At 68.1% G+C, this 57,347-nt stretch carries 50 protein-coding genes (2 of these 50 cut by a window edge); 24 read left to right on the forward strand and 26 right to left on the reverse strand.

The window, feature by feature from the left end; all coding sequences use genetic code 11:
• The 4 genes from TSH64_RS04305 to TSH64_RS04320 all read left to right on the forward strand — a co-directional run.
• Positions 1-668, forward strand: partial view of a tetratricopeptide repeat protein gene (locus TSH64_RS04305; RefSeq protein ID WP_247872746.1) — the end only. The gene continues 1,510 nt to the left of window position 1, outside the view; the window shows 668 of its 2,178 coding nt (coding positions 1,511-2,178); the start codon falls outside the window, past its left edge; its stop codon occupies positions 666-668.
• Between the two features lie 108 nt (positions 669-776).
• Positions 777-2,114: a sorbosone dehydrogenase family protein gene (locus TSH64_RS04310; RefSeq protein WP_109452264.1), complete on the forward strand. Its 1,338-nt coding sequence runs from the start codon at positions 777-779 to the stop codon at positions 2,112-2,114.
• Positions 2,115-2,178: 64 nt separating this feature from the next.
• A complete protein-coding gene (locus tag TSH64_RS04315) occupies positions 2,179-3,321 on the forward strand; it encodes a cysteine desulfurase family protein (protein WP_109095709.1) in 1,143 nt (380 codons plus the stop codon).
• Between the two features lie 88 nt (positions 3,322-3,409).
• Positions 3,410-4,081, forward strand: coding sequence for a hypothetical protein (locus tag TSH64_RS04320; RefSeq protein ID WP_109095710.1), 672 nt, complete (start codon positions 3,410-3,412; stop codon positions 4,079-4,081).
• A 63-nt stretch (positions 4,082-4,144) separates the two neighbouring features.
• Here TSH64_RS04320 and TSH64_RS04325 read toward each other — a convergent pair whose 3' ends face one another.
• The 17 genes from TSH64_RS04325 to TSH64_RS04410 form a co-directional block, all read right to left on the reverse strand.
• Positions 4,145-4,909 (reverse strand): porin, encoded by a 765-nt coding sequence (locus TSH64_RS04325; RefSeq protein ID WP_348770319.1) that lies wholly within the window; start codon positions 4,907-4,909, stop codon positions 4,145-4,147.
• 208 nt (positions 4,910-5,117) lie between these two features.
• A complete protein-coding gene (locus tag TSH64_RS04330; RefSeq protein ID WP_109095712.1) occupies positions 5,118-5,879 on the reverse strand; it encodes a 5-oxoprolinase subunit PxpA in 762 nt (253 codons plus the stop codon).
• 43 nt (positions 5,880-5,922) lie between these two features.
• On the reverse strand, positions 5,923-7,497 hold the full coding sequence (locus TSH64_RS04335) for a HAMP domain-containing methyl-accepting chemotaxis protein (RefSeq protein WP_109095713.1): 1,575 nt from the start codon (positions 7,495-7,497) through the stop codon (positions 5,923-5,925).
• Positions 7,498-7,543: 46 nt separating this feature from the next.
• The gene (locus TSH64_RS04340; protein ID WP_109095714.1) at positions 7,544-8,566 is read right to left on the reverse strand and encodes a biotin-dependent carboxyltransferase family protein; all 1,023 of its coding nucleotides are present in this window, start codon (positions 8,564-8,566) and stop codon (positions 7,544-7,546) included.
• Entirely contained in the window at positions 8,563-9,330 is a 768-nt protein-coding gene (gene pxpB, locus TSH64_RS04345) for a 5-oxoprolinase subunit PxpB (RefSeq protein ID WP_109095715.1), read from the reverse strand. Before pxpB ends, TSH64_RS04340 begins: the two co-directional genes overlap by 4 nt.
• 57 nt (positions 9,331-9,387) lie before the next feature.
• Positions 9,388-10,161 (reverse strand): transporter substrate-binding domain-containing protein, encoded by a 774-nt coding sequence (locus TSH64_RS04350; RefSeq protein WP_109095716.1) that lies wholly within the window; start codon positions 10,159-10,161, stop codon positions 9,388-9,390.
• Between the two features lie 87 nt (positions 10,162-10,248).
• Complete coding sequence (locus tag TSH64_RS04355; RefSeq protein ID WP_109095717.1) at positions 10,249-11,037, reverse strand: putative hydro-lyase; 789 nt, start codon at positions 11,035-11,037, stop codon at positions 10,249-10,251.
• Between the two features lie 163 nt (positions 11,038-11,200).
• Positions 11,201-11,905, reverse strand: a complete 705-nt coding sequence (locus TSH64_RS04365; protein ID WP_109452266.1) for an ABC transporter ATP-binding protein — start codon at positions 11,903-11,905, stop codon at positions 11,201-11,203.
• Between the two features lie 73 nt (positions 11,906-11,978).
• Positions 11,979-12,698, reverse strand: a complete 720-nt coding sequence (locus TSH64_RS04370; protein WP_247872749.1) for an ABC transporter ATP-binding protein — start codon at positions 12,696-12,698, stop codon at positions 11,979-11,981.
• The gene (locus TSH64_RS04375; RefSeq protein WP_109095719.1) at positions 12,695-13,711 is read right to left on the reverse strand and encodes a branched-chain amino acid ABC transporter permease; all 1,017 of its coding nucleotides are present in this window, start codon (positions 13,709-13,711) and stop codon (positions 12,695-12,697) included. The genes TSH64_RS04370 and TSH64_RS04375 overlap by 4 nt, the downstream gene beginning before the upstream one ends.
• Positions 13,711-14,577, reverse strand: a complete 867-nt coding sequence (locus tag TSH64_RS04380; RefSeq protein ID WP_109049546.1) for a branched-chain amino acid ABC transporter permease — start codon at positions 14,575-14,577, stop codon at positions 13,711-13,713. Before TSH64_RS04380 ends, TSH64_RS04375 begins: the two co-directional genes overlap by 1 nt.
• A gap of 214 nt (positions 14,578-14,791) precedes the next feature.
• On the reverse strand, positions 14,792-16,132 hold the full coding sequence (locus tag TSH64_RS04385) for an ABC transporter substrate-binding protein (RefSeq protein ID WP_109095720.1): 1,341 nt from the start codon (positions 16,130-16,132) through the stop codon (positions 14,792-14,794).
• Positions 16,133-16,280: 148 nt separating this feature from the next.
• Positions 16,281-17,207: a LysR family transcriptional regulator gene (locus TSH64_RS04390; protein WP_109095721.1), complete on the reverse strand. Its 927-nt coding sequence runs from the start codon at positions 17,205-17,207 to the stop codon at positions 16,281-16,283.
• Positions 17,208-17,262: 55 nt separating this feature from the next.
• On the reverse strand, positions 17,263-17,832 hold the full coding sequence (locus TSH64_RS04395) for a hypothetical protein (RefSeq protein ID WP_109095722.1): 570 nt from the start codon (positions 17,830-17,832) through the stop codon (positions 17,263-17,265).
• Positions 17,829-18,491: a ParA family protein gene (locus TSH64_RS04400; RefSeq protein ID WP_098738091.1), complete on the reverse strand. Its 663-nt coding sequence runs from the start codon at positions 18,489-18,491 to the stop codon at positions 17,829-17,831. Before TSH64_RS04400 ends, TSH64_RS04395 begins: the two co-directional genes overlap by 4 nt.
• A gap of 148 nt (positions 18,492-18,639) precedes the next feature.
• A complete protein-coding gene (locus TSH64_RS04405) occupies positions 18,640-19,290 on the reverse strand; it encodes a hypothetical protein (RefSeq protein WP_109095723.1) in 651 nt (216 codons plus the stop codon).
• Entirely contained in the window at positions 19,287-20,213 is a 927-nt protein-coding gene (locus tag TSH64_RS04410) for a helix-turn-helix domain-containing protein (RefSeq protein WP_109095724.1), read from the reverse strand. The genes TSH64_RS04405 and TSH64_RS04410 overlap by 4 nt, the downstream gene beginning before the upstream one ends.
• A gap of 681 nt (positions 20,214-20,894) precedes the next feature.
• On the opposite strand from TSH64_RS04410, the gene TSH64_RS04415 reads away from it, so the two are divergent.
• Entirely contained in the window at positions 20,895-22,127 is a 1,233-nt protein-coding gene (locus tag TSH64_RS04415; protein ID WP_109095725.1) for a plasmid replication protein, read from the forward strand.
• Positions 22,128-22,131: 4 nt separating this feature from the next.
• On the opposite strand, the gene TSH64_RS04420 is transcribed toward TSH64_RS04415, so the two are convergent.
• The 4 genes from TSH64_RS04420 to TSH64_RS04435 form a co-directional block, all read right to left on the reverse strand.
• Positions 22,132-22,782 (reverse strand): phosphatase PAP2 family protein, encoded by a 651-nt coding sequence (locus tag TSH64_RS04420; protein WP_247872750.1) that lies wholly within the window; start codon positions 22,780-22,782, stop codon positions 22,132-22,134.
• A gap of 99 nt (positions 22,783-22,881) precedes the next feature.
• Positions 22,882-23,697 carry an N-formylglutamate deformylase gene (gene hutG, locus TSH64_RS04425; protein WP_109095726.1) on the reverse strand — a complete coding sequence of 272 codons (816 nt, stop codon included), beginning with the start codon at positions 23,695-23,697 and terminating at the stop codon, positions 22,882-22,884.
• A complete protein-coding gene (hutH, locus tag TSH64_RS04430; RefSeq protein ID WP_109095727.1) occupies positions 23,694-25,232 on the reverse strand; it encodes a histidine ammonia-lyase in 1,539 nt (512 codons plus the stop codon). The genes hutG and hutH overlap by 4 nt, the downstream gene beginning before the upstream one ends.
• A complete protein-coding gene (locus TSH64_RS04435; RefSeq protein WP_109095728.1) occupies positions 25,229-26,602 on the reverse strand; it encodes a formimidoylglutamate deiminase in 1,374 nt (457 codons plus the stop codon). The genes hutH and TSH64_RS04435 overlap by 4 nt, the downstream gene beginning before the upstream one ends.
• A gap of 96 nt (positions 26,603-26,698) precedes the next feature.
• Between TSH64_RS04435 and hutI the strand changes: the two genes are divergently transcribed.
• The 3 genes from hutI to hutU are packed head-to-tail and all read left to right on the forward strand — an operon-like array spanning position 26,699 to position 30,411.
• The gene (gene hutI, locus TSH64_RS04440; RefSeq protein WP_109095729.1) at positions 26,699-27,952 is read left to right on the forward strand and encodes an imidazolonepropionase; all 1,254 of its coding nucleotides are present in this window, start codon (positions 26,699-26,701) and stop codon (positions 27,950-27,952) included.
• A complete protein-coding gene (hutC, locus tag TSH64_RS04445) occupies positions 27,949-28,677 on the forward strand; it encodes a histidine utilization repressor (protein ID WP_109095730.1) in 729 nt (242 codons plus the stop codon). Before hutI ends, hutC begins: the two co-directional genes overlap by 4 nt.
• 51 nt (positions 28,678-28,728) lie before the next feature.
• Positions 28,729-30,411 carry a urocanate hydratase gene (gene hutU / locus TSH64_RS04450; RefSeq protein ID WP_109095731.1) on the forward strand — a complete coding sequence of 561 codons (1,683 nt, stop codon included), beginning with the start codon at positions 28,729-28,731 and terminating at the stop codon, positions 30,409-30,411.
• Positions 30,412-30,428: 17 nt separating this feature from the next.
• On the opposite strand, the gene TSH64_RS04455 is transcribed toward hutU, so the two are convergent.
• Entirely contained in the window at positions 30,429-31,757 is a 1,329-nt protein-coding gene (locus TSH64_RS04455; RefSeq protein WP_109095732.1) for a GH1 family beta-glucosidase, read from the reverse strand.
• A gap of 199 nt (positions 31,758-31,956) precedes the next feature.
• On the opposite strand from TSH64_RS04455, the gene TSH64_RS04460 reads away from it, so the two are divergent.
• Positions 31,957-32,982 carry a hypothetical protein gene (locus tag TSH64_RS04460; protein ID WP_199237456.1) on the forward strand — a complete coding sequence of 342 codons (1,026 nt, stop codon included), beginning with the start codon at positions 31,957-31,959 and terminating at the stop codon, positions 32,980-32,982.
• A 31-nt stretch (positions 32,983-33,013) separates the two neighbouring features.
• Here TSH64_RS04460 and TSH64_RS04465 read toward each other — a convergent pair whose 3' ends face one another.
• Positions 33,014-34,081, reverse strand: coding sequence for a lytic transglycosylase domain-containing protein (locus tag TSH64_RS04465; protein WP_109095734.1), 1,068 nt, complete (start codon positions 34,079-34,081; stop codon positions 33,014-33,016).
• A 232-nt stretch (positions 34,082-34,313) separates the two neighbouring features.
• Positions 34,314-34,706 (reverse strand): hypothetical protein, encoded by a 393-nt coding sequence (locus tag TSH64_RS04470; protein ID WP_247872751.1) that lies wholly within the window; start codon positions 34,704-34,706, stop codon positions 34,314-34,316.
• Positions 34,707-35,199: 493 nt separating this feature from the next.
• Here TSH64_RS04470 and TSH64_RS04475 point away from each other — a divergent pair, with 493 nt between their 5' ends.
• Positions 35,200-37,167: a cache domain-containing protein gene (locus TSH64_RS04475; protein WP_109095736.1), complete on the forward strand. Its 1,968-nt coding sequence runs from the start codon at positions 35,200-35,202 to the stop codon at positions 37,165-37,167.
• 198 nt (positions 37,168-37,365) lie between these two features.
• Here the strand turns inward: TSH64_RS04475 and TSH64_RS04480 are convergent, their stop codons facing one another.
• Positions 37,366-38,817 (reverse strand): catalase, encoded by a 1,452-nt coding sequence (locus TSH64_RS04480; protein WP_109095737.1) that lies wholly within the window; start codon positions 38,815-38,817, stop codon positions 37,366-37,368.
• 121 nt (positions 38,818-38,938) lie between these two features.
• On the opposite strand from TSH64_RS04480, the gene TSH64_RS04485 reads away from it, so the two are divergent.
• From TSH64_RS04485 to TSH64_RS04495, 3 genes are all read left to right on the forward strand, one after another.
• Positions 38,939-39,910: a LysR substrate-binding domain-containing protein gene (locus tag TSH64_RS04485; protein WP_109095738.1), complete on the forward strand. Its 972-nt coding sequence runs from the start codon at positions 38,939-38,941 to the stop codon at positions 39,908-39,910.
• Between the two features lie 108 nt (positions 39,911-40,018).
• Complete coding sequence (gene glgX / locus TSH64_RS04490; RefSeq protein WP_109095739.1) at positions 40,019-42,385, forward strand: glycogen debranching protein GlgX; 2,367 nt, start codon at positions 40,019-40,021, stop codon at positions 42,383-42,385.
• Positions 42,386-42,452: 67 nt separating this feature from the next.
• Positions 42,453-43,523, forward strand: a complete 1,071-nt coding sequence (locus TSH64_RS04495; RefSeq protein WP_109095740.1) for a putative zinc-binding peptidase — start codon at positions 42,453-42,455, stop codon at positions 43,521-43,523.
• 14 nt (positions 43,524-43,537) lie between these two features.
• On the opposite strand, the gene TSH64_RS04500 is transcribed toward TSH64_RS04495, so the two are convergent.
• Entirely contained in the window at positions 43,538-45,229 is a 1,692-nt protein-coding gene (locus TSH64_RS04500; RefSeq protein ID WP_109095741.1) for a GGDEF domain-containing protein, read from the reverse strand.
• Positions 45,230-45,684: 455 nt separating this feature from the next.
• Here TSH64_RS04500 and TSH64_RS04505 point away from each other — a divergent pair, with 455 nt between their 5' ends.
• The 11 genes from TSH64_RS04505 to TSH64_RS04560 all read left to right on the forward strand — a co-directional run.
• Complete coding sequence (locus TSH64_RS04505; protein WP_109095742.1) at positions 45,685-46,791, forward strand: TRAP transporter substrate-binding protein; 1,107 nt, start codon at positions 45,685-45,687, stop codon at positions 46,789-46,791.
• A 362-nt stretch (positions 46,792-47,153) separates the two neighbouring features.
• Positions 47,154-48,263, forward strand: coding sequence for an ABC transporter ATP-binding protein (locus TSH64_RS04510; protein ID WP_109095743.1), 1,110 nt, complete (start codon positions 47,154-47,156; stop codon positions 48,261-48,263).
• 67 nt (positions 48,264-48,330) lie between these two features.
• Positions 48,331-49,377, forward strand: a complete 1,047-nt coding sequence (locus tag TSH64_RS04515) for an ABC transporter substrate-binding protein (RefSeq protein WP_109095744.1) — start codon at positions 48,331-48,333, stop codon at positions 49,375-49,377.
• A 231-nt stretch (positions 49,378-49,608) separates the two neighbouring features.
• Positions 49,609-50,526 carry a LysR substrate-binding domain-containing protein gene (locus TSH64_RS04525; RefSeq protein WP_109452273.1) on the forward strand — a complete coding sequence of 306 codons (918 nt, stop codon included), beginning with the start codon at positions 49,609-49,611 and terminating at the stop codon, positions 50,524-50,526.
• A 271-nt stretch (positions 50,527-50,797) separates the two neighbouring features.
• Positions 50,798-51,847 carry an ABC transporter substrate-binding protein gene (locus TSH64_RS04530; RefSeq protein ID WP_109095745.1) on the forward strand — a complete coding sequence of 350 codons (1,050 nt, stop codon included), beginning with the start codon at positions 50,798-50,800 and terminating at the stop codon, positions 51,845-51,847.
• Positions 51,848-52,043: 196 nt separating this feature from the next.
• Positions 52,044-53,096 (forward strand): ABC transporter ATP-binding protein, encoded by a 1,053-nt coding sequence (locus TSH64_RS04535; protein WP_109095746.1) that lies wholly within the window; start codon positions 52,044-52,046, stop codon positions 53,094-53,096.
• Positions 53,093-54,031: an ABC transporter permease gene (locus tag TSH64_RS04540; protein WP_109095747.1), complete on the forward strand. Its 939-nt coding sequence runs from the start codon at positions 53,093-53,095 to the stop codon at positions 54,029-54,031. Before TSH64_RS04535 ends, TSH64_RS04540 begins: the two co-directional genes overlap by 4 nt.
• Positions 54,028-54,828: an ABC transporter permease gene (locus tag TSH64_RS04545; RefSeq protein WP_109049671.1), complete on the forward strand. Its 801-nt coding sequence runs from the start codon at positions 54,028-54,030 to the stop codon at positions 54,826-54,828. Before TSH64_RS04540 ends, TSH64_RS04545 begins: the two co-directional genes overlap by 4 nt.
• A gap of 237 nt (positions 54,829-55,065) precedes the next feature.
• A complete protein-coding gene (locus TSH64_RS04550; protein WP_098736847.1) occupies positions 55,066-55,875 on the forward strand; it encodes an ABC transporter permease in 810 nt (269 codons plus the stop codon).
• A gap of 98 nt (positions 55,876-55,973) precedes the next feature.
• Positions 55,974-56,990, forward strand: coding sequence for an ABC transporter substrate-binding protein (locus tag TSH64_RS04555; RefSeq protein ID WP_109095748.1), 1,017 nt, complete (start codon positions 55,974-55,976; stop codon positions 56,988-56,990).
• A gap of 88 nt (positions 56,991-57,078) precedes the next feature.
• Positions 57,079-57,347 carry the 5' portion of an ABC transporter ATP-binding protein gene (locus tag TSH64_RS04560; RefSeq protein WP_109095749.1) on the forward strand. 556 nt of this gene lie beyond the right edge of the window, so the window shows 269 of its 825 coding nt (coding positions 1-269); it begins with the start codon at positions 57,079-57,081; the stop codon falls past the right edge of the window.

Genomic DNA, 57,347 nt, shown 5'->3' on the forward strand with positions numbered 1-57,347 from the left:
GTGTGCTGCGCATGCCCGACGCCTTCATCGCCTACGATCCGCCCGGCAGCGACGACGAGTTGCCGCTGACGCCGCCGCCCTGCCTGTCGGGCGGGCCGGTCACCTTCGGCAGCTTCAACATCCTGACCAAGCTGAACGACGGCGTGCTGGCGGCCTGGGCGGAAATCCTGGGCCGGGTGCCGGAGTCGCGCCTGCTGATGAAGACCAAGGCGCTGTCCTGTCCCGACACCGCCGCGCTGTGGCGCGGCCGGCTGGCCGCCGCCGGCATCGATCCCGGCCGGGTGACGATGGTGGGTGCCACCGGCAGCCTGGATCATATGCGCCATTGCGCGTCGGTCGATGTGGCGCTCGACCCCTTCCCCTTCTCCGGCAGCACCACGACGCTGGAGACGCTGTGGATGGGGGTGCCGGTCGTCACCCTGCCGGGCGAGACTTTCTCCAGCCGCCATTCGTTGGCCTTCCTGTCGGTGGCCGGCGTGGAGGGCTGCATCGCCGCCGATCCGGCCGATTACGTCGAGCGCGCCGTCGCCTGGGCCGCGGACCGGCAGGGGCTGGCGGAGCTGCGCCGCACTTTGCGGACCCGCATGGCCGCCGGGCCGTTGTGCGACGGCGGGACGCTGGCTGCCGCCCTGGCAGCGGACCTGCGGGCCCTGGCCCTGCCGCACTGAGGGCTGTGGCGGAACCAACCCGAATGCACCGGCGTTGAACGTGGGTACCCCCTCAGGCCCACAGACGCGGGATTTCGGCGCATGCACAGCACCACACGGCTCGCCTTCATGCTTTCGGCGACGGTCGCCGTCCTGTCGCTCGCCGGATGCGGCGATCAGGCGTCGCTGCCGGTGTCGGCCGGCACCGGCCCCAACCCGACGCTGCCGGCGCCGAAATCCACGCTGATCCCGACGGTCAACATCGCCGACGCCATCGGCTGGCCGCAGGGCGCGCAGCCGGTGGCGGCCAAGGGGTTGAGCCTCACCGCCTTCGCCACCGGGCTGGACCATCCGCGCTGGATGCTGGCGCTGCCCAACGGCGACATATTGGTGGCGGAGACCAACGCCCCGCCGAAACCGGAGGACGGCAAGGGCATCAAGGGCTGGGTGATGGGTCTGGTGATGGGCAAGGCCGGCGCCAAGACGCCGAGCGCCAACCGCATCACCCTGCTGCGCGACAGCGACGGCGACGGCAAGGCCGATGTCCGCGAGCCTTTCATCGAAGGGCTGAATTCGCCCTTCGGCATGGCGCTGGTCGGCGGCGACCTCTACATCGCCAACAGCGACGCGGTGGTGAAGGTGCCCTACAAGCAGGGCGACACCCGGATCACCGCCAAGCCGGTGAAGGTCGTCGATCTGCCGGGCGGGCCGATCAACCACCATTGGACCAAGAACATCATCGCCAGCCGTGACGGCACCAAGCTCTATGCCACGGTCGGCTCCAACAGCAATGTCGGGGAGAACGGGATGGAGGCGGAGCAGGGCCGCGCCGCCATCTGGGAGATCGAACTGAAGACCGGGGCGCACCGCATCTTCGCGTCCGGCCTGCGCAACCCGAACGGCATGGATTGGGAGCCGACCTCCGGCGTCCTGTGGACCGCCGTCAACGAGCGCGACGAGATCGGCAGCGACCTCGTCCCCGACTATATGACCTCGGTGAAGGACGGCGCCTTCTATGGCTGGCCCTACAGCTATTACGGCCAGCATGTCGACCAGCGGGTGGAGCCGCAGCGCCCCGACCTCGTCGCCAAGGCGATCCCGCCCGACTATGCGCTGGGGCCGCACACCGCCTCGCTCGGCCTGACCTTCTCCCGCCAGGGCGATCTGCCGCCGAATCTGCAGGAGGGCGTTTTCATCGGCCAGCACGGCTCGTGGAACCGCGACCCGGCCAGCGGCTACAAGGTGATCTTCGTGCCGTTCCGCAACGGCAAGCCGGCGGGCGAGCCGGTGGACGTGCTGACCGGCTTCCTCGACAAGGACGGCAAGGCGCAGGGCCGTCCGGTCGGTGTGATCCTGGACAGCAAGGGCGCGCTGCTGGTCGCCGACGATGTCGGCAACGCGATCTGGCGCGTCGGCGGCACCGCGACCGCACAGTCGGCGGAGCGGCCGGACCAGCCGGCGAAGTGATAGTCCCGGCAGGGGAGGCGGCCATCCCCCTCCCCTTCCTCTCGCATCGGCGCGATACTGCGCCATGATCTATCTCGACCATCTGGCCTCGACGCCGCTCGATCCGCAGGTGCTGGAGGCGATGCTGCCCTGGATGCGGATTGACGCGGCCGGCAACCCGCACGCCGCCCATCCGGCCGGCTGGCGCGCCGCCGACGCCATCGAACAGGCACGGGGCGAGGTCGCCGCCCTGGCCGGCGCACAGCCGGGCGAGGTCGTCTTCACCTCCGGCGCCACCGAGGCCAATGCGCTGGCGGTGCTTGGCGGCGTGCCGGCGGGCGGCGGCTGCGTCGTCTCGGCGGTCGAGCATGCCAGCATCCTCGGCTGCCTGCCCGAACTGCGGCGGCGCGGCCATCCAGTGGCCGTTCTGCCGGTCGACGGCAGCGGCCGGGTCGATCCGGCCATCCTGGACAGCGCCCTGGCCGGCCTGCCGACCCCGTCGCTGGTGTCGGTGATGGCCGCCAACAACGAGGTCGGGACGGTCCAGCCCCTGGCGGAGCTGGCCGCGGTCGCCGCACGGCACGGCACGACGATGCACAGCGACGCCGTGCAGGCGCTGGGCACGCGCACGCTCGACATGGCGGCGCTCGGGCTGCATGGGCTCAGCCTGTCGGGGCACAAGCTGTATGGGCCGATGGGCATCGGCGCGCTGATCGTCCGGCCGCCCTTCAGGCCGGTCCCGGCCTCAGCCGGCGGCGGACAGCAGCGCGGCCTGCGGGCGGGAACGCTGCCGACGCCGCTCTGCGTCGGGCTGGGGGCCGCCTGCCGGCTGGCTCGGACGCGGCGGGAAGAAGACGCCCGCCGCATCGGCGCGCTGCGCGACCGGCTTTGGCAGCGCCTACGGGACCGGCTGCCCGGCATCCTCCGCAACGGGGCGGCGGATGGGTTGGCCGGCTGCCTGAACGTCACCGTCCCCGGCATCGACGCTGCCGACCTGCTGCTGGATCTGCCGGAGCTTGCCGTCGCCACCGGGTCCGCCTGCCACAGCGGGGCTGGCGAGCCGTCGCATGTCCTGCTGGCGCTCGGCCTGTCCGCGGCGGACGCCCATGCCAGCCTGCGCTTCGGGCTGGGCCGTGGCACCACGGTCGCGGAGGTGGACGAGGCGGCGGACCGGCTGGTGGCCGCGATAGGGTCCGCCGTGCTGAATCCGGCGAAGCCGGGGGAATGAATCGCCAGGCCGAAGCGTCTCCTTCCCACTGGCTCCGCCGGCAAGGGCTGATCCGGCGGGCAATAACAACGGCAAAGGGAGAGAAACCATGATCGGTGCGAGCATCCGGACCGCGGCGGCGGCCGCCTTCCTGCTGGCGATCCCGGCGGCTGCGTCGGCGCAGCAGGCCGGCCCGTCCGCCATGACCTTCTTCGTCACCAGCACCGGCACCGGCAAGGGCGCCGATCTCGGCGGGCTGGCCGGCGCCGACGGGCATTGCCAGCAGCTGGCCCAGGCGGCGGGCGCCGGCAGCCGCACATGGCGGGCCTATCTCAGCACCCAGGCCGCCGACGGCCAGCCGGCGGTCAACGCGCGCGACCGCATCGGCAAGGGCCCCTGGCAGAACGCCAAGGGCGAAATGGTCGCCCGCTCGGTCGAAGAGCTGCACGGCACCAACGCCCTAACCAAGCAGACCGCGCTGAACGAGAAGGGCGAAACGATCAACGGCCGCGGCGACCAGCCCAACACGCACGACATCCTGACCGGGTCGCAGCCTGACGGCACCGCCTTCCCCGCCGGCCAGGACATGACCTGCGGCAACTGGACCAAGAGCGGCACCGAGGGCGCGGCCATGCTCGGCCACCATGACCGCATGGGCCTGGACGAGCAGCCGCCGGCGAAGTCCTGGAACTCCTCGCACGCCTCGCGCGGCGGCTGCAGCCAGGATGCGCTGAAGAGCACCGGCGGCGCCGGGCTGCTCTATTGCTTCGCGGCGAACTGAGCGGTTCGCCACCGGCTGCGGCGGGGGGATGGAGACGTCATTCCCCCGCCCCGTCCGTCGCGCTCAGAACACCAGACGCGCGCCGACCTTGACCACGGCACCCAGGGAGTCGGCCCCGGTGTCGATGTTGGTGTCGGCCATCACCTGCCACTGCGGCGTGATGCGATAGGCCAGATCGGCGAGGTAATGGCCACTGGCGGCACCATTCTCCGGCAAGGTCCGCCGCGCCTGCAAGGACAAGGTCATGTCGCCGCGCCCATAGGCCAGCGCCGCGTTCAGGCTGCGCACCGACACGCCGTCGGACTCCTGCTGCTGGCGCAGGTCGCCGTCGAGCGTCACGCTCTGCCATGCGAACTGGGTGCCGACGATCCAGGACTGGCGCGGCAGGCGGCGGCTGTCGCTGCGCACCCGCGCCCGGCTGGTCCCGGCGGAAAAGCGGGTGCTGATGCCGCCCATGAGGACGGTCTTGCGCACCGCCGCCTCCACCAGATGCATGGCCTCGCGCGGGTCGGGCATGTCGCCGGCACCGCGCGGCATCGGGGTGTAGCTGGCGCCCAGCTCGAAGCCGCGCAGCGGCGGGGTGTAATAACTGAGCTTCGCCGTCCGGCTGCCGGCCCCGGTGGAGGCCGGAACGGCCGCCGCCCCGACCAGCCGGTTGCGGGCGCTGTCGGCCTGCCCGATCTCCAGCTCCCCCCACGAGACATCGACAGCCAAGAAATGGCGCTGATCTGAAAAACTACCCTTTTGGTATAGGATATCCGCAGATGCGCCGCTTGCCGATAAAATCGCCATTGCCGCCAGAATAGGCATGGAAATGTTTCGTTTCATTTGACAAGCCCTGTGCTGTTCGGCCGATGGTCGACTGTCCGTTTGGTCGATACGGCTCTATGTATCCTTTCCGGTTTGAGGGATGTTCGTCTAAAATTCTGACAAAACTGTGACCAGCTTTTTGCATGCTGCGATGCAAAAAGTTCGAGTGACTCGCGTCATGCGGGAAGCGTCAGGTCGGGACGGCTGCCCTGGCAAGCAGCAGTGGCTAGACCACCGCGCTCACCGTCACCCCTGCCGCCTCCAGCGCGCGTCGGACGGTCGCCGCCATGGCGACGGCGGTCGGCGTGTCGCCATGCACGCAGATGGTGTCGGCCACGATGGGCAGCCGGGTGCCGTGCCGGCTCTCCACCGCCCCGTCCAGCACCATCCGCACCACACGGGCCGCCGCCAGTTCCGGGTCGTGGATCACCGATCCGGCCACCGTGCGCGGCGTCAGGGTGCCGTCATCCTCATAGGTGCGGTCGGCGAAGGCCTCGCGCGCCACGCGCAGGCCCAGATCCTGACCGGCACGCTCCATGGCGCTCAGCGGCGGGACGACGAACAGCAGGGCGGAATCCACCGCCTTGACGGCGCGGGCGATGGCGCCGGCCAGATCCGGCTCCACCGCCGCCATGTTGTAGAGGGCACCGTGCGGCTTCACATGGGTCACCCGCCGGCCCGACAGCGCGGCGCAGGCCTGGAGCGCGCCGACCTGATAGGCGACCAGCCGTTCGACCTCCGTCGCCGTGATGCCGCGCATGACGCGGCGGCCGAAGCCGGAGCGGTCCTCGAAACCGGGATGGGCGCCGATGCGCACCCCCTTCTCCCCCGCCAGCCGGGCGGTGTCGGCCATGATGGTGGGATCGCCGGCATGGAAGCCGCAGGCGATGTTGGCGGAGGTGACGATGTCCAGCATCGCCCGGTCGTCGCCCATGGTCCAGGCGCCGTACCCTTCCCCCATGTCGCAGTTCAGATCGATGCTCGGCATGGCGTTTCTCGCTCGTTCAATCGTCAGAAGACCCCCGGCGTTCTCACGCCGCATCCGACTGTCGCAGGGAATGGATGAAGCCGGCAACCTCGCTGCGCATCGCCCCCATCTGGTCGGTCAGCATGCCGGCGGCGGTGTCGAGCTGTGCGGAGGCGTCGCCTGTCTGTCCGGCCACTTCGGAGGTGGCGTTGACGTCGCCCAGCAGGGCGCGCACGCCCTGTGCGGCTTCGCTGACGCCGCGGCCGATCTCCGCCGTCGCGGCGTTCTGCTCCTCGACCGCCGCGGCGATGGAGGCGCTGATCTGGCTGAGGCTCTCCACCACGCGGGCGATCTCGACGATCTCGTCGGCGGCGGAGCCGGTGGAGCCCTGGATGGCGCGGATCTGCGTCTCGATGTCCTCGGTCGCCTTGGCGGTCTGGGTCGCCAGCGCCTTCACCTCGCCGGCCACCACGGCGAAGCCCTTGCCGGCCTCTCCGGCGCGCGCCGCTTCGATGGTGGCGTTCAAGGCCAGCAGATTGGTCTGCTTGGCGATGGCGTGGATCAGCGTCACCACCGCCGACACCCGGTCCGACGCCTGGACCAGCCCGGCCACCTGATCGGTGGCGCGGCCGGCGCGGCGCGACGCCTCGTCGGCGATGGATTGCGAATGCTGGGCCTGGGCCGAGATCTCGCGGATGGAGGCGACAAGCTCGTCCACCGCGGCGGCCATGCCGTCGACCGAGGCATTCACCGCCGCGGCATTGCCGGCGGCCTGCCGGCTGACCTGCCCGTTGTGGTCCGCCACCCCGGCAAGGCTGCGGGTGGCGAGCCCCATGCCGTCGGTCGTGCGCATCACCTCGCCCAGCCTGCTGCCGACGCGCCGCTCGAAATCGTCGGCGACCGCGGCGATGGCGGCATGCCGCTCCGCCTCGGCCTGCCGGCGCAGTTCGACCTGTTCGGCCTCCAGCCGCTGCTTGGCCGCGCCCTGCTCCTTGAAGACCTGGACGGCTGCGGCCATGCGGCCGATCTCGTCGCGGCGGTCGAGCGACGGCACATCGACCGCGCCCTCGCCGGCGGCCAGCCGGGTCATCACCCCGGTCAGGCGGACGATGGGCCGGGTGGCGCCGCGCACCATCAGGAACAGCACGCCGCACAGCGCGACCAGCGCCGCCAGCCCGCCGCCGGCCAGCAGCCACGCCCGCTCCGCCGCCTGACGTTCGGCCCGGCGGGGCGACAGGTGGATCTCCACGGTGCCGAGCCTGTCCATCCGGCTGCCGGCCTTGCGCAGAATGTCGGCATTGCGGACCAGCACCGACGGGTCGCCGTCCGACACGGTGCCGCTCTTGGCGAAGACCTGTCCCTTGGGATCGAGCACCCGGCTGCCGAGATAGTCGGGATCGTTGGTGAGTGCCGCCAGCTGTGCCGCGGCGGATTCGGCATCGACGTTCCACAGCGGCTCCGCCAGCCCGCCGGCGATGACGCGGACGGTGACCGCCGCCTTGTCCTCCAGTGCGCTGCGGGCATCCTCGCGGTTGACGGTGACGACGGCGGCTATGCCGGTCGCGCTGATGACCGTAACCATCAGGGCGATGGGAACGACGACACGCATGGCAAGGGTACGGCCCACACGCTGCAGCATCAGGTCCACTCCATCTGTGGGTTTTGGGGCGTTGGAAAGCGAAAGATCAGTCCCAGCCGGTGACGGCGCCGCCGATCAGGTTGAAGCCGAGCAGCCGGCCGCTGTCGTAGAGCGCGAAGCCGCCGGCCGATTGCAGGAGTGCCGGCAGGCCGTCCACCAACTCGCGATGGCGGGCCTGGATGCGCCCGGCCTCCGCCGCGTCGACGGCGGCGAAGCGCAGCCGCTCGCCGGGCCGCATCTGCGCCAGCGCCGCGACGTCCGGCCCGACGACGCAGGCGATCTTGGGATAGCCGCCGGTGGTCTGGCGGTCGGCCAGCAGCACGATGGGCCGCCCGGTGCCGGGAACCTGCACGGCGCCCAGCGGGATGCCGTCCGACGTGATGTTGAAGCCGCGGGCATGCTCGATGGCGGGGCCGTCCAGCCGGCAGCCCATGCGGTCGGCCTCATGGCTGACGGTGTAATCCTCCTCAAGGAAGGCTTCGATACCGGCAGGGGTGAAATACTCCTGCTGCGGACCCAGCATGACGCGTAGCCGCCCTCCCCGCGCCGGCAGCAGGGAGGGGTCGAGGCAATGCTCGCCCCGGTCCGCCGCCTGGTCGAGGGCCAGCGGCAGCCGGTCGCCGGCCTTCAGCGCGCCGCCGTCCAGACCGCCCATACGGCTGCGTATGTGGGTGGCGACGCTGCCCAGCACCGGCTGAAGCGCGAAGCCGCCCTCCACCGCCCAATAGCCGCGCATGCCGCTGCGCAAGTGCCCGATGCGCAGGGTCTGGCCGTCGGTCAGACGCAGGCTGGTCCAGCCCGGCACCGGGTCGCCGTCCACCGTGAGGTCGGCATCGGCGGCGGCGGCGATGCGCACCGGCCCGCCCTCGACCGTCACGCTATCGCCGGCCAGGGTGAACTCCACCGCCCCCTCCCCCGGCCGATTGCCGACCAGGGCGTTGGCGGCGGCATGCAGCAGCGGATCGGCCGCCCCGGCGACCGAGACGCCGTAGCGCTGATAGCCGACCCGGCCGCGGTCCTGGATGGTGGAACTGGGACCGGCCGCCGCGACGCGCAGATGGGTGGTCATGCGGCGGCTCCCTGCATCAGGGCGATGGACGGCGTTACTGTTTCGCAGTCCGGCAGATAGCCGCTGATGCCGTCCAGCCGGTCATATTCGGCAGCACTGATCGCGGTGAAGCGGATGCGGTCGCCAGGGGCCAGCAGGAAGGGCGGTTCCCTCTTGAGATCGAATGTCCGGGCCGGGGTGCGGCCGAGCAGATGCCAGCCGCTGGGCATGGCGATGGGGGAGATCGCCGCCTGTGCCCCGCCCTGCATGACGCTGCCCGCCGGTGTGACCATGCGCGGGTTCTCGCGCCGGGGCTGGTGCAGCATCTCCGGCAGGCCGCCGAGATAGGCGAAGCCGGGCGAGAAGCCGAGCATATAGACCCGATAGTCGGCGGTGCAGTGCAGCCGCACCACCTCCTCCGTGCCGAGGCCGCAGCGGCGGGCCACCTCGTCCAGATCCTCGCCATGGGCACCGCCGAAGCAGACCGGCACGATCCAGCGCAGCTGCGGTTCCGCCGCCGCCTGCGTCATCTCTGTCGCCAGCCCGAGCAGGGCTTGGCCCAGCGGTTCCGCCGCCGTCACCGCCGGATCGAACTGCACAAGGATCGAGCGGTATGTCGGCACCGTCTCGACGATGCCCGGCAGCCGGGCGTCGGCGATGCGGCGGTCGAGCCGGTGGACGGCGGCATTCAGATCCGGGGCGATGCCGTCGCCCAGTTCGACGATCAGGGCACTGTCCCCGGCCGCCCGCAGAACGGGGGCCGGGACCGGGGTGGTCACGCTCATGGCGGATTCTCGAAAGCTGGTCGAAGGGGAAGGCGACCGCCGGTCAGCGGGCGTTTTTCAGCGGGCGTACTTGTCCAAAATCTGCTGGTAGGCGCCGCTGGCCTTCATCGCCGCGACCCCGGCGTCGAATTCGTCGCGCAGCTTTGCGGTGTCGCGCGCCTTGGTGAAGGCGATGTAGCTGGGGATGTCCTGCACTGCCGGGGTCAGTTCCTTGACCTTGTCCAGGGCGCCGGCCTGCTTCAGGAAATACTGCGCGACATAGCGGTTGCTGGGCATCACCTCGAACCGGCCGGAGACCAGTTTCTTCACGTTGCTGTCGCTGTCGTTCGACTTCTCCACCGCCGGCAGCACGCCGGTCTTGATGGCGTCGTCGACGATGGAGCCGTAGCTGATCTGGTTGACCACGCCGAACTTGCGGTCGGCCAGCTTGGACAGGTCGCCGTCGAAGCTGACGGCGCTGTCCTTCGCCACGAACAGCGAGACCACCTGCGGCACCAGCACCTGGGTCGAGTAATTCAGGAACTGCTCGCGCTCCGGCGTCTTGTAGGCGGTGAAGACGGCGTCCGCCCCGCCGTCGCGCACGGTGTCGAGCGCGCGGGCCCAGGGCATGATCTCCACCGTCACGCTATGGCCGGCGGCCTTCATCGCCTCGGTCACGATGTCGTAGGCGATGCCGGCCGGCTTGCCGCCATCGTCATAGATCAGCGGCGGGAAGCTGAGCGCCACCATGCGCAGCTGGTCGGCCGAGGCCGGCGCCGCGGCGGCGGTCAGCAGGAGAACGGAGCCCAGAACGCTGGAAGAGAGCAGGCGGACGGAAAACGCGGTCTGCATCGGGCAAGCCTCCACCGTGTCCGCAAGGGGGCGGAATGCCCGCGCGGCGGCCGGTATCGCAGGGGATGAAGCGGGGGAGAGGAGCGGTCAGAGCACCGACAGGTGCGTGTTCAGCAGATCGGTGATCAGCATCGCGCCGGGGCTGTGGGTGATGGCGATGGGCGGGCGGGCGGTGCGGATCGCGACCTGTGGCGTCACCCCGCAGGCCCAGAAGACCGGCACCTCGCCGGGCTCGATGGGGACCGCCTCGCCATGTTCCGGGTGGGCGATGTCGCGGATGCCGATGGCGGCCGGGTCGCCGAAATGCACCGGCGCGCCATGCACCGACGGGAAGCGCGACGTGATCTGGATGGCGCGGATGGCGTCCTTCGGCACCATCGGCCGCATCGACACCACCATGTTGCCGCTGAAGCGGCCGGCCGGGGTGCAGGGGATGTTGGTCTCGTACATCGGCACATTGCGGTTCATCGCGATGTGGCGCACCGGCAGCCCGTCGGCCAGCAGGGCCTCCTCGAAGGAGAAGGAGCAGCCGATCAGGAAGGCGACGAAATCGTCCTGCCACAGGTCGCCGATGTCGGTCGGCTCGGCTGACAGCACGCCGTCGCGATAGACGCGGTAGCGCGGCACGTCGGTGCGGATGTCGATGTCATGGCCCAGCGTCGGCAGGCGCGGGTCGCCGACCTCCGACACCGCCAGCAGCGGACAGGGCCGCGGGTTCGCCTGGCAGAAGCGCAGGAAGTCGCCGGCCCAGTCGGCCGGCAGGATGGCGAGGTTGGCCTGGACATGGCCGGGGGCGAGGCCGGCGGTCTGGCCGCTGTTGGCGCCGCTGCGGATGCGCAGGCGTTCGGCGGCGGCGGTGAGCGGAGTGGTCGTCATGGGGATGGTCCGGGGTTTTGGTTGTTCCCTCTCCCCCCCGGGGAGAGGGTCAGGGTGAGGGGGATGCATTGCGAGGCTCACTTCGGCTCCGCCGAACCCCCTCATCCCAACCTTCTCCCCAGGGGGGAGAAGGAGCAGAGGTCCGGCAATGGACTAGGCTCTCTTACATGCCCAGATACGCCTGCCGCACCTCGTCGTTGCCGAGCAGGTCCTGGCCGCTGCCTTCCATCACGACGCGGCCGGTCTGGATGACATAGCCACGGTCGGCGATCTCCAGCGCGCGGTGGACGTTCTGTTCGACCAGCAGCACGGTGATGCCACGCTGGCGGATCAGCTGGATGGTCTCGAAGATGCGGGTCACCAGCTTGGGCGCGACGCCCCAGGAGGGTTCGTCGAGCATCAGCAGGTCGGGCTGGCTCATCAGGCCGCGGCACATCGCCAGCATCTGCTGTTCGCCGCCCGACAGGGTGCCGGCCTGCTGGCGGCGGCGTTCGCCGAGCACGGTGAAGGTGTCGTAGGCGAATTGGAGCGTTTGCTCGCGTTTGGCCGCATCGTCGGTGGTGAAGCCGCCCAGCATCAGGTTCTGTTCCACCGTCAGGCGCGGGAACAGGCGGCGGCCTTCCGGCACCAGCACCAGCCCGCGCTTCACCCGCTCGTGGGCGGGGACGGACGAGATGTCCTGGCCCTTCAGCAGGATCGAGCCGCCGTCGAGCGCGTTCAGCCCGGCGACGGCACGCAGCGTGGTCGACTTGCCGTTGCCGTTGCCGCCGACGAGTGCCACGATCTCGCCCCGGTTCAGGGTCAGGCTGATGTCGCGGATGGCGGGGACGCGGCGGTAGCTGGACTGGATGTTGCGGACCTGCAGCATCGCCTCGCCTGCGGGTGCGACAGAGACGGCGACGGGGCGGACCGGTTGGGACAGCGTCGGTTGCAGCATCGTCTCATTCCCCCAGATAGGCAGCGATGACCGCCGGGTTCTCGGCGATCTCGGCCGGCGTGCCGTCGGCGATCTTGGCACCGTAATCGAGAACGAGCATCCGGTGGGCGATGGGCATGATGCCCTCCATCACATGTTCGACGATGATGCTGGCGATGCCGCGCTGGTGGATGCGGTGGACCAGGGCAGAGGCCTCGCGGACCTCGGTCGGGTTGAGGCCGGCCATCACCTCGTCCAGCAGGATCAGCTTCGGTTCGGTGGCGAGCGCACGGGCGACCTCCAGCCGCTTCTGTTCCGACACCGTCAGGTCCGACGCCGGGGTGTCCGCCCGGTGCGACAGGCCGACGAAGGCCAGCTCGTCCTCCGCCCGCTCGCGCGCCTCGGACACCCGCTTGTTGCGCAGCATGGCGCCGACCATGACATTTTCCAGCGCCGTCATCGACTGGAAGACGCGGACGATCTGGAAGGTGCGGGCGATGCCGAGTGCTGCCGCCGATTCCGGTGTCGAGCCGGTGATGTCGTGGCCTTCGAAGGCGATGCGGCCGGTGGTCGGGGTGTGGAAGCCGGCGAGGCAGTTGAACAGGGTGGTCTTGCCGGCGCCGTTCGGACCTATCAGCCCGATGATCTCGCCATGATGGACGACGAAGCTGATGTCGCGGTTGGCGACCAGACCGTCGAAGGCCTTGCCCAGACCGTCCACGGCAAGCAGGGGGGCGGTGTTCACGGGCGGATCTCCTTGGCGCTGGTTTCGACCTCGGCCGGCTTTGCTCCCGGCAGGTGGCGCCGCAGGTCGCCCAGAAGCCCCAGCACGCCGGACGGGCTGAACACGGCGACCAGGATGATCATGGCGGCGTAGATGATCATGTCGGTGCCGGAACCGGTGCTGCCGAACAGGGTGCGGCTGTATTCCTCGATGGTGATCAGGATGACCGCACCCAGCACCGGGCCGGTCAGCCGGCCCACCCCGCCCAGGATGGCGATCAGCGCAATCTTGATCGAGATCGTCCCGGCGAATACCGAGCCCGGATCGATGAACATCTCCTTCTGGGCGTAGAAGCTACCGCCCATCGCGGTCAGGAAGGCCGACACCGTCAGCGCGATCAGCTTGTAGCGGGTCAGGCTGACGCCAAGCGCGCGGGCCGCTTCCGGCTCGTCCTTGATGGCGCGGAAATAATAGCCGATGTGGCTGCGCTCGATGGCCCAGGACACCAGCACCGTCAGCACCAGCAGGCCGAGGATGACGTAGTAGTAGGGCAGCTTCGACAGGAAGATCAGCACGCCCCAGCCGCTCTGGTCCATCGGCAGGTAGAGGCCGACGGCCCCTTCGAGGGCGTCGCTGTTGGTGACCAGGATCTGCATGATCTCCGCCACCGCGATGGTCGCCATGGCGAAATAATGCCCCTTCAGCCGGAAGCAGGGCCAGCCCATGGCGAGCGCGAAGGCCGCCGCCACCAGCCCGCCGGCGAGCGCGCCGATCCAGGGCGTCAGCCCCAGCGTCAGCAGCAGCATGGTCGAGGTGTAGGCGCCGATGCCGTAGAACACCGCATGGCCGAGCGAGACCTGTCCGGCATAGCCGCCGACGATGTTCCAGGCGACGCCCATCTGGGCGCCCATCAGGATCAGGATCAGGAAGTTCTGCTGCGACGGCTCGGTGACCGCCAGCGGCAGGACGGCGGCGAGCGCCAGCAGGGCGGCGGTGCCGGCCATCTTACGGGAAACATTGGTTCCGGTCGTCATCAGGCTTTCCCCAGCAGGCCGCGCGGACGCACCAGCAGCACGATCAGCAGCAGCGACAGCACGATGGCGGTCTTGTATTCCGGGCCGACCAGGAAGCCGCCCAGCACCTCGATCAGCCCGACGATGATGCCGGCCAGGAAGGCGCCGGTGACGCTGCCGAAGCCGCCCAGCACGACCACCACGAAGGCGATCAGGATGAAGTTCGACCCCACCTCCGGGAAGATTGGGAAGAAGGTGGCGATCAGCCCGCCGGCCAGACCGGCGCAGGCCGCGCCGATGCCCCAGGCGAGCGCGAACATCTTCTGGCCGTCGATGCCCATCAGGGTGGCCGCCTCACGGTCGATGGCGGTGGCCTCCAGCGCGGTGCCGAGGCGGGTGCGGTGCAGGAACATCCACAAGGCACCGGTGACGCCGACGGCCCCGAGCGCGGCGACGAACTGGGGCAGGCCGAACTGCACCGGACCGAAGGCGACGTTGCCGCTGACGAGGCTGTGCGGGATCAGCCGGTGGTCCGGCTTCCAGAAGAACTGCGCCAGACCGCGCAGCAGGATCATCAAGCCGAAGGTCGCGAAGATCTGCGACAGCATCGGCGCCTTCAGGATGCGGCGGATCACCGTCTGGTAGACGATGACGCCGACCGCGAACAGCAGCAGCGCCGTCAGGGGAAGCGCCACGATGGGGTCGATGGCGAAGAGGGCGAAGGCCCAGAAGCTGGCATACATGCCCAGCATCAGGAATTCGCCATGGGCGAAATTGACGATGTCCATCACGCCGAAGATCAGCGTCAGACCGACCGCGACCAGGGCATAGATCAGCCCGATCAGCAGGCCCGAGACGAGCACTTGGAAGAGAATGTCTGCGGTCATTGCAGCACCCTTTTTGCGGTCAGGGTGGGCCGGAAGAGATTTGACAAGCGGCATATCCCCCTCTCCCCCCGGGGAGAGGGCCGGGGTGAGGGGGACGCGCGGCGTGGCGATCCCGAAGGTCCCGCCATGCATCCCCCTCACCCTAACCCTCTCCCCGGGGGGGAGAGGGGATTGCGGGCGCGCTGATCAAAGCCCCAATTGAAAGAATGCAGCCTCAGCGGCCGTCCCAGGCGGGCATCGGGTAGACGACCGGCTTGGTCGCCACGTCGAACGGCCACACCGTTACATACTGGCCGCCCTGGACCTGGACGATGATGCCAGTGCCCAACTCGTTCTGGCCGCTGGCGTCGAACTTGACGCCCTTCCACGGCATGATCAGGCCGCTGGCCGGGATGTCGGTCTTCTGGAGCGCCTCGCGGATCGCGTCGGGCTTGGTCGAGCCGGCACGGTCCAGCGCGTCGGCCAGCACGGCGATGCCGGTGAAGGCGCGGGCCGAGTTGCCGTTGAAGTTCACGCCCGACCGCTTCTGCATCAGCTCGTTGACCTGTTTGATCAGCGGGTTGCGCTCGGCCTGATCGAGCGCCCAGACCTCGCGGCTGATGACGAACTCGCCATCCTTGCCCATGGTCTTCAGGAACTCGCTGTCGTTGAAGCCGGCATCGTTGGCCAGCAGCATCTTCGGCAGGAAGCCCAGCTCCTTGTAGGTCTTCATCGACAGGATGGCGTCGCCGAGATAGCTGGACTGCATGATGACCGCCGGGGCGGCGGCCTTGATGCGCTGCACCTCCGACGTCATCTGCGTCGTCTTCGCCGGATAGAGGATCTTCTCGGCGATGGTGAACTTCTGCTCCTCCGACAGCTTCACCTGAAGCTTGGTCGTCTCGTTGCCCCACAGCGTGTTCTCATTGAACAGCGCGACGCTGCGCAGCGTGTCGCCGGTCTTCTTCTCCATGTCGCCGAGGAAGGTGAAGAAGTTGCCGACGAACAGGTCGTCATGCGGCGTGGTGCGGAAGAACCATTTGAACTTGCGCTGGGTCAGCGAGGCCGAGGAGGATTCGCCGTTCAGGAAGGGCACGCCATAGCGTTCGGCGACCTGGCTGGCGGTGGCGGTGACGTTGGAGAAATAGGCGCCGGTCAGCGCCACGACCTTCTCGCTGGTGATCAGCCGCTCGGCCTCGGTGGCGCCGACCTGCGGGTTGCCCTGGTGGTCGCCGAAGATCAGCTTGATCTTCGCACCCTTCAGGTTCGGCAGGCCAATGCCGGCGACCAGACCCGGCGGGGCCGGGATTTCCTTGTTGACGATGGCCGCGGCCAGTTCGGCGGCGGCCTTCAGCTCGACGCCGGTGGAGGCGGCGGCACCGGTCAGCGGATAGATCACGCCGATGCGGATCTCGTCCTCGGCATGGGCCGGAGCGATGTCGAGGCCGATGCCGGTCAGCGCGGTCGTGGTCAGCAGGGCCGCCGCGGCAAGCAGGCGCTTGATCGTCTGGCGGCGGCTGGGGAGGCTGCCTTTGGGCAGGCGGGTGGGTTCGGTGATCGCTGGCGCGAACCGCATCGTGAAATCTCCTCTGTTCGGTGCCTTGGTGGCTTGCGGCGCCTGCCTTTGCGGCTGGTCGTTTGCGCCTTCTGAACAGGATGATGCCACGAACAGTCTTGGGTCCGTCCAATCGTAAGTTTTGATCTGGATTGATAAGCGGAGACGATCAATCGTCTGCTGATATGCGGGGCGCCTCGTTGCCGGTGGCCGCCTCGTATTCGGCAGCCACCGCGGCGGCCAGATCCGCGACCACCGACGCCATGTGGTTCTCCGCCGTGGCGGAATGGGCGGCGCAGAAGGTCATTCCGGGCAAGGGCGCCTGCGAGCGGATCAGGCGCAACCGGCCTTCCGCCAGTTCCCGCTGGACGATCACCGTCGGGATGACGCTGACGCCCACCGCGTCCACCGCCATGCGGACGACGCTGGCGAGCGAGCTGTTGCCGAACATCCGCACCTGCAATCCGACGGAGGAGAACATCTCGCGGATCACGCCATAGGGCTGGGTGGTGCGGGAAAATGTGATGATCGGCCAGGCCGCCAGATCGCGCAGCGACACCGGCTCCTCCGGCAGGGGCAGGGACGGGCTGACCACCCAGCCCAGCGGATAACTGCCGACCGGGACCGACCGGAACCGCACGTCGGTGTAGGAGGCGAGCATCACCGCCACGTCCAGCTCGTGCCGGGCGAGCGCATCGCGCATGCTGGGCGAGGTTTCGACCTCGATCTCCAGCGACACCGCAGGGTAGAGGGCGTTCAACCGTTCGATCAGCTGGCTGAGCCAGGTGTGGACCACCGTCTCCGCCACGCCCAGCCGGATGACGCCGCGGATGGCGCTGCGGTCGGCCACCGCGGTCAGCAGCTCCGATTTGAGCGCCATCATCTTCTCGGCATAGGTCAACAGCACCATCGCCTGCGGCGTCGGCGCCACCCGCCGGCCGACGCGGTCGAACAGGACGACGCCCAACTCGTCCTGCAGCTGGGCGATGCGGGCGGAGATGGCGGGCTGTGTGGTGTTCAGCCGCTCCGCCGCCCGGCGGAACCCGCCGAGCCGCATCGTCCAGATGAAGATCTCCAGCGACTTCAGGTCCAGCATGCCTCACCCATCCCCGTCCCGGATCATCGCACGCCTTACAATCGCCGCAGCCCTGTCAATCCCGCTCGTCCAGCGCCGCCAGTTCAACCTCGATCACCGCCAGCCGTTCCCGCAGCCGGTCGCGTTCGGCCTCCAGCGCCTCGCGGCGGCTGACATGGTCGAGGGCGCGGTTCCGCAGGTCGCGCTTGAACCGGACAATCTCCGGCCGGGTCACGTCGGGCCGGATCAGGTTGCTCTGGTCGGCCAGCCGCAGCTGCTCGCCGGTCAAGGTGGCAAGCTGGTAGACGGTGGCGTAGCTGGGCGGCAGCTTCGCCCCCGGCAGCCGACCGCTGTCCACCGCCTCCGCCACCATGCGCAGCTGGTAGGCGACCTGATAGCCGAAGGGCAGCTCGTTCTCGACCATCGCCTGGAACTCGCCATGCGGCAGCCGCGCCCGCGCCTGGACCAGATAGCGGCCGATCAGCAGGAACTTCTCCTGCGCGCTGCGCCAGAGGGTGGAGATTTCCTGGACGAACTCCTCGCGCCGGACGAGGTCGACCGTCGCCTCCGACATGCGCTCGATCCGCTCGTCCACCGCGATGTGGCGACGGGCCTGGGCCTTGGAAACCTGCTTGAACCCGCTCATTGCGCCAGCTCCAGTTCATGGCGGACGAAGGCCCAGACACCGGCGACATGCTCGGCCCCCTTGCCCCCCTTCAGCTCCAGCAGGCCGAGACCGCGGCCGGCGGTGAACTGGATGTCCTCGTAGTCGGGAACCTCGACCGGGCAGATCCGGCCGTCGCCCAGCAGCTTGCGCTGCGCCTCGGTGAAGCCGCGGGTGCGCGGCTTGACGCGGTTCATCACGAAAGCCGCGTTCTTGCCATAGCGGCGGACGAAGCGCATCCAGGGCCGGACGGAGTCCAGATCGTCGTCGCTCTGGCCGGTCGGCACGACGATCAGGTCGGACGACAGGGCCAGCAGCTTGAATTCCTCCGGGTGGTCCTCGATCGACGGCGGCGTGTCGATGACCAGCAGGTCGAACCCCGCGATGCCGTCCAGGGCCGCCCGGATGTCGAGCGGCGTCATACCCGCCTCGAAATGGGTGATGGACGCCATGCCGTCCGGCCGCTTGGCGAACCATTTGGTCAGGCTGCGCTGCGGATCGAGGTCGAGCGTCGCCACCGCGCATCCGTCGAGCGCCGCCGCAACCGCGATGTTGCGGCTGAGCGTCGTCTTGCCGATCCCGCCCTTCGGACCATTGACCAGCAAGCGCTTCACCGGCACGTGTCCCGTGTCGTTGCTCATTCCCGTGCCCCTTATCGCCATCGGCTGATGGCCCCTTTTACCAAAGCCAGGCCGTGGCGCAAATCTAAGACATGTCTTAGCTTCGCAGCATCCGGACAGGGTGTCGCCCCGGCCACAGGCGGAACACCTAAGACAGAAAACCGCACCATCATCGCATACGGCGCATGGCCGACGCCAGCACCGGACGCACCGCACCGGTCGTGCTGCCGGTCTCCCCGGCCCGTTCGCCCGCCATGGCAATGGCGCGCAGCCGGGCGGCAAGGGCATTTTCCTCGGCACAGGCCTCCTCGCACAAGCCGCGGATCTCGGCAATGCTCGGCCGCCATTTGCGGGTACGCCGCCACCGGCGTGCCGCCTGATCGATGGCCCAGGCCGGGAACTCGCCCAGATCGTCGGCCCAGTCCATCGCGAGCAATTGCTCCACTTCCGGGCTGGTCGCCTTTGCCGGAAAATGGCTCAGCAGAGCCAGCACCCGCCCCAGCAAATGGTTGGCCGATGCCGGAGCCAGGATGGTATCGGCGATCTCCGACAGAGCGTGGCGGGCCAGTGCGGCATGGCGCGGCGTCACCCCATCCGGTGGCGTCCAGTCCTCAACGACATCGGCGAAGCCGTCTTCGGTGAAACGGCTGTGGCGTCCGACCTGTCCGCGGTCAAGAAGGCGCTGCAACGGTTCCGGCAAGGCTTCGCGGAGCATCCGGTTGCGCAGGGCCGGCGCCATCGCCGGGTCGAAGGGCAGCGGCAGGCCGGGCGGTGCGGCAGCCGCAGAGGAGGTGGTGGGGAACTGGTGCAGGTTGCTCATGCGATCCCCCAGGGGGTGGCGGGTGTGTTCGACGCTGTGTTCGGCGGCGTGTGGTTCAGACGGGCGGCAACGCTGGCCCAGGCCGACAGGCGCTGTTCGGCGTTGGCGGCTGCGGAATTCGACCCGGAAGCGGCGGTGCGGGGCGTGGTCCGCGCTGTGCGCTCGTCCGGCCCGCGGCTGTTCGGTCCGCGGACGCTTGCCGCGGGCTGTTGCGCCATACGGCCGGCGTCCTGCAGCAGCCAGGATCGCCACGCCGCGGCCGGATCCCGGTAGCGGTAGCCATGGGCCCGGCATTGCAGGACGAAGCGTTCGGCATGGCTGTCGATGTCGAGGTCGGGGAAGCGCTCTGCCGCCCATTGCCGGTCGGCCGGGGGAGGCGCCCAATCGGGGACAACCGGCTTGGCGGCGACCGGTTCGGCGGCATCGGCAGGGATGTACGACGTGCCCTCGTCCGCACGCCGGTGGAGCGTGTCAGGAATCTGTTCTGGTTCAGGCTGTTCCTGACTCGTGGCTGAACAGGGGGAGTCCGTGGACGAGTCAGCGGGGATGTCCACCCCTGCACCGTCCTGCGCCCCGCCCGACGCGATCAGCGCCAGCCGGTAGCGGCAGCTGAGACGCCCGCCATTGGCCGAGCGGCGGTGTTCGATGCCGACCAGCCCGAGCGCCTCCAGCCGGCCCAGGATCCGGTTGACGGTCGGCCGGCTGCGTTTCAGCTTGTCGGCCAGCGTCGCCTGCGACGGCCAGCACACCCCCGCCTCGTCGGCGTAGGTGCTGAGCGCCGCCAGCACGGCGAGGCCATCGGCGTCGAGGTCGGGGTGGTCGAGCCACCAGGCCGGGATCCGGCCCCAGCGATTCTGTCCGGTGTGGGTTTGCCGGGTGGGGTTTTGCCCGCCGGGGTGCGGGCTTGCGGTCCTGTTTGTCATCTGTGGCGATACTCCTCCGCGCCCCTGGACGCGAGATTGGCGCAAGATTGGCCGCTTGATCGGCCGTCGCGATTGGTGCGGAGGATTCGGAGCGGTCGGCGGAAGAGTCGAATCGCGGGCTCGCACTCCATGAAGCCGCAGCCCGCGGATGGTCAGCGACAGCCCGCGACCGTAAAGCCCCTGCCCGCGACCATGGAGCATCGGCCCGCGATTGGCCGGCGATGCCGCGCCGAATCGGGATCCTGGCGCCTTTGGCCGCGGATGTGGAGCGATTGCCCGCGATTGCCGGCGGCCCGCAGCCCGCGAACCTGGAGCAACAGCCCGCGATTGGCCGGCGATGCCGTGGCGATGGTGTGAATCGCGGGCAATCCGGTGCCGAAGCGATCCGCATCCGCCCCCTATGGAGCGGCAGCCCGCGGTTCGCCTCGCCGCGATTCCCGGCCGGCGGGGCCGATTCTCCCCGATTCTTCAAGGGCTCGCGGAGTTCGGCCCCGGCGATGCCGCGTCCGGGCGGCAATCGCGGGCTATCGCTCCATGACCGCGGGCCGTTGCTCCATCATCGCGGGGTGCCACACCATATCCGCGGGCTGTCGCTCCATCCCGGATGCGGTAAACTCACTGCGTTCTGTTGCACCGGCGGGTCCGCCGCGCCATGGTTACTCCCGACCTCCGGAGACGTTCATGACCAAGATGGCCCCGACCAGCGCCGCACAGCTCATCCTGTTCGAGCTGGAAGACCGTTCGCAATCGCACCTGATCGCGCTCTACGATCTGGCGCCGCGCTTCGTCTTCGTCTCCCGCGACAACGACAAGGAAAAGGCCGCCAAGGACAAGGGCGAGCTGGTCACCAAGGACAACTTCATCAAGTCGGTGCGGCGCGAGTTCGCCTTCCGCGGCCGCAATTACCGCCTGACCGTCCAGCCCGCCCGTATCGACCGGCTCAGCACCGCCAAGAAGGACGACCGCGCCCCCGGCGCCGGTCCGGATCTGGTCGAAGTGGAGATCTTCCCGTCGGAGCGCGAACAGGTGGTGGAGCAGGTCGTCCGCCGCCTCGCCATGGACCGCTCGCGCCTGTCTCTGACCGGCGAGAACCGCGACAAGGTGCAGATGCGCTTCAGCCTCTACGAGATCCAGCGGGAGCTGCGGGCGGTCAACCACACCCTGTCGATCCAGGACATCCGCGAATCCCTGACCATTCTGGCCCGTTCGCGCATCATCATCTCAACCGGCGGCAGCGCCGAGCCGGGCAAGAAGAGCCGCGGGCAGAACCTGCTGGAATCGACCGCCTTCCCGGTGCTGGCGATCCGCTCGCGCCCCGATCTGGTCGATGAGGACGGTGGGGTCGAGGAGACCTATCTGGAGTTCAACCCGCTGGTCTCCGCCGCCATCCGCGACCTGGAGTTCAAGCCGGTCTCCTACGCCTGGCTGATGAAGCTGAAGTCGCCGGTGTCGCGCTGGCTCTACAACCGCCTGTCCATCGAGTACGACACCGCCGACGACGAGGCGAAGCCGGTGTCGATCAGCGCCGACGAGATCATCAAGAACAGCGGCATGAACGAGTGGTCGCGCCGCCGCGACACCTTGCGCGTGGTGACCTCCGCGGTAGACGCCCTGGTGGACGAGGGCATCCTCGACATCGCCGACAAGGAATACACCAAGGTCGGCAAGCGCATCGACGCCATCGACTATGTGCTGACCCCGTCGCAGAAGTTCCTCGATCAGGTCCGCCGCGGCCGCCGGGTGCAGATCACCAACATCGACCTGCTCAAGCAGATCGTCGGCAACGCCATGCGGCCCGACGGCTTCGTGCCGTTGAAGGCCGGCGAGGTGGCGGAAATGCGCAACAAGCGCGCCAAGCGGCTGGCCGATCCGGCGAAGGCCGAACAGGCCAGCCTGCCGCTGCCGAAGAAATAGCCGCTCAGCGTGCCAGCAGGCGGCGCGCCACCAGCGTGATGGCGGTCCCCAGCAGGGCGCCGGCCAGCACGTCGGACGCCCAATGGCGGTGCTTGACCACCCGGCCGCTGGCCATCGCCGCAGCGGCGCCGTAGATCATCAGGCTTTGTGCCGGCGACCGGCTGACCGTGGCGAGCGCGGTCGCGGCGGCGAAGGCGCTTCCCGCATGGCCGGACGGCAGCGAGCGGGCGCTGATCTTCTTGCCCGGCCGCTGCCGCGGCTCGCATTCGTCGGGACGGCGGCGCTTGACGTAGCGCTTGATGGAGCGGCTGGCCGTCGCCGTCGCCACCAGCCCGAGGACGCCGACACTGCCGGCGCGGCGCAGATCCTCCTGTCCGGTCAGCAGTCCGACAAGTCCGGCGATGGCGAAGCTGGGGATCAGGACCGGCCGCTTTATGACGTAATGGCCCGCGCTTGCCAGCACCCGGCTCATCGGTCCCGGATCGCAGGTGACGATGTCGTGGACCTGGGCGTCGAGCGCATCGACCGCCGTCAGAGCCGGCTGAAGCACCGCCGGTGCGGGCCGCCCGCCATAGCCGATGCCGCCGCCCGGATTCTCGATGCCCTGATTCTCGATGCCGCCCTGCTCAACATTCTGTTGGATGATGTCGCTCAACGCCGGTCCCCTGCATGCCGCGCCGCGAAAACCGGCGCAGCAGGGGAACGCGGCGGATGCGGGGGCGGTTCCCCGCCCCCACGTGCCTGTCGGCTTCTGTCAGCCCTGTGCTGGCCGCCAGCCGGCGAAGGCGTTCAGCAGTGCGGTCAGCACCCGCTGCAGGCTTGAAGCCCGGTCCGGGCGATAGGCGAAGGGCGGCGCCTCCTCGTCCATGTAGCGGTCCTGCGCCAGTTCCATCTGGATGGCGTGGACGCCGTTCGCCGGCTGGCCATAAGCGCGGGTGATGTGGCCGCCGACGAAGCGGCCGTTGGTGACGCAGGTCAAGCCTTCCGCCGCCGCGGCGCTCTCCATCGCCGCGACGACCTGGGCGGCCAGCTGCGGATCGATGCTGGCGCCGCGCGCCGTTCCCAGATTGAGGTCGGGCAGGCGTCCGTCGAACAGCCGCGGCACATGGCTGCGGATCGAATGGGCGTCATAGAGCAGGGCGAAGCCATGCCGTGCCTTCACCCGCTCCAGCTCCGCCGCCAGCGCATCGTGGTAGGGGTGCCAATAGGCCTCGACCCGCTGCGCCACTTCGGCCTCGTCGGGGGCTTGGCCGTCGCGGTAGAGCGGCGTGCCGTCGAACATCACGTCCGGGCAGAGGCCGGTGGTCGCCTGTCCGGGATAGAGGCTCTCGCCGGTCGAGGCGCGGTTGAGGTCGACGACATAGCGGGAATAGCGGGCGCTGAGCAGCGTGGCGCCCATGTCCTTGGCGAAGCCGTACAGGCGCGGGATGTGCCAGTCGGTGTCGCGCATGGTCAGCGCCTCGTCCGTCAGCCGCTCGGCCAGACCTGGGAAAAGGTCCGTGCCGCAATGGGGCATGCTGATGACCAGCGGCCCGTCGCCTCGCTCCAGATCGAAGATGGTGTCGGTCATTGTGCGGTCTCCAGGGATACCGGCATCAGATGGTCGAGCGACCCGTCGCGCACCAGGGTACCGATGGCGGCCAGATCCGGGGCGAAGTAACGGTCGACCTCGTAACGCGGCACCTGGGCACGGATGGTGGCGATGGCCTGCTCCAGCCGCTCCGTGGTCTTCAGCGGGCGATGGAACTCCAGACCCTGAATCGCGGCCAAAAGCTCTATACCGACGATGTCGGCGACATTGCCGGCGATGTCGCCCAGCCGGCGCGCCGCGAAGGTCGCCATGCTGACATGGTCCTCCTGGTTGGCGGAGGTCGGCAGGCTGTCGACGCTTGCCGGGTGGGCGAGCGTCTTGTTCTCCGACGCCAGCGCGGCGGCGGTGACATGGGCGATCATGAAGCCGGAGTTCAGCCCCGGTTCGGCGACCAGGAAGGGCGGCAGGCCGCTGATGGTGGTGTCGATCAGCATGGCGATGCGGCGTTCGGCGAGCGCACCGATCTCCGACGCGGCGATGGCGAGCTGGTCGGCGGCCATCGCCACAGGTTCCGCATGGAAGTTGCCGCCGGACAGCACCTCGTCGGTGTCGACCAGCACCAGCGGGTTGTCGGTGACGCCGTTGGCCTCGATCACCAGGGTGCGCGCGGCCTGCCGCATCTGGTCGAGCACGGCGCCCATCACCTGCGGCTGGCAGCGCAGGCTGTAGGGATCCTGTACCCGGTGGCAGTCGGGGCCCTGGTGGCTGGCGTTCAGCTCGCTGCCGGCCAGCATGTCGCGGAAGGCGGCGGCAACGGCGATCTGGCCGGGCTGGCCGCGCAGCGCGCTGATGCGGGCGTCGAACGGACGATGGCTGCCCATCACGGCCTCGACCGACAGGGAACCGGCGACCAGAGCCGCCTTGAAGGTGCGCTCGATCTCGAACAGGCCGGCGAGCGCCAAACCGGTCGAGACCTGGGTGCCGTTGATCAGCGCCAAGCCTTCCTTGGCCTTCAGGTCGAAGACCGGCAGGCCGGCGATGCGCAGACCCTCTTCGGCCGGCAGCGTCTCGCCCTTCACCCGGACATGGCCGATGCCGAGCAGCACGCCGCAGAGATGGGCCAGCGGCGCCAGATCGCCCGAGGCGCCGACGGAGCCCTTGCCCGGCACCACCGGCAGCACGTCGGCCTCATAGAGCTTCAGCAGCGCGTCGACCAGCGCCGGCCGGACGCCCGAGGCGCCGACGGCGAGGCTGACCGCCTTGATGACCAGGATCAGCCGCACCACGCCATCGGCCAGCGGGGCACCGACGCCGGTGGCATGCGACAGGATCAGGTTGCGTTGGAGCTTTTCCAGATCGCTGGCCGCGATGTGGGTGTGGGCGAGCTTGCCGAAGCCGGTGTTGACGCCGTAGACCGCCTCGTCGCCGCCGGCGATCCGGTCGATCAGGGCGCGCGAGCGTTCCATCCGCGGATAGGCCGCCGGGTCGAGCGTCAGGGCCGGACGGTCGCGGTAGATGCTGCGCAGCGTGTCGAGCGACAGCGCGCCCGGAACTAGAGTGATGGTCTCGCTCATCCCAGAAGTCTCCCAAGTGTCTTTTTGAAGCGTTCGGCGATTTCGTCCTCGCGCGGGTGGCGGCGGTCGCGGACGACGGCGCGTCCGGCGATCAGCACGTCCCGGACGAGGGGAGTGTTTCCGGCGAAAATCCAGCCATCCAGCAGCGCGTCGCCGCCGGATACCATTTGCGCCGCCAGCAGCGGGTGGTCGGTGTCGAGCACGACGATGTCGGCGCGCAAGCCCGCGGCGATGCGCCCGGCCTCGAAGCCGGTCGCCTGCGCCCCGCCGGACTGGGCGTCCTCCACCAGCCGGCGGGCGGTGGAGCGGCGGGGGCCGCCGGCCAGCACGGTGCGCCGTTCGCTGGTCAGCCGCGCGCCGTACTCCAGCCAGCGCAGTTCCTCCACCGGGCTGACGGAGATGTGGCTGTCGGAGCCGATGCCCCAGCGCCCACCCTGCGCCATGTAGGATTGGGCGGCAAAGAAGCCGTCGCCGAGATTGGCCTCGGTTGTCAGGCACAGACCGGCGATGGCGCCGCTGGCGGCGACGCCCGCAACCTCGGCATCGGTCATGTGGGTGGCGTGGATCAGGCACCAGCGGCCATCGACCGGCTGGGTGTCGAGCAGATGCTCCACTGGGCGTCGACTGCGGTAGGCGACGCAGTCCTCGACCTCCCGGCGCTGCTCGGCGATGTGGATGTGGATCGGGCCTTGCGGGTTGGCGGCGACGGTCTCGGTCAGGAGTTCGTCGGGGACAGCGCGCAGCGAATGCGGGGCGATGCCGAGTTGCACGTCGTCAGCGTCGCCATAGCTGCGGCGCAGGGCCGTGGTCAGCCGGTCGAACCCTGCCCCGTCATGGATGAAGCGGCGCTGCCCGGCGGTCGGCGGCGTGCCGCCGAAGCCCGACGCGTTATAGAGCACCGGCAGCAGCGCAATCGGCAGACCGGCGGTCCTTGCGGCGGCGATGGCGCGGTGGCTCATCTCCGCCGGGTCGGCATAGGCGCTGCCGTCGCGGTCATGGTGCAGGTAATGGAATTCGGCGATGGCGGTGAAGCCGGCCTTCAGCGTCTCCACATAGAGCTGGGCGGCGACCGCCTCGAAATCCTCCGGCTCCATGCGGTCGAGCGCCCGGTACATCACATCGCGCCAGCTCCAGAAGCTGTCCGAGCCCTCGCCGGAGGATTCGCCCATCCCGGCGATGGCGCGCTGGTGGGCGTGGGAGTGCAAATTGGCGATGCCGGCGACCGCCGCCCCGGCAAAGCGCTCCGCATCGGCCGGGCAGGCGGAACCGGGCGTCGCCGTAACGATCCGGCCCCGGCCGTCCACCGTGACCAGCACATTCTCCGCCCAGCCGTCCGGCAGCAGCGCCGAGGCAAAAAACAGGTTGCTCATGAGGGCGCCCTCGCTATTATAGACAACACTATACAAGTATAGGCAACCTGATGCCAAGAGGGTTGCTGCACGAACTTGTAGGAAGGAGCCGAACCGATGCCGACCAGTGCGCCGTGGGATTCCCTGTGGATCGACCTGTCCGTTGCGACGATGAACGACGGGGAAGGCTATGGCGCCATCGCCGACGCGGCGGTGGGCATCAAGGACGGCCACATCGCTTATGTTGGGCCGCGCAGCGAGCTGACCGGCGCACCGGAGGATCTGGCGACCGAGGTGCAGTCGGGGCAGGGCGGCTGGATGACCCCCGGCCTGATCGACTGCCACACCCACCTCGTCTATGGCGGCAACCGCGCCCGCGAGTTCGAGATGCGGCTGAATGGCGCCAGCTATGAGGAGATCGCGCGGGCCGGTGGCGGCATCCTGTCCACCGTCACCGCCACCCGCGCCGCCAGCGAGGACCAGCTTCTGGCCGCCAGCCTGCCGCGGCTGGACAGCCTGTTGGCCGAAGGCGTGACGACGGTGGAGGTCAAGTCCGGCTATGGCCTCGACACCGAAACCGAGACGCGCATGCTGTGCGTCGCCCGCCGGCTGGCCCAGGTCCGCCCGGTGGAGGTGCGAACCACATATCTCGGCGCCCACGCCCTGCCGCCGGAATTCAAGGAGAATGCGGACGGCTACATCGACCGCATCTGCACCGAGACGCTGCCGGCTATCGCCGAAGCGGGCCTCGCCGATGCGGTGGACGCCTTCTGCGAAGGGATCGGCTTCTCCGTCGCCCAGACGCGCCGGGTGTTCGAGACGGCGAAGCGGCTCGGCCTGCCGGTGAAGCTGCATGCCGAGCAGCTCAGCAATCTCGGCGGCGCCCGGCTGGTGGCGGAGTTCGGCGGGCTGTCGGCCGACCACATCGAACATCTCGATGAAGAGGGCGTCGCCGCGATGGCCAAGGCCGGCACGGTCGCGGTTCTGCTGCCCGGCGCCTTCTACGCTCTGCGCGAGACCAAGATGCCGCCCATCGAGCTGCTGCGCCGCCATGGCGTGCCGATGGCGCTGTCCACCGACAACAACCCCGGCACCTCGCCGGTGACCTCGCTGCTGCTGATGCTGTCGATGGGCTGCACCTTCTTCCGGCTGACCCCGGCGGAGGCGCTGGCCGGCATCACCCGTCATGCGGCCAAGGCGCTGGGGCTGGACGACCGTGGGGTGATCGCGCCGGGCAAACGCGCCGATCTGGCGGTCTGGCGCATCGAACATCCGGCGGAACTGGCCTACGCCATCGGCCTCAACCCCTGCATGGCGGTGGTCAATGGCGGGGTGGTCCGCAAGCCGCACGTCGAAGCGGGGGCCGCATGAGCGACACCATCTCCACCGCCCAGCCGCGCTATGCCCAGATCAAGGAGGCCATCCGCCGCCGGATCAGCTCCGGCGACTGGCCCGAAGGCTTCCAGATCCCGTCGGAGCATAAGCTGCTGGAGGAATTCTCGGTCAGCCGCATGACGGTCCATCGCGCGCTGCGCGACCTGACCGACGAGGGGTTGCTGACCCGCGTCCAGGGGCTTGGCACCTTCGTCGCCGAACGGCCGCCCAGCACCGACGTGGTGGAGCTGCGCAGCATCGCCGACGAGATCGCCGAACGCGGCAACGTCCATGCCTGCCGGGTGGAGCGATTGCTCGCGGTTGCCGCCGATGCCGGGCTGGCGCGCCGCTTCAACCTGCCGGTCGGGGCGAGGCTGTTCCATTCCATCGTCGTCCACAGCGAAAGCGACGTGCCGGTCCAACTGGAGGAACGCTGGGTCAACCCGGCGGTGGCACCCGACTATATCGACCAGGACTTCACCCGCCAGACGCCGGGCGAGTACCTGATCCGGCTGGAATCCTCGCCCCAGGTGGAACACGTCATCGAAGCGGTGTCGCCGACGGCGGAGATCGCCCGCCTGCTCGACATTCCCGTCACCGAGCCCTGCCTGCGCGTGACCCGCCGCACCTGGGTCCAGGGCCGGGTGGTGACGGTGGCGATGCTGGTCCATCCCGGCAGCCGGTACCGGCTGGGGGCGCGGTTCCAGCTGCCGCCCCATTAGCAAGAACCGACCCTAGAAACGCACATCCCTCCCACCAGGAGCCATCCACCGATGTCATCCCGCCTCGACAACCAGCGCGTCATCCGTGCCCCGCACGGCCCCGAACTGAGCTGCAAGAGCTGGCTCGCCGAGGCGCCGATGCGCATGCTGATGAACAACCTCGACCCCGATGTCGCCGAACGGCCGCAGGAGCTGGTCGTCTATGGCGGCATCGGCCGCGCCGCCCGCGATTGGGAGAGCTTCGACCGCATCGTCTCGGCGCTGAAGACGCTGAACGACGACGAGACCCTGCTGGTCCAGTCGGGCAAGCCGGTCGGCGTCTTCCGCACCCATGCCGATGCGCCGCGCGTGCTGATCGCCAACTCCAACCTCGTGCCGCGCTGGGCGACCTGGGAGCATTTCAACGAGCTGGACCGCAAGGGTCTGGCGATGTACGGCCAGATGACCGCCGGCAGCTGGATCTACATCGGCAGCCAGGGCATCGTGCAGGGCACCTACGAGACCTTCGTCGAGGCCGGGCGCCAGCACTACAGCGGCGACCTGAAGGGCAAGTGGATCCTGACCGGCGGGCTGGGCGGCATGGGCGGGGCGCAGCCGCTGGCCGCCACCATGGCCGGCGCCTGCATGCTGGCGGTCGAATGCCGCCCCAGCAGCATCGAGATGCGCATCCGCACCGGCTATCTCGACCGCCACACCGCCGACCTGGACGAGGCGCTGGCCTGGATCAACGAGGCCTGTGCCAAGGGCGAAGCGATCTCCGTCGGCCTGCTCGGCAACGCCGCCGACGTCTTCCCGGAACTGGCGCGCCGCGCCGGCACCGACATCAAGGCCCGGCCGCACATCGTCACCGACCAGACCTCCGCCCATGATCCGGTGAACGGCTACCTGCCGCAGGGCTGGACGCTGGAGGAGTGGGAGAGCGCCCGCGAAAGCCAGCCCACCGCCGTCGCCGCCGCCGCCCGCAAGTCGATGCGGGTGCAGGTGGAAGCCATGCTGGCCTTCCACGCCATGGGCATCCCGACCGTCGATTACGGCAACAACATCCGCCAGATGGCGAAGGAGGAGGGGCTGGAGAACGCCTTCGACTTCCCCGGCTTCGTCCCTGCCTACATCCGTCCGCTGTTCTGCCGCGGCATCGGTCCCTTCCGCTGGGCGGCCCTGTCGGGCGATCCGGAGGACATCCGCAAGACCGACGCCAAGGTGAAGGAGCTGATCCCCGACGATCCGCACCTGCACAACTGGCTCGACATGGCGGCCAAGCGCATCCAGTTCCAGGGCCTGCCGGCGCGCATCTGCTGGGTGGGGCTCGGGCAGCGCCACCGCCTCGGCCTCGCCTTCAACGAGATGGTGAAGTCGGGCGAGCTGAAGGCGCCCATCGTCATCGGCCGCGACCATCTCGACAGCGGCTCGGTTGCCAGCCCGAACCGCGAGACCGAGGCGATGAAGGACGGCACCGACGCCGTGTCGGACTGGCCGCTGCTGAACGCCCTGCTGAACACCGCCAGCGGGGCGACCTGGGTCAGCCTGCACCATGGCGGCGGCGTCGGCATGGGCTTCTCGCAGCATTCGGGCATGGTCATCGTCTGCGACGGCAGCGACGCGGCGGCCAAGCGGGTCGAGCGCGTGCTGTGGAACGACCCGGCCACCGGCGTGATGCGCCATGCCGACGCCGGCTATGACATCGCCATCGAGTGTGCCAAGGAGCAGGGGCTGAACCTGCCGTTTCTGAAGTAAGGCGGGGAGGGGGGCGGTCACGCCCCCCGGATCAGGTCCGAGTACCAGCGCGCGGATTCCTTCGGGATCCGCGCCTGGGTTTCGAAATCGACCCGGACGATGCCGAACCGCGTGCCGTAGCCGCCGCCCCATTCGAAATTGTCCAGCAGCGACCAGACGAAATATCCCTGCACATCGGCGCCCCGCCGCTTCGCCTCCGCCATCGCCGCGATGTAGGCCTGGAGGTAGGACAGCCGCTCGGTATCGACCACGCGGCCCTCGGCGTCGGGCGTCTCCGCCGCCTTGGTGCCGTAGCCGTTCTCCGTCACATAGATCGGCAGCCGGTAGCGCCGCGTCAGGTCGAGCAGCGTGTCGCGGAAACAGCCGGGGTCAAAGGGCCAGTCGATGGCCGTCCGCTTCATTCCCGTCGGCGGCGAGCCGAAGCCGAAGCCCCAGATCAGGCTGTCGTCCCGCCGGCCGTAAACCGGTGCATAGTGGTTCAGCCCGAACCAGTCCACCGGCCGGGCGATGCGCGCCATGTCGCCGGGCTGCACGTACGGTTCGATGGCGTCGGCGATGCGGCGTGGGTAATGGGCCAGCAGCTGCGCGTCGGGGAAGGCGCGGTTCCAATGCTCGTCGAACAGGGCCGCCGCCTCGACATCCTCCGGCCGGTCGGTCTCTGGCCGCATCGGCTGGACGCTGTGCACCGCGCCGATGGAGGCATCCGGCACCAGCGTCCGCAGCACGTCCACCCCGGCGCCATGGGCGAGGTTGACGTGGTGGATCACCTTCAGATGGGTGGCGCGGTCGGCGATGCTGGGCGCCCCCCAGCCGAAGGCCCAGCCGAACAGGGTGAAGACCGAGAACTCGTTGAAGGTGGCCCAGCGCTTGACCCGGTCGCCGTAGCGCCGGGCGCAGAGCGCCGCATAATCCTCGAACCAGCCGATGCTGTCGCGGCTGGCCCAGCCGCCCATGTCCTGCAAGGCCTGCGGCAGATCCCAGTGGTAGAGGCAGAGCCAGGGCTCGATGCCCCTGTCCAGCAGCCGGTCGATCAGCCGGTCGTAGAACTCCAGCCCCTTGCCGTTCGGCGCCCCGCGCCCGCGCGGCAGCACCCGCGGCCAGGAGACGGAGAAACGGTAGGCCTGCAAGCCCAGCTCCGCCATCAGATCGACGTCCTGCGGCATCCGGTGGTAATGGTCGCAGGCGACATCGCCGCTGTCGCCGTTGTCGACCCGGCCCTTCAGCTTGCAGAAACTGTCCCAGATGCTGGGTGCCCGCCCGTCGGCCTCGGCCCCGCCTTCGATCTGGTAGGCGGAGGTGGAGGCGCCCCACAGGAAATCTTTGGGAAAAACCGGACGTTCGGCCATGGCGGATCACCCGAATGGAGAGTGCCGGAATCCTACCCCTTTCCCGTCGGCGGGGAAGGGGCCAATCGTCGCTGGGGCGATGTCGGGGGCACCACCCTCCGCCGGGTATTCCGTCACCATATCGCGGTCGACAGGACGGCGCGGCGCTCCTATGGTCTCGCCGACCGGACGAGTGAATTCAGAAAGGAACGGGCGCATCATGGCGAAAAAGGACGGAGTCAACGGCAAGGGCGGCCAGTTCAGCGGGACGCCGGCCGACCGGCTGGTCCGGCTGTGGCGCAACAACGACGAGCGCTTCGGCGCGCTGCTGGACGAGGTTCTGGACGGCAACCGCCAGGGCGTGATCGAGGCCGCGGTGGGCAAGCTGCGCGAGGAGGAGAGCTACGACTTCATGGACGAGGTCGAGGCCTTCTCGGAAACGGCGCAGAGCACCGACGAGCAGGGCGACCCGACCCTGTCGACCCTGTTCTGGCTGGCGCTGGAGGTCGATGGCCGGCTGGACGAGCCGCCGTCGGTCGACACCATCGAACGCGCGCTGGATTCGGCCGGGCTGCTGGAGAAGGCGTCCGACATGCGCCTGCTGCCGCTGTGGCTCGACCCGGAACCGCTCTCCTACCTTGAGGCCGCCGACCGCCGCACCCTGCTGCGCCGCCTGATCGATTCGACGGAGGCGGCGGAAGCCTTCGTGCGCGAACAGGATCTGGTGGCATCTCCCGATGACGCTGGCGTCCGCCTCGTCGGCGTGGTCGGCCTGGTGATCGAGGAGGATGCCGAGCAGGAGGGCGAGGCGATGCCCGACCCGCTCAACCTCGGCTTCACCGGCGAGGGCCAGGAGATGGAGATCGATCCCATCGAGCAGGAGCGCATCCGTCAGTCGATGGCCGCCTTCGCCGAGGCGGTCGGCGCCGCCGACCCGCGGGTCAAGCGCTGCGAGCCGGTCGGCGGTCTGAACGACCTGCTGGACTTCACCGCCGAAGGCGTCTGGCCGGACGATGTGGATGCCAACTTCGACGAGGTCAACGACTTCCTCGACATCGCCGGCAACGAGACCGGCGACGGCGTCCTCGACGTGACGGTGAGCGAGGGGCCGGACGGCCTGCAACTGCGCGCCTACAACTCCGACGGCGTGCTGCTGGACGAACGGTCGTTCGACCTGAGCGGCGACCGGGCGGACGAGGCGCTGGCCTTGATCAAGCGGCGCTGCCGCCGCGTCAGCGAAGGCTGAGCGGCAACAGGGCCGAGGGGGCGGGGGCCGGTCAGGCCCCCGGCGCCACCACGAAGCAGGCCATGCCCTGGTTGACCAGCCCGTTGCAGGCGTTGGCCGCGTCCTGCTGCGACAGGCCGGACAGGCGGGCGCGGTAGAGCGGCCCGGTCTGGGTGTCCACCGCCTGCACGATCCGCTGCGAGCGCGACAGCGCCGGCACCGAGCTGCGGGCGCGGTCGATCACGCGCTGGCTGTCGTCGGGCGAGCGGAAGGCGCCGAGCTGCACCGTCCACACCCCACCGCCGGCGGTTGCCGCTCCCGCCATCGTCGCCACCGGCCGCGGTGCCGGAGCATCGGGGGTGGAGGTGTCGGGTGCCACCACGCGGACTGCCGGTGCCGGAGCGGGCAGGGCCGCCACCGCGATCGGCGGGCGGCTGGCTGCCGGCCGGCTGCTGGCGGGCGGCGTGTAGGATGGCGCCGGATTGACGGGCGCCGAATAGGAGGAGGACGGCCGGGCGTAGGGCGAGCCGTAATCCGGCGGCGAATCGGACGAGGTGACCGGCGGCGCGCTGACCAGCACGATGTCGGCGCCGTTGGGGGCCGGGGTGCGGTTCAGCCGCGGCCCGACCGACGCGATGTAGCGCTTGGTCTCGCCCGGCAAGGTGCGCTTGCCGGCCAGATAGTCGCCGTAGCAGCCGGGACCGCAATTGTAGGCGCCGAGGAAGCCCGGTGCGCCGAACAGATTGTACATCTCGCGCAGGTAAGCGGTGCCGGCGATGATGTTGTCATGCGGATCGAAGGGGTCGGAGCCCAGATTGTGCTTGCGCCGCATCTCGTCATAGGTCGCGGGCATCACCTGCATCAGGCCCATGGCGCCGGCCTTGCTGACGATGGGTTTGCCGTTGACGGTGGTGCGCCCGCCGCTCTCCTGGCGGATCACCTCGCGGATCCACAGCTCCGGCATGTCGAACCGCTTGGAGGCTTCCGCGACATGGGCGTCGACTTCCTCCGGAGAGGCAACGCGATGCGAGCCGCCCCCGCTGGCGCAGGCGCTCAGCAGCGCGGTCAGGGCGGCACAGGTCAGCAACGGCTTCAGGCGACGCACGGAACCCCCGGTCATCGTTCAGTTCAATCTTTTGGATAAGCCCGATTTGGAGGTAAGGACATTTGCACATTCCCGGCCCGCCGTAAACCGTCCCAGCTGTGACCTTCGACGCGGCCGGAGAGCGCGGAGGGGGAGGGGCATTCCAGTCCTTCGGACGCGCAAGCGGCCGTCCGGGCATCTGCCGTCCGGTGCGGCCTATGGCGGGATTTCCATCGCCGGATTTTCAGGCCATCAACTCTCGCGGCCCTCAGCTTTCGCGATCGTCGTCCGGATCGCGGCGGGTGGCGAGTTCGCGCATCAGCCGCTCCTTGGCGGTCTTCCGGCTCGGCCGGCCGCCGCCGCGTCCGAACAGCCCGCCCAGCAGCCCGCCGGGCTTCGGCGCGTCCTCCGGCTCCTCGGTCATCTGGGCGCGCTCCGCCTCGCGCCGGGCCAGCATGGCGGCGCGGTCGACCAGCGGGTTGCGCAGCCGGCGCGGCAGCGCCTTGAAGGCGAGGTTGGCGCGTTCCAGGTCGGCGATGTCCTCGGTGGAGCGGGCGATGCGCAGCGCCACCCGCAGCAGGTCGAGCCGCCACGCATCCTCCGGCGCATGCGGCAGCGTCTCCGCCGCCGCCAGCAGGGTGTCCAGCCCCTTGCCGGTCAAGGCGCTGGTGGATCGTTCCCCGCCGGATTGCTCCCCATTGGGTCTGTCGGTGTCGCGGTCCCGTCCCATTCCGTCATCGAAGCTGTCGCGCCGAAGGCGGACTTTAGGACGCCGACCGCCGCTTTGTCTGCCCCCAAGCGGGGGCCACACCGTTTGGGTGGGGGAGGGCAGGGCATTTGGCTTTCCCGGGAGAGGCAAGACGTCGGGTGGTCCGCCAGAGGAACTCGGGATAGGGGCATGGTTTCCGGCGTCGCTTTGGGCACAAGTGCTGAAGATCTGTGCACATGATGCGCCACTAATACTGCCTCCGATCAAGATGTTGCCGGAGCAGGACCGAACGTTCCTGTGAAGCTGTGGTCACTCCCCAAATACAGTTAGGGCTTTCTTCATCATTCCCGGCCGTAGCATACTATTATGGTATGCAGAGACGGTATGGCCGGGCGAAGGCCAGGGCAGCTCTACCCGATCCTGCGGTACACCCAGGAGAGCGACCATGTTCCGCGGAATGAAGATCGGTGCCCGTTTGGCGGTGGCTCTGGCGGGAAGCGTCGTGCTGGCGGTCGGTGCGACCACCCTCAGCAACTTGTGGCTCAGCCGCCTGCTCGTCGAACATGCCGCCGACAATCAACTGAAGACGTTGCAGGAATTCCTGGATGCAAATGTCGCGAGCGAGGCCCGGCGTGCCCTGACCCTTGCCCAGGCGCTGGCGGGGAACGGGGAAATCCAGGCTGCGTTCGCCGCTCAGGACCGCAACCGTCTTGCGGGCATGCTCGTGCAGGGGTTCAAGGATCTCAAGGAACAGCACGGCATCACCCAGATGCAGTTCCACACACCGGCATCGGTATCGTTCCTGCGGGTTCATCGACCGGAGAAATTCGGCGATGACCTGTCCTCGTTCCGCTTCACCGTGGTCGAGGTGAACAGGACCCACAAGCCGGTCTTCGGGCTGGAGAACGGCGTGGAAGGCCTTGGCATCCGCGGCGTCGTGCCGATGGTCAGCCAGGGTACCCAGATCGGTTCCTTCGAGGTCGGCCTTTCCTTCGGCAAGCCGTTTTTCGAGGCGTTCCACAAGGAGACCGGTGCCGAGGTCGCGTTCCATACCGTGAAGGACGGAGGCTTCGAAACATTCGCCTCGACCTTCCGCGAGGCGCTCGCCCTCGGCCAGGACCGGATGAAGGACGCGCTGATCCGGGAATCGGAGGTGCAAACCTACCAGCTCGGCGGCGCCAATTATGCCGTCCGGCTCGCTCCCGTCCGCGACTATCGCGGAACCGCCATCGGCTTCTACACCATTGCGATGGACCGGAGCGCGTTCGACACGGAAATTGCGGAAGCGCGGACCTCGGCGATCCTGATCGGATTGGCGGTGCTCGCGGTGGCGCTCGGCGTTGCCTGGCTGGTGAACCGGGGTATTGCGCGTCCCATTCAGGGGATGACCGAGTCGATGGGCGACCTCGCCAGGGGGAACACCGATATCCGCGTTTCCGGGATCGGGCGCCGCGACGAGATCGGCGCCATGGCGGACGCGCTCGAGGTTTTCCGCCGCGGCATGATCGAGACCGAGGCGCTGCGGGCCGAGCAGGAGATTCTGAAGCAGCGGGCGCAGGAGGACCGGCGGGCGGCGATGCTCGACCTTGCCGACCGTTTCGAGGAGAGGGTCGGCCGTCTGGTCGGGGCCGTATCCTCGGCGGCGACGGAAATGGAGGCGTCCGCAGGGTCGATGTCGTCCACCGCGGAGCAGACGAACCGGCAATCCGCCGCGGTGGCCGCGGCCTCTGAGCAGACGTCCGCCAACGTCCAGACGGTCGCGGCGGCGACCGAGGAGCTTGCCGCCTCCATCACCGAAATCGGCAGCCAGGCGTCGCAATCGCAAAGCGTGGCGGGCAATGCCGTGACCGATGCGAGACAGACCGACGAAGCCGTGCGCAAGCTGGCCGACAGCGCGAAGCGGATCGGGCAGGTCGTGGATCTGATCCAGGATATCGCGAGCCAGACCAATCTCCTAGCCTTGAACGCGACCATCGAGGCGGCAAGGGCCGGTGAAGCCGGGAAGGGCTTCGCCGTGGTGGCTTCCGAAGTCAAGGCGCTCGCCACCCAGACCGCGCGGGCGACGGAGGAGATCAGGCAGCAGATTTCCCAGATGCAGCAGGATTCGGATGGCGCCGTCGACGCCATCAAGGGGATCGGCGGGGTGATCGGCGAGATCAGTGAGATCGCCTCGGCGATCGCTGCGGCGGTTGAGGAACAAGGCACCGCCACGCAGGAAATCTCGCGCAATGTCCAGCAGGCGGCCATCGGAACGCAGGAGGTGTCCTCGCACATCGTCAGCGTTCGCGAGGCTGCCAACGAAACCGGGGCGGCGGCGGCACAGGTCCTCGGTGCAGCCCAGGAACTGTCGCATCAGGCGGAGGTCCTGGCGGCCGAGGTCAAGGGCTTCCTCGACAATGTCCGGGCGGCATAGCGCACAGCCGGTCGGCGGGCGGTCTTCACAGAAAAAGCCCCCTCCCGGTCGCCGGGAAGAGGGCTGCAAGTCAATCGGGGGAAATTCGCGGCAGGATGCCGGCAATCATGCCGGCGCCCGCGGGGGCAGGCGCGGCATCTCGAAGCCGGCCCTTGCGCGACGCAGCGAAAGGGCCGGGAAACTCACCTCACAATCGGGTTATTCGGCGGACTGCGCCACGGTCAGGCCCAGCCGCTTGGCCACGCCCTCGCCATAAGCGGGGTCGGCGGCCAGGAAATGGTTCAGCTGGCGCTGCTGGATGTTCAGCGGGGCGTTGCGCAGGCTGCCGGCGATGTTGTCCATCAGACGGTCCTGCGCTTGCCCGCCGATCAGGCGGAACAGGGCTCCTGCCTGGGCATAGTCGTCGTTGCCCTCGCGGTGGTCGTAGTGGGCGGCGTCGCCGCTGATGCGCAGCGGCGGCTCGCTCGCCACGCCGGTCTGGGTCGGACCGCCGAAGCTGTTCGGCTCGTAGTTCGGCCGGCCGCCGCCGTTGCCGTCGGTGCGCATGGCGCCGTCGCGCTGGTAGTTGTGGACCGGGCAGCCCTGCGGCTTGTTCACCGGGATAGTGGCATAGTTGCCGCCCAGCCGGTAGCGGTGGGCGTCCGCATAGGCGAACAGCCGGCCCTGCAGCATCTTGTCCGGGCTGAAGGAGATGCCGGGCACCACGCTGGCCGGGCTGAAGGCCGACTGCTCGGTCTCGGCGAAGAAATTCTCCGGGTTGCGGTTCAGCACCAGCTCGCCGATCTCGACCAGCGGGTAGTCGGCATGCGGCCACACCTTGGTCAGATCGAACGGGTTGATGCGGTAGGCGTCGGCCTCGACCTCCGGCATGATCTGCACCGACACGGTCCAGGCCGGGAAGTCGCCGTCCTCGATGGCGGCGTACAGGTCGCGGGTGGCGTGGTCGGGGTCGATGCCGCTCATGGTCTCCGCCTGCCCGGCGGTCAGGTTCTGGATGCCCTGGCGGGTCTTGAAGTGGTACTTGACCCAGAAGCGATCGTTGGCCGCATTGATCCACGAGAAGGTGTGGCTGCCGAAGCCGTCCATGTGGCGATAGCCGCGCGGGGTGCCGCGGTCGCTGAACAGGATGGTCAGCTGGTGCATCGTCTCCGGCGACAGCGAGAAGAAGTCCCACATCGCGATGGGGTCCTTCAGGTTGGTGGCCGGGTTGCGCTTCTGGGTGTGGATGAAGTCCGGGAACTTCAGCGGATCGCGCAGGAAGAAGACCGGCGTGTTGTTGCCGACCAGATCGTAATTGCCCTCTTCCGTATAGAACTTCACCGCGAAGCCGCGCGGGTCGCGGGCGGCATCGGCGGAGCCCTTCTCGCCGCCGACGGTGGAGAAGCGCAGGAAGACGCCCGTCTCCTTGCCCACGCCCGACAGGAAGGCGGCCTTGGTCCACGCCGTCACGTCGCGGGTGACGCGGAAGGTGCCGTAGGCGCCGGCGCCCTTGGCATGCACCACGCGCTCCGGAATGCGTTCGCGGTTGAAGTGGGCCAGCTTCTCGATCAGGTGGAAGTCCTGGAGCAGCAGCGGACCGCGCGGCCCGGCGCTCAGCGAATTCTGGTTGTCGGGAACGGACTGGCCGAAGCTGGTGGTCAGGGTGCTCATCCGGGTCATCCTCGTTGGGGCGGTGTTGCCTGAAGCGGCATCATTGTCTCGCCCCTGGTTATCCGGCGTCTTGAACGATATATCCAAGACATAGAAGGAAATGCACCAATAGGCATCGTCTATGAATGTCTCCGGCAATCTCTCCGGCCTGTCCCTGCGTGACCTGGAATATGTGGTCGCCGTCGCCGAGCTGCGCCATTTCGGCCGGGCCGCCGAACGCTGCGCCGTCAGCCAGCCGTCGCTGAGCGCCCAGATCCGCAAGCTGGAGGAACTGCTCGGCCTCTCCCTGTTCGAGCGGACCAGCCGCAAGGTCCTGCTGACCCCGCGCGGCGAGGCCATCGTCGCCCAGGCCCGCGTCGTGCTGGAGGAGGCGCGGCGCCTGCTGGCGCTGGCCGACGGGTCGGACGGGGCGCTGACCGGCCGGCTGCGGCTGGCGGCGATCCACACGCTCGGCCCCTATCTGTTCCCGCATATCCTGCCGCAACTGCGCGACGCATGGCCCGACCTGACGCTGATTCTGTCGGAGGGCCGCACCGAAACTCTGCTGGAGGAGGTGCGCGACGGCCGGCTCGACGCCGTGCTGCTGGCCCTGCCGGTGGACGGCGACGGGCTGGCCGCCGAAGCGCTGTTCTTCGAGCCTTTCCTGCTCGCCCACCCCGCCGGCCATCGCCTGTGCGGCGCTCCCCACCTGTCGCTGGGCGATCTCGATCCGGCGGAGCTGCTGCTGCTGGAGGAGGGGCATTGCCTGCGCGATCAGGCGCTGGCCGCCTGCGGCCTCAGCGCGCGGGGCGGCGGCGTGCATGCGACCGGGCTGGAAACCCTGCGCCACATGGTGGCGGCCGGGGCGGGCTGCACGCTGATGCCGTTGCTGGCGACCAGGGGGGAGGAGGGCCGGACCGCGACCGTCGGCGGGCTGGTCGACTACCGCCCCTTCGACGGGGCATCCGCAGGCGGGCGGCCGCCCGGCCGCGACATCGGTCTGGTCTGGCGCAGCAGCGATCCGCGCGACCGCGGCCTGCGCGATTTGGCGGCCCTGCTGCGCCGCACTCTGCCGCCGGGCACGGAATCCGTTCTATCCCGAAGAGATGACTGAGGCCGGAAGGAACAAGCGCCCATCGGCTGGGTTGAAGGCTCGGCCCGCGCCTCTCACTGTCCAGTGACGCGGGAATGACTTTCGATCCAGGCGGAGAAACGGGCGATCATGGCAAATATCCTGAAACAGGCAACGCGGCTCGGTGAAGGATTGCCCTTTCCTCTGGGCGCGACATGGGACGGGCTTGGCGTCAACTTCGCCTTGTTTTCCGCGAACGCGACCAAGGTCGAACTGTGTCTGTTCGATGAAAGCGGCGAGGAGGAGCTTGAGCGCATCGAGCTTCCCGAATTCACCAACGAGATCTGGCACGGCTATCTGCCCGACGCCCGCCCCGGCCTGCTTTACGGCTACCGCGTGCATGGCCCCTACGAGCCGGAGAACGGCCACCGCTTCAATGCGAACAAGCTGCTGCTGGACCCCTATGCCAAGGAGCTGGTCGGCGAGATCCGCTGGAACCCGGCCCATTTCGGCTATGTGATGGAATCGGGCGACGACCTGACCTTCGACGAGCGCGACAGCGCGCCCTTCATGCCCAAGTGCAAGGTGATCGACCCCGCCTTCACCTGGGGCCGCGACCTGAAGCCCGGCACCGCCTGGGACCGCACCATCTTCTACGAAACCCATGTGAAGGGCTTCACCAAGCTGCATCCGGCGGTGCCCGACAGCCTGCGCGGCACCTATGGCGGCATGGCGGTGAAGGAGGTCGTCGACTACATCAAGTCGCTCGGCGTCACCTCGGTTGAGCTGCTGCCGGTCCATGCCTTCGTCCAGGACCAGCATCTGGTCGACAAGAATCTCGCCAACTACTGGGGCTACAACTCCATCGGCTTCTTCGCGCCGGAGCCGCGCTATGCCGCGTCGGGCAACACGATCAAGGAATTCAAGGAGATGGTCGCCCATCTCCACAATGCCGGGCTGGAGGTGATCCTCGACGTCGTCTACAACCACACGGCCGAGGGCAACGAGCGCGGGCCCACCCTGTCCTTCAAGGGCATCGACAACGCCTCCTACTACCGCCTGCTCCCGGACCAGAAGCGCTACTACATCAACGAGACGGGGACCGGGAACACCGTCAATCTCAGCCACCCGCGGGTGTTGCAGATGGTGACCGACAGCCTCCGCTACTGGGCGACGGAGATGCATGTCGACGGTTTCCGCTTCGACCTCGCCACGATCCTCGGCCGCGAACCGTACGGCTTCGACGAGGGCGGCGGCTTCCTCGACAGCTGTTTGCAGGACCCGATCCTCAACAGCGTCAAGCTGATCGCCGAACCGTGGGACTGCGGTCCCGGCGGCTATCAGGTCGGCAACTTCCCGCCGGGCTGGGCGGAGTGGAACGACAAGTTCCGCGACACCGTCCGCGCCTTCTGGAAGGGCGACGAGGGCAAGCTGCCGGAGGTGGCGCCGCGGCTCTGCGGTTCGGGCGACGTCTTCAACAAGCGTGGGCGCAAGCCCTGGGCCAGCGTGAACTTCATCACCGCCCATGACGGCTACACGCTGAACGACCTCGTCTCCTACAACGACAAGCACAACGAGGCGAACGGCGAGGACAACAACGACGGCCACTCCCACAATCTGTCCTGGAACCATGGGGCGGAAGGGCCGACCGACGATCCGGAGATCAGGTCGCTCCGCGAACGGCAGAAGCGCAACCTGCTGGCGACGCTGCTGCTGTCGCAGGGTTCGCCGATGCTGCTGGCCGGCGACGAGTTCGGCAACACCCAGCACGGCAACAACAACGCCTACTGCCAGGACAACGAAACGGCCTGGCTGAACTGGGACGACATCGACGAGGACGGCCAGTCGCTGATCGAGTTCGTCCGCCGCGTCATCGCGATCCGCCAGTCCTTCCCCATGCTGCGCCGCGGCCGTTTCCTGTCGGGCGAATACAATGCCGAGTTCGACGTCAAGGACGTCACCTGGCTGACCCCCGCCGGCGACGAGATGGACGAGAGCCATTGGCACGACGGCAACGCCCGCTGCCTCGGCATGCTGCTGGACGGCCGCGGCCAAGCCAGCGGCATCAAGCGCCCGGCGATGGACGCCACCCTGCTGCTGGTCATCAACTCCCACCATGACGTGGTGGAGTTCACCCTGCCGGAGGTGACCGGTGGCAGCGTCTGGCGTTGCCTGCTCGACACCAACCTGCCCGACCCGGACGAGGTGCCGCGCGTCAACACCGGCGAGGGCTATATGGTGACCGGCCGCTCGCTGCTGCTGCTGGCGCTGGAGCCGGACGGCAAGACCTCCTTCGCGCTCCGCCGCGCCGCCCGTGCCCTGCGCAACGTCGCCGAAAGCCCGACCCTGTCCTTCGGCGAGGAGAGCGCGGAGACGGCGAAGCCGTCGGAGACCATTGAGACGGCGAAGCCGTCGGAGGCCGTGGAGCCTGCGGAGACGAAGGAACCGGCCGAGGCCGAAGCGGCTGCGGAGCCCGCACCGGCGACGGGCGAAGCCCCCGCGAAGACATCCACCTGACCCATCGCCTTGTTTCCCCCTCTCCTTGCAAGGGAGAGGGGGCCTCCCGGACCCCGGACAGCCCGCCATGAAACTCTACGAATGCCAGAACTGCCACCAGCCTCTCTATTTCGAGAACACGCTGTGCGAGCGCTGCGGCTACCGGCTCGGCTATCTGCCGGATGTCGGAACCCTGTCGGCCATCGACCCCACCGACCATGACGGGGTGTGGAGTGCGCTCGCCACCAGCGAACCGCTCTACAAATTCTGTGCAAACGCCGAACTGGACGCCTGCAACTGGATGCTGCCGGCCGATTCGGCCGACACCCACTGCGCCGCCTGCCGGCACAATCACATCATCCCCGACCTGTCCGACACCGACAACCTGACGCGCTGGCGCAAGCTGGAACTGGCCAAGCACCACCTGTTCTACACCCTGACCAACCTGAAGCTGCCCTTGCAGACCCGGATCGAGAATCCGGAAGAGGGGCTGGCCTTCGACTTCCTGTCCGACACGGTGGCCCCCGACGGCACGGTGACGCCGGTGCTGACCGGCCATGCCAACGGCCTGATCACCATCAATGTCGCCGAGGCCGACGACGCCGAGCGCGAGAAGCGCCGCACCGACATGGGCGAGCCCTACCGCACTCTGCTCGGCCATTTCCGGCACGAGATCGGCCATTACATCTGGGACCGTCTGGTGCGCGACGACCCGGCGCTGCTGGAGCGGTTCCGCGCCCTGTTCGGCGACGAGCGGGAGGATTACGGCGAGGCGCTGAAGCGCCATTACGCCAACGGCGCGCCGGCCGACTGGCAGGCCAACTTCGTCAGCACCTATGCCACCGCCCACCCGTGGGAGGATTTTGCCGAGACCTGGGCGCACTACCTGCACATCGTCGACACGCTGGAGACCGCCCGCGCCTTCGGCCTGAAGATCCGGCCGCGCATCACCGAAGGGGCCGAACTGGAGGCGGAGGTCGACTTCAACCCGCACCGGGCCCGGCGGATCGAGGATCTGATCGAACCCTGGCTGCCGCTGACCTATGCGGTGAACAGCCTGAACCGCAGCATGGGCCAGCCGGACCTCTATCCCTTCATCCTGTCGCCCGCGGTGATCGAGAAGCTGGGCTTCATGAACGGGATGGTGCGGGGGCTGTAACGGACGCCGGCTCCCTAACCCTGCGCCCCCATCACCGACCGAAGCCAGCGCACCGCGCGGTTGCGCCCGTCGCGCTTCGCCTTGTAAAGCGCGGCGTCGGCGTGGCGCATCACCGTCGCCATGTCGCGGTCGTCCTCCGGCCACGAGGCGATGCCGATGGAGCAGCCGACCCTGATCCGCTCGCCGTTGAACGACACCGGCTCGTTGACGGCGGCGATGATCCGGGCGGCCAGCTCCGTGGTGTCCGGGGCCGGCCGGCCGGCGCGGCGGGGAAGCACGGCGGCGAACTCGTCGCCGCCCAGCCGGGCGACCACGTCGTCGTCGCGGAAGATGCTGGCCAGCCGGCCGCCGATCTGGCGCAGCACGACATCGCCGGCATCGTGGCCCAGCCGGTCGTTCACCGGCTTGAAACCGTCGAGATCGATGTACATCACCGTCGCCGAACCGCCGCCGGTGCCGGTGGAGGCCTCGACATACTGCTCGAAATAGCGCCGGTTCGGCAGAGCCGTCAGCCGGTCCTCGTAGGCGATGTCCTCCAGCCGCATCAGCGCGGCATCCTTGTTGGTCAGGCTGTCGATCATGTCGCGCAGCGCCGCCGAAAGCCGGCGGATCTCCGCCGCACCGCCGACATCGGGGATGGCGACGCCGCGCTCGCCCTTGCCGATCTGCTCGGCGGCATCGGCGATGGCACCCAGCGGCCGGGCGATGCGGCCGGCGGCGATCCAGCCGATCCCGCTGAACAGCAGGGCCAGCAGCGCGCCCGACCCGATGATCATCGCCCGCAGGCGGTCGGTCTCGGCATTGACGATGTCGGCCGGCTGGCTGGCGACGACGGTCCAGCCCAGCCCGGCGTAATCGTGCAGCCCCCTACCATGGGCGACGCCGGTCACATAGGTGATGCCGTCGGGCCAGACCTCGCTGCGCCAGCCGTCGCGCTGCCTGGAGGTCAGCGTCGCCACCGGTAGGGGCTTGCCGACGGCCGAATCGGGCCCGATCAGCACGGTTCCGTCGGCCGACAGGATGTAGAGCGTCAGCCCCTTATGGTCGGCGAGCGGCTCGACCAGCTGACGGATCAGGGCATGCGCCCACTCCCAGCTGTAATGGGTCGCCAGCACGCCCACGGTGCTGCCGTCCGCCTTCTGAAGCGGGGCGGACACATCGACGAATTTCGGCGTCTCGCCTTCCAGGTAAGGCACCTTGCCGCGCAGAGCCACCGCCTCGTGCACGTCGCCGACATAGAGACCCTTCATGCCTTCCTGGTGGACCGGCCGGGTGGAAATGTCGGCCCCCATCAGCAACCCGTTGGACGCGGCGACCACCCGTCCGTTCACATCGGTCATGCCGATCCAGGCGATGGTCGGGTCGCGGCGCTTCAGCTCGTCGATGGTCGATTGCGCCACCGCCGGGTCCTTCAGCGCGTCGATGCGCGACAGCGCGGCGATCTGGTTGGCGCGCGCCCACATGGTCGAATCGAGCTGCCGGGCCAGCGACTGCGCCAGCCCGGTCATCGAGTTGCCGACCTCCTTCGCCAGCGCATCCGCCGCACCGTTGCCGACCACCAGCCCCTTCACCAGCGTCGAGCCGAGCAGCAGGACGGCCACGGTGACCGCAACGGTCGTTCGCAGGCCGATGGCGCGTCCCGGCTTGCGGGCCGGTCTGCTGCTCTCTCCGGCAGCGCTGGCGCTCGGCTGTCCAATGGCCGTCATCGTGGCATGATCCTTTCGGGCGATCTCGGCCCAGGCCGGATGAGGAACGGTCTGTAGCGACGCTCTATCATCCCAGCCCTTTATAAAGGGTCAAGCGGAACCATGACTTTGCTGTGCAATCTGCGGGCGTATCCGGTCGCGCTGCGGACCCGTTTCGAGCGCATGGCGATCAAAAAAGTTCGCAAAGCTGACTTTCAGCATATTGCGTAAAAAGGAAAAGGCCGCTAGCAATACAGCCGCGGCCCGAGTTTAGGGAGGAAACGCCTGAAAGGCGATAGAAACAACAAATAATGCTGCGTCGCCGAAAATCCAGCCCGATGAGGCTGGATTTTTCGTTTGCGCCGCAAGAATCTTCCTCCAAACCACGCCGCCCCGTCAATGGAGGGATTCCCCGAAGGGTTGGTTGCGCTATCATGGTGGCCCAACGAACCATAAGATCGGGAAGAGTCCTCATCATGAAACGGCGTGCGTTTCTCACCAGCGCCGGCGTCGGCCTTGCCGCCGCCGGGACCGCCGGGACTGTCGCGGCTCCGGCCATCGCGCAATCCTCCCAGCCCGAAATCAAGTGGCGCATGGCGTCGAGCTATCCCAAGAGCCTCGACACCATCTATGGCGCGGCCGAATTCATCGCCAAGCGGGTGTCCGACGCCACCGACGGCAAGTTCCAGATCCGCACCTTCGCGGCCGGTGAGATCGTGCCGGCGTTGCAGGTGCTGGACGCCGTGCAGAACGGCACGGTCGAGTGCGGCCAGTCGGCGGCCTATTTCTATGTCGGCAAGGATCCGACCTTCTGCTTCGACACCGCCATGCCCTTCGGCCTGAACACCCGCCAGCACATCGCCTGGATGATGCATGGCGGCGGGCTGGAGCTGATGCGGGAGGTGTTCAAGGATTACAACATCCACCACATCCCCGCCGGCAACACCGGCGCCCAGATGGGCGGCTGGTTCCGCAAGGAGATCAAGAGCCTGGACGACCTGAAGGGCCTGAAGATGCGCATCGGCGGTCTGGTCGGCCAGATCCTGACGCCCTTCGGCCTCGTGCCCCAGCAACTCGGCGGCGGCGACATCTATCCGGCGCTGGAACGCGGCACCATCGACGCGGCGGAGTTCGTCGGTCCCTATGACGACGAGAAGCTCGGCTTCCACAAGGTCGCCAAATACTACTACTACCCCGGCTGGTGGGAAGGCTCGGCCCAGATCCCGCTGATGTTCAACATGCAGGCCTGGGAACAGCTGCCGAAATCCTACCAGACCATCCTGGAGCAGGCCTGCTGGGAGGCGAACAGCTGGATGATCGCCAAGTATGACACGCTGAACGCCGCGGCGCTGAAGCGTCTGGTCGGTGCCGGCGCCATCCTGCGTCCCTTCCCGCGCGACATGATGCAGGCCTGCGAGAAGGCGGCGTTCGAATTCTACGACAAGCTGGCCGCCAGCAATCCCCGCTTCAAGAAGGTCTATGACGGCTGGAAGCCGTTCCTGGAGCAGGAGCGCCTGTGGTTCCGCGTCGCCGAGAACGGCTTCGACAGCTTCGTCTACAGCCAGGCGGCGCAGCAGCGCTGACCGCATTGCCCGAAGGCGCCGGCCACCGGTCGGTACCTTCGGGCAACGATATGAAGGCAGGGGCGGGTCGCCTGCGGCGATTCGCCCCTGCCTTCATGGCAAACACTGATTTTCACGCCGCCGTATGTCCGCTATCTCGATCATCGGTCTTCTCAATCGCACGCGGATGGAGCACACTGCCGGTCTAAGCGTGGGCATCGCCTTCGCATTTGCACAAAAAATCGGCAAACTGTTGAATTGATCAAGACATAGTCATTCCTCTTGTCTATTTTCTTAAACGCGTGTTACCGTCAGGGCCACAAAGACGGACCGGGCCGGGGTGGCGTACCCGGCCGCAGGTCGCCTGTGACGGGAGCGGACGGATGGACGGCGGGATGATCGCGACGACAGATACCCTGGTGCGCTTCACCGGGGTGCAGAAGACCTACGATGGCGAGCATCTCGTGGTGAAAAGCCTCGATCTCGACATCCGCAAGGGCGAGTTCCTGACGCTGCTCGGGCCGTCGGGGTCGGGCAAGACCACCACGCTGATGATGCTGGCCGGGTTCGAGGTGCCGACCCATGGCGACATCTTCATCGGCGACCGGCCGATCAAGAACGTGCCGCCGCACAAGCGCGACATCGGCATGGTCTTCCAGAACTACGCCCTGTTTCCCCACCTGACCATCGAGGAAAACGTCGCCTTTCCGCTGTCGGTCCGCGGCATTTCCAAGGCGGAAACCAAGGACCGGGTTCGGGCCGCGCTCGACATGATCAAGCTCGGCAACCTCGCCGGCCGCCGTCCCGGCCAGCTGTCGGGCGGCCAGCAGCAGCGCGTGGCGCTCGCCCGCGCCCTGGTCTTCAACCCGGCGCTTGTGCTGATGGACGAGCCGCTGGGTGCCTTGGACAAGCGCCTGCGCGAGCATATGCAGCTGGAGATCAAGCGCCTGCACGAGACGATGGGCCTGACCGTCGTCTACGTCACCCACGACCAGGGCGAGGCGCTGACGATGTCCGACCGCATCGCGGTCTTCAACGACGGCATCGTCCAGCAGATCGACCGGCCGGATGCGCTGTACGAGCGGCCGGTGAACAGCTTCGTCGCCAACTTCATCGGCGAGAACAATGTTCTGAGCGGGGTTGTCGAAAATATCGAACAGGGCTGGGCGCGGGTCGCGCTGGATGCCGGCGGTTCGGTGGTGGCGCAGGCGGTGAACATCGGCGGCGCCGGCAACCGCACCTCGCTGTCGCTCCGCCCGGAACGCGTGGCGATCGAGACCGGCGACAGCGGCGACAGCACGATGAACCGTCTGCCGGCGACGCTGACCGACCTGATCTATCTCGGCGACCACACGCTGGCGGTGCTGAGCACCCCGGCCAACCCGGAATTCATGGTCAAGCTGCCGGCCGGCTCCTATGCCGGCCTGGCGCCGGGCCAGGACGTCTACATCGCTTTCCGCCCGGAGGACTGCCGGGCGCTCGATCCGGTCTGAGGACGTGGTTCCTCAGCACCAGGGTGCCTTCCAGCAACAACAACCACGACGAATAAGGACGGGGATCATGTCGAAGATTAAGGTGGCTCTCGGTTTCGCTGCGACCTTCACCGCCCTCACGGCCCTGTCATCGGCGGCCAGCGCCCGCGACCTCACCGTCGTGTCGTGGGGCGGCGCCTATCAGGACGTCCAGAAGAAGGTGTATTTCGAGCCGTTCAAGGCCACCGGCACGGCGATGAACGACGAGTCCTGGGACGGCGGCGTCGGCGTCCTGCGCGCCAAGGTCCAGGGCGGCGCCTCGACCTGGGACGTGGTGCAGGTCGAGAGCGAGGAGCTGGCGCTCGGCTGCGACGAGGGCCTGTACGAGAAGATGAACTTCTCCAAGATCGGCGGCGAGGATTCCTATCTGCCGTCGACCGTCAACGCCTGCGGCGTCGGCGCCATCGTCTATGACTTCGTCCTGGGCTACGACAAGGACAAGCTGAAGGACGCGCCGAAGAGCTGGGCCGATTTCTTCGACACCAAGAAGTATCCGGGCAAGCGCGGCCTGCGCCAGGGCGCCAAGACCACGCTTGAGATCGCGCTGATGGCCGACGGCGTGGCGCCGGCCGACGTCTACAAGGTGCTCGGCACCGAGGCCGGCATCGACCGCGCCTTCAAGAAGCTCGACACCATCAAGAACGACATCGTCTGGTGGAAGGCCGGCGCCCAGCCGCCGCAGCTGCTGGCGTCTGGCGAAGTGGCGATGACCTCGGTCTACAACGGCCGCATCGACGCCGCCAACAAGAAGGAAAGCAAGAACTTCGGCATGGTGTGGAACGGTGCGCTCTACACCGTCGACAGCTGGGTCATCCTGAAGGGCAGCCCGAACGTCGATGCCGCCTACAAGTTCCTGAGCTTCGTCGGCAAGCCGGAGAACCAGGCCAAGCTGTCCGAAGGCATCGCCTACGGCACCTCGAACAAGAAGGCCCCGGCGCTGCTGTCCAAGGCGGTCCTGGCCGACCTGCCGACCGCGCCGGACAACATGAAGAGCGCGGTGGAGATCAACACCGACTTCTGGCTGGAGAACATCGACCGCCTGACCGAGCGCTTCAACAAGTGGGCGGCCAAGTAAGCTTTATCTGAGGGCCACCTCATACCCCCTCTCCCCCGCTCACGCGCAAACTTCGTTTGCGCTGACGCGACAGGCGGACCTTTGGTCCGCCGAAAGCGGGGAGAGGGTCGGGGTGAGGGGGAGACACAGCGAGGATTCTCGGGATAGCCACGCCATGCATCCCCCTCACCCTAACCCTCTCCCCGGGGGGGAGAGGGGACTAAGCCCGATTTGGGCTATGGGGCGGGCACCATGATCAATCCGCGCCAGATCGAGGCCTTCCGCGCCGTCATGCTGACCGGCGGCATCACCGCGGCGGCGGAGTTGCTGAACATCTCGCAGCCGGCGGTCAGCCGGCTGATCGGCGACCTGCAATATGCGCTGAAGCTGACCCTGTTCGAGCGGCGCGGACCGCGCATCGCGCCGACCAGCGAGGCGATCTCGCTCTATCAGGTGGTCGACCGCGCCTTCGTCGGGCTGGAACTGATCGAGCAGACGGCGCGCGACCTGACCGCAAGGCGCAGCGGGGCGCTGCGGGTGGCGGCGATGCCGGCGCTGGGGGTGGGGTTCCTGCCGCGCTATGTCGCGCGCTTCCTCAGCGACCGGCCGCGGGTGGACATCGCGCTGCGCGGCAGCACCTCGCCGATCATCCTGGACTGGGTGGCGACCGGCCAGTGCGAGTTGGGCTTCGCCCACACCCCCATCGACCATGCGGCGGTGCTGACCGAGAAAATCCACGGGATTCCCGCCGTCGCCATCCTGCCGCCCGGCCATCCGCTGGCCGCCAGGGACGTGCTGGCACCGAAGGATTTCGAGGGGGAGAGCTTCATCTCCACCACCCCGCCGGCCCTGCTGCGCTCCCGCATCGACACCATCTTCGCCGATCACGACGTGTCGCGGCTGATGCGGGTGGAAACCCAGCTGACGATGAACGCCTGCGCCATGGTGGCGGCCGGGTACGGCATGTCCATCGTCGACCCCTTCACCGCCCAGGATTATGTCCCGCACGGGCTGGTCGTCCGGCCGTTCGAACCGCGCATCGGCTTCGACATCGCCATCCTGCGCTCCGCCCAGGTGCCGCTGTCGATGATCGCCGAGGACTTCCTGGCCGGCTTCATGGAGGAGGCGATCCGCTTCCGCGACAATTTTCTCGGGATTGGCGGCGCCTGAAAGCCCCCTCAACTCGTTCGCAGCACGGAATTATAACATTACCGGATGAATGATGGCGGGAATTCGATTTGACGGTTATGTGACCGCACCATCACCCTTGATCCATGTCCCGGGCGCGAAGCCTCAAGAAGAACAGCCCGCAGCAGACGGCCGGCAAGGTCAAATGCGGTAAAAGCGGTGCTCCGGAGCGCAATCGACATGCGGTCCGCAGATCGGGCTCCGATGAATCCGGGATCGTAAACAGGGACACAGGCTCTAGAGGAGAATGACGATGCGCTCGGTGATGTGCGGGTTGATGGCGACGGCGGCCCTGTGGTGCGGCATGGCCGCGGTGCAGACGGCCCAGGCCCAGGAAAAGACGCTCTATGTCGCCGCCTATGGCGGGTCGTTCGAGCAGACCATGCGCAAGGACATCATCCCGGCCTTCGAGAAGGCGAACGGGGTGAAGATCGAGTATGTCGCCGGCAACTCCACCGACAACCTCGCCAAGCTGCAGGCCCAGAAGGGCAACCAGCAGATCGACGTCGTCATCCTCGACGACGGCCCGATGTACCAAGCGGTGGCGCTGAACTTCTGCGCCGACCTGGAGAAGGCGCCGGTCTACGACCAGCTCTACGATCTGGCGAAGATGCCGTCGGGCAAGGCGGTCAATTTCGGCGCGGTCGGCACCGGCATCCTCTACAACAAGGCCTATTTCGACGAGAACAAGATCCCGGCCCCGACCTCGTGGAAGGACATCGAGGATCCGCGCTTCAAGAAGAAGCTGGCGATCCCGCCGATCAACAACAGCTACGGCCTGCACGCGCTGGTGATGATGGCCCGCCTGAACGGCGGCGGCGAGACCAACATCGAGCCGGGATTCAAGGAGTTCAAGGACAAGATCAACCCGAACGTGCTGGCCTACGAGCCGTCGCCGGGCAAGATGACCGAGCTGTTCCAGAGCAACCAGGCCGTCATCGCCGTCTGGGGCTCGGGCCGCGCCAAGGCGCTGGCCGACACCGGCTTCCCCGCCACCTTCGTCTATCCCAAAGAAGGCGGCATCGTGCTGGGCTCCGCCGCCTGCCAGATCGCCGGCAGCAAGAATGCGCCCGAAGCGCAGAAGTTCATCCAGCACATGCTGGGCGTCGAGGCGCAGACCGCGCTCGCCGTCAGCGCCGGCTTCGGCCCGGTGAACAAGACGGTCGAGCTGCCCGCCGAGAAGCAGGCCGGCATCCCCTACGGTCCGGAGCAGGTCGGCAAGCTGCTGGTGGTGGATTGGGACACCATCAACAAGAACCGCGAGGTCTGGAACAAGCGCTGGACCCGCGAGATCGAGCGCTGATGTGAGGTTGCCCCGGGGCTGAGCTAATTCCCTCTCCCCCCTGGGGAGAGGGTTAGGGTGAGGGGGTCGCAAGGTAAGGATTCTTGAGAATCCACGCGGTGCACCCCCCTCACCCCGACCCTCTCCCCGGGGGGGAGAGGGGGATGATCGCCATCGGCGATTGCTGCAACGGGCGAAGGGAAAGGGAGACGACGGCATGGCTTATCTGGTTCTCGACCAACTGACCAAGCGCTTCGGAAACTGGACGGCGGTCGACAACGTCTCGCTGACCGTGGAGAAGGGCGAACTGATTTCGCTGCTGGGACCGTCGGGCTGCGGCAAGACCACCACCTTGCAGATGATCGCCGGCTTCCTCGACGCCGACGGTGGCCGGGTGATGCTGGACGGCCAGGATCTGCTGGCGAAGAAGCCGAACGAGCGCGGGCTCGGCATCGTCTTCCAGAGCTATGCCCTGTTCCCGCACATGACCGCCGCGGAGAACGTCGCCTTCGGGCTGGAGATGCGCAGGATCGCTCGCGCCGACCGCGACCGCATGGTCGCCGACGCGCTGAAGCTGGTCGGGCTGGAGCAGTATGGCGACCGCCACCCGCGCCGGATGTCGGGCGGCCAGCAGCAGCGCGTGGCCCTGGCCCGCGCGCTGGTGATCAAGCCGAGCCTGCTGCTGCTAGACGAGCCGCTGTCGAACCTGGACGCCAAGATGCGCGAGGAGATGCAGATCGAGCTGCGCCGCATCCAGCGCACCGTCGGCACCACCATGATCCTCGTCACCCACGACCAGTCGGAGGCGATGGCGCTGTCCGACCGCGTGGTGGTGATGAACAAGGGCCGCATCCAGCAGGTCGCCACCCCGCAGGAGGCCTACGACCACCCGGCCAACGCCTTCGTCGCCAATTTCCTCGGCCGCACCAACCTGCTGCCGGGCATGGTCGGCGGCGGGGCGGGCGGGACCGTCATCACGGTGGCCGACAGCGTCTGGCCGGTGGCGCAGCCGATGGCGGCGGGTCCGGGGGCGCTGGCCGTGCGGCCGGAAAAGATCGGCTTCGTCGATGCCGGCGGCCTCAGCGGCACCGTGCTGGCCCGTGTCTTCCAGGGCACGCAATGGCTGTTCGAGATCGAGACCGCCGCCGGCCGGCTGATGGTGATCCGCCAGCATGACGGCTCTCCCCTGCCGGCGGAGCGCGAGCGGGTGATGGTCGGCTGGCGGGCGGACGACATGGCGGTGATGCCTGCAGACCGGGAGGCGGCATGAGCATGGCGGCATCCACCGAAAGCCAAGTGCAGGCGACTGCCGCAAATCCCTCCACCCACGCACCGCCGCCGCGCCGGCCGCGCCGCTGGCCCTGGACGCCCTATCTGCTGAGCGCGCCGGGGCTGGCGCTGTTCGCGGTGCTGCTGCTGGTGCCGCTGGTCATGACCTTCCTGTTGTCGCTGAACAGCTTCAGCTTCTATGGCGGCATCGAGAATGTCTGGCAGATCGGCAACTATGCCGACATCATCGCCGACAGCTATTTCCACGAGGTGTTCCTGCGCACCTTCCGCATCGCCGCGGTGGTGACGCTGCTGTGCGCGCTGTTCGGCGCGCCGGAGGCCTACATCCTGCGCCGGATGAAGTCGCCCTGGCGGGGCCTGTGCCTGCTGATCGTGCTGGGGCCGCTGCTGATCTCGGTGGTGTCGCGCACGCTGGGCTGGGCGCTGCTGTTCGGCTCGACCGGGCTGGTCAACCAGGGGCTGATGGGGCTGGGGCTGATCGCGACGCCCATCGAGTTCATGTACACCGAGACCGGCGTCATCATCGCGCTGACCCATGTGCTGGTGCCCTTCATGGTGCTGTCGGTCTGGGCCTCGCTCCAGCGGCTCGACCCGCAGGTGGAGAATGCGGCGCTGTCGCTGGGCGCCGGGCCGCTGACGGTGATGCGCCGGGTGGTGCTGCCGCAGATCGTGCCGGGCATCCTGTCGGGCTCGATCATCGTCTTCGCGCTGGCGGCCAGCGCCTTCGCCACCCCGGCGATCATCGGCGGGCGGCGGCTGAAGGTGGCGGCGACGCTCGCCTATGACGAGTTCCTGAACACGCTGAACTGGCCCTTGGGCGCCACGGTGGCGGTGCTGCTGCTGATCGCCAACGTCGTCATCATCGTCGGCTGCAACCGGCTGGTCGAACGTCGCTACAAACAGGTGTTCGAATGAACCGCAACGGCCCGATCGCACTGATCTTCCATGTCCTGTTCCTGGGATTTCTGCTGGCGCCGATCCTGATCGTCTGCGCGGTGGCCTTCACCTCGCAGGGCTACCTGTCGCTGCCGACCGAGGGGCTGTCGCTGCGCTGGTTCCGCGCCATCGGCGACAATCCGGAATTCATCCGCGCCTTCAAGGACAGCCTGCTGCTGGGGGCGGTGTCGTCGACCCTGGCGATCCTGGTGGCGGTGCCGGCCGCACTCGCCATCGCGCGCCACCAGTTCTTCGGGCGCGAGGCGATCCAGGCGCTGTTCCTGTCGCCGCTGATGGTGCCGCACATCGTGCTCGGCATCGCCTTCCTGCGCTTCTTCACCATGATCGGGCTGGGCGGCACCTTCGCCGGGCTGGTGCTGAGTCATGTCATCATCATCCTGCCCTTCGCGCTGCGGCTGATCCTGGCGGCGTCCACCGGCATGGACCGGGCGGTGGAGAATGCCGCCGCCTCGCTGGGCGCATCGTCCTGGACCTGCTTCCGCCGGGTGACGCTGCCGCTGATCCTGCCGGGTGTCGCCAGCGGCTGGGTGCTGGCCTTCATCAACAGCTTCGACGAGGTGACGATGACGGTCTTCATCGCCTCGCCGGAGACCACCACCCTGCCCGTCCGCCTGTTCCTCTACATCCAGGACAACATCGACCCGCTGGTCGCGGCGGTGTCGGCGGTGCTGATCTTCCTGACAGTGGCCGCCATGCTGGTGCTCGACCGCGTCTATGGGCTGGAGCGGCTGCTGGTCGGCAAGGGCCGCGACTGACGGCGGCACCTCCTCCTCAAACTTTCCTCCCTGAACTGCCCCGCACCTGCCCGGTGCGGGGTATTTTTTTGGCCGCGCCACAGGAGCCGCCACGCCGATGGTTGAGAGCGCAAATGATTCGCCAGCGCCATTTTCTGTGTTGACCGCAGGGGGCATGCGGACGTACTTTTAACCAGCCGGTTAAAACATAGCGACCGCCACACTGGTCGCCCCGAGCCCGCCGGCCGGAGGAGACGCATGGAACCCCGCTCTCGCTCGGGCGCAGCATTGCGCCTGCTCAATTCCGACTGGGTCCGCCCCATCCTGCTGATGGTCATCCTGCTGGTTCTGTGGGATCTGTCGGTCCGGGTGTTCGGCGTCCCGGCCTATCTCGTGCCGAAGCCCGGCGACGTCGTGCTGGCGATGATCGACGAATGGCCGCGCCTGCTGGCCGAATCCGTCCCGACCTTCACGGCCACGCTCGGCGGCTTCGCGCTGTCGGTGCTGTTCGGCATTCCCATCGCGATGCTGATCGCCGGATCGCGCGTGGTCGAAGCCTATGTCTACCCGCTGCTGGTCTTCTCGCAGTCGATCCCCAAGGTCGCCATCGCACCGCTGTTCGTGGTGTGGTTCGGCTTCGGCCTGATGCCCAAGGTGATCGCCGCCTTCCTGCTGGGCTTCTTCCCGGTCGTGGTGTCGGCAGTGCAGGGCTTCAAGTCGGTCGACAACGAGATGATGGACCTCGCCCGCTCGATGAAGGCGTCGCGCCTCCAGACCTTCCAGATGGTCAGCCTGCCGCATGCGCTGCCGGCGATCTTCGCCGGGCTGAAGGTCTCGATCACGCTGGCCGTGGTGGGCGCGGTGGTCGGCGAATTCGTCGGCTCCAACTCCGGCATCGGCTTCGTCCTGCAACGCTCCATCGGCAATTTCGAGCTGCCCTTGATGTTCGCGGCGCTGACCGTGCTGGCGCTGATGGGCGTCGTGCTGTTCTGGGTCATCGACGTGGTCGAGCGCTTCTCCATTCCCTGGCACTCCAGCCAGCGCCACAAGGCCAATCTCGGCGCCTGACGGCACCTCGAAACATCCGTTCATCGACAAGAACCCCGACGCCGCGCAACGCAGGCCGACGGGGCGATCCACCACCCATGGGAGGACCAACGGTCGTGATGAAGAAAACCATCGTCGCAGCGCTCTGCGCCTTCGCCGCCTCCACCTTGCCGGCGCAGGCCGCCGACAAGGTGACGCTGATGCTGAACTGGTACGTCTATGGCGAGCACGCGCCCTTCTACTACGGCAAGGACAAGGGGCTCTATGAGGCCGAGGGCATCGACCTGGAAATCCAGGAAGGCCGCGGCTCGGCAGTGACGACGCAGCTGGTCGCCAGCAAGGGCGTCACCTTCGGCTATGTCGACGTGCCGACCATGATCAAGGCCGCCATGAAGGGCGCGCCGGTGACATCGCCGGGCGTGCTGCTGCAGACCAGCCCGATGTCGGCGATGGGCTTCACCGAGAAGAACATCCGCAAGCCGGAAGACATCAAGAACCGCATCGTCGCCATGACGCCGGGCGACAGCATGTCCCAGATCTGGCCGCTGTTCCTGAAGAAGACCGGCCTGAAGGAGCGTGACTTCGAGGTGGTGTCGGGCGACGCGCAGACCAAGCTGAACGCCGTCATCAACGGACAGGCCGACCTGCTGCTGGGCTATGTCATGGACCAGAGCATGAAGATCAAGGACGCCACCGGCAAGTCGGTGACGCCGATCCGCTTCGCCGATTACGGCGTCAACATGGTCTCGTCCGGCATCATCGCCAACACCGACATGTTGAAGAGCAACCCGGACCTCGTCCGCCGCTTCATGGCCGCCACCACCAAGGCGGTGGAAGAGGCGGAGAAGGCGCCGAAGGATGCCGCCGCGGCGATCCTGAAGGCCAACCCGAAGGGCGGCAAGCCAGACACGCTCCAGGAAGGCTTCGAGCTGACCATCCCGCTCTACCGCACCAAGGAGACGGAAAAGCTGCGGCCCTTCCAGGTCACCGACGCCAACATGAAGGAGACGGTCGATCTGCTGGTCGAGTATGGCGGGCTGGACGCGGCGGCCAAGGAGAATCCGAAGCGCTTCTACACCCGCGAGTTCCTGCCGCCCGACCCGGCCGCCGCCGCGGTGAACGCCGCCGCCAAGTGATCGCGAGCCAGACGTGACCGACCGGCCCACCGCACGGCCCACTGCCCAGCCCACTGCCCAGCCCACCGCAGGGAGCGACGAGGAGAGCATGGCACAGCCTCAGTTGAAACTGGTCGGCGAGGCGGCGACGCAGCGCCTGTCCGGCGAGCCGCTGATCCGCATCGACGGCGTGACCAAGACCTACCGCACCCGCGACGGCGAGGTGCCGTCGCTCCGCCCCATCACCTTCGACGTGCGGCCGGGCGAGTTCCTGGTGATCGTCGGTCCGTCGGGCTGCGGCAAGTCCACCCTGCTGAAGATGCTGGCCGGCCTGCTGCCGGTCAGCAGCGGGACCATCAAAATCGAAGGCGACACGGT

Origin of the sequence: Azospirillum sp. TSH64 (assembly GCF_003116035.1) — a bacterium.
In the GTDB taxonomy this organism is placed as follows: domain Bacteria; phylum Pseudomonadota; class Alphaproteobacteria; order Azospirillales; family Azospirillaceae; genus Azospirillum.

Bases quoted from the DNA above. Each gene is read 5' to 3' on its own strand.
- TSH64_RS04525 (WP_109452273.1), top strand. From the start codon at position 49,609: ATGATCAATCCGCGCCAGATCGAGGCCTTCCGCGCCGTCATGCTGACC.
- TSH64_RS04330 (WP_109095712.1), bottom strand. From the start codon at position 5,879: ATGCCGAGCATCGATCTGAACTGCGACATGGGGGAAGGGTACGGCGCC.
- TSH64_RS04395 (WP_109095722.1), bottom strand. From the start codon at position 17,832: ATGAGCGGGTTCAAGCAGGTTTCCAAGGCCCAGGCCCGTCGCCACATC.
- TSH64_RS04335 (WP_109095713.1), bottom strand. From the start codon at position 7,497: ATGCTGCAGCGTGTGGGCCGTACCCTTGCCATGCGTGTCGTCGTTCCC.
- TSH64_RS04495 (WP_109095740.1), top strand. From the start codon at position 42,453: ATGAAACTCTACGAATGCCAGAACTGCCACCAGCCTCTCTATTTCGAG.
- hutI (WP_109095729.1), top strand. From the start codon at position 26,699: ATGCCGACCAGTGCGCCGTGGGATTCCCTGTGGATCGACCTGTCCGTT.
- pxpB (WP_109095715.1), bottom strand. From the start codon at position 9,330: ATGAGCGTGACCACCCCGGTCCCGGCCCCCGTTCTGCGGGCGGCCGGG.
- TSH64_RS04545 (WP_109049671.1), top strand. From the start codon at position 54,028: ATGAACCGCAACGGCCCGATCGCACTGATCTTCCATGTCCTGTTCCTG.
- TSH64_RS04400 (WP_098738091.1), bottom strand. From the start codon at position 18,491: ATGAGCAACGACACGGGACACGTGCCGGTGAAGCGCTTGCTGGTCAAT.
- TSH64_RS04340 (WP_109095714.1), bottom strand. From the start codon at position 8,566: ATGACCACCCATCTGCGCGTCGCGGCGGCCGGTCCCAGTTCCACCATC.
- TSH64_RS04510 (WP_109095743.1), top strand. From the start codon at position 47,154: ATGGACGGCGGGATGATCGCGACGACAGATACCCTGGTGCGCTTCACC.
- hutH (WP_109095727.1), bottom strand. From the start codon at position 25,232: ATGAGCGAGACCATCACTCTAGTTCCGGGCGCGCTGTCGCTCGACACG.
- TSH64_RS04515 (WP_109095744.1), top strand. From the start codon at position 48,331: ATGTCGAAGATTAAGGTGGCTCTCGGTTTCGCTGCGACCTTCACCGCC.
- TSH64_RS04480 (WP_109095737.1), bottom strand. From the start codon at position 38,817: ATGAGCACCCTGACCACCAGCTTCGGCCAGTCCGTTCCCGACAACCAG.
- TSH64_RS04365 (WP_109452266.1), bottom strand. From the start codon at position 11,905: ATGCTGCAGGTCCGCAACATCCAGTCCAGCTACCGCCGCGTCCCCGCC.
- TSH64_RS04455 (WP_109095732.1), bottom strand. From the start codon at position 31,757: ATGGCCGAACGTCCGGTTTTTCCCAAAGATTTCCTGTGGGGCGCCTCC.
- TSH64_RS04325 (WP_348770319.1), bottom strand. From the start codon at position 4,909: ATGAAACGAAACATTTCCATGCCTATTCTGGCGGCAATGGCGATTTTA.
- TSH64_RS04475 (WP_109095736.1), top strand. From the start codon at position 35,200: ATGTTCCGCGGAATGAAGATCGGTGCCCGTTTGGCGGTGGCTCTGGCG.
- TSH64_RS04310 (WP_109452264.1), top strand. From the start codon at position 777: ATGCTTTCGGCGACGGTCGCCGTCCTGTCGCTCGCCGGATGCGGCGAT.
- TSH64_RS04415 (WP_109095725.1), top strand. From the start codon at position 20,895: ATGACCAAGATGGCCCCGACCAGCGCCGCACAGCTCATCCTGTTCGAG.
- TSH64_RS04465 (WP_109095734.1), bottom strand. From the start codon at position 34,081: ATGACCGGGGGTTCCGTGCGTCGCCTGAAGCCGTTGCTGACCTGTGCC.
- TSH64_RS04500 (WP_109095741.1), bottom strand. From the start codon at position 45,229: ATGACGGCCATTGGACAGCCGAGCGCCAGCGCTGCCGGAGAGAGCAGC.
- TSH64_RS04405 (WP_109095723.1), bottom strand. From the start codon at position 19,290: ATGAGCAACCTGCACCAGTTCCCCACCACCTCCTCTGCGGCTGCCGCA.
- hutU (WP_109095731.1), top strand. From the start codon at position 28,729: ATGTCATCCCGCCTCGACAACCAGCGCGTCATCCGTGCCCCGCACGGC.
- hutC (WP_109095730.1), top strand. From the start codon at position 27,949: ATGAGCGACACCATCTCCACCGCCCAGCCGCGCTATGCCCAGATCAAG.
- TSH64_RS04375 (WP_109095719.1), bottom strand. From the start codon at position 13,711: ATGACGACCGGAACCAATGTTTCCCGTAAGATGGCCGGCACCGCCGCC.
- TSH64_RS04350 (WP_109095716.1), bottom strand. From the start codon at position 10,161: ATGCAGACCGCGTTTTCCGTCCGCCTGCTCTCTTCCAGCGTTCTGGGC.
- TSH64_RS04550 (WP_098736847.1), top strand. From the start codon at position 55,066: ATGGAACCCCGCTCTCGCTCGGGCGCAGCATTGCGCCTGCTCAATTCC.
- TSH64_RS04460 (WP_199237456.1), top strand. From the start codon at position 31,957: ATGGCGAAAAAGGACGGAGTCAACGGCAAGGGCGGCCAGTTCAGCGGG.
- TSH64_RS04435 (WP_109095728.1), bottom strand. From the start codon at position 26,602: ATGAGCAACCTGTTTTTTGCCTCGGCGCTGCTGCCGGACGGCTGGGCG.
- TSH64_RS04530 (WP_109095745.1), top strand. From the start codon at position 50,798: ATGCGCTCGGTGATGTGCGGGTTGATGGCGACGGCGGCCCTGTGGTGC.
- TSH64_RS04505 (WP_109095742.1), top strand. From the start codon at position 45,685: ATGAAACGGCGTGCGTTTCTCACCAGCGCCGGCGTCGGCCTTGCCGCC.
- TSH64_RS04320 (WP_109095710.1), top strand. From the start codon at position 3,410: ATGATCGGTGCGAGCATCCGGACCGCGGCGGCGGCCGCCTTCCTGCTG.
- TSH64_RS04390 (WP_109095721.1), bottom strand. From the start codon at position 17,207: ATGCTGGACCTGAAGTCGCTGGAGATCTTCATCTGGACGATGCGGCTC.
- hutG (WP_109095726.1), bottom strand. From the start codon at position 23,697: ATGACCGACACCATCTTCGATCTGGAGCGAGGCGACGGGCCGCTGGTC.
- TSH64_RS04540 (WP_109095747.1), top strand. From the start codon at position 53,093: ATGAGCATGGCGGCATCCACCGAAAGCCAAGTGCAGGCGACTGCCGCA.
- TSH64_RS04380 (WP_109049546.1), bottom strand. From the start codon at position 14,577: ATGACCGCAGACATTCTCTTCCAAGTGCTCGTCTCGGGCCTGCTGATC.
- TSH64_RS04535 (WP_109095746.1), top strand. From the start codon at position 52,044: ATGGCTTATCTGGTTCTCGACCAACTGACCAAGCGCTTCGGAAACTGG.
- TSH64_RS04410 (WP_109095724.1), bottom strand. From the start codon at position 20,213: ATGACAAACAGGACCGCAAGCCCGCACCCCGGCGGGCAAAACCCCACC.
- TSH64_RS04555 (WP_109095748.1), top strand. From the start codon at position 55,974: ATGAAGAAAACCATCGTCGCAGCGCTCTGCGCCTTCGCCGCCTCCACC.
- glgX (WP_109095739.1), top strand. From the start codon at position 40,019: ATGGCAAATATCCTGAAACAGGCAACGCGGCTCGGTGAAGGATTGCCC.
- TSH64_RS04485 (WP_109095738.1), top strand. From the start codon at position 38,939: ATGAATGTCTCCGGCAATCTCTCCGGCCTGTCCCTGCGTGACCTGGAA.
- TSH64_RS04315 (WP_109095709.1), top strand. From the start codon at position 2,179: ATGATCTATCTCGACCATCTGGCCTCGACGCCGCTCGATCCGCAGGTG.
- TSH64_RS04385 (WP_109095720.1), bottom strand. From the start codon at position 16,132: ATGCGGTTCGCGCCAGCGATCACCGAACCCACCCGCCTGCCCAAAGGC.
- TSH64_RS04355 (WP_109095717.1), bottom strand. From the start codon at position 11,037: ATGACGACCACTCCGCTCACCGCCGCCGCCGAACGCCTGCGCATCCGC.